At 70.4% G+C, this 55034-nt stretch carries 52 protein-coding genes and 2 pseudogenes (2 of these 54 only partly in view); 15 read left to right on the top strand and 39 right to left on the bottom strand.

Annotation, left to right across the window (positions count from 1 at the left end):
* Together H8B08_RS03490 and dusB are read right to left on the bottom strand one after the other, a co-directional pair.
* On the bottom strand, positions 1-2023 hold the 5' portion of the coding sequence (locus H8B08_RS03490; RefSeq protein ID WP_187448824.1) for a PAS domain-containing sensor histidine kinase. The gene continues 200 nt to the left of window position 1, outside the view; the window shows 2023 of its 2223 coding nt (coding positions 1-2023); it begins with the start codon at positions 2021-2023; its stop codon lies beyond the left edge, outside the window.
* Positions 2024-2086: 63 nt separating this feature from the next.
* On the bottom strand, positions 2087-3097 hold the full coding sequence (dusB, locus tag H8B08_RS03485) for a tRNA dihydrouridine synthase DusB (protein WP_187448823.1): 1011 nt from the start codon (positions 3095-3097) through the stop codon (positions 2087-2089).
* A gap of 74 nt (positions 3098-3171) precedes the next feature.
* On the opposite strand from dusB, the gene H8B08_RS03480 reads away from it, so the two are divergent.
* On the top strand, positions 3172-4314 hold the full coding sequence (locus H8B08_RS03480) for a bifunctional 2-C-methyl-D-erythritol 4-phosphate cytidylyltransferase/2-C-methyl-D-erythritol 2,4-cyclodiphosphate synthase (protein WP_187448822.1): 1143 nt from the start codon (positions 3172-3174) through the stop codon (positions 4312-4314).
* On the opposite strand, the gene H8B08_RS03475 is transcribed toward H8B08_RS03480, so the two are convergent.
* Positions 4283-6583, bottom strand: a complete 2301-nt coding sequence (locus H8B08_RS03475) for a spermidine synthase (protein WP_187448821.1) — start codon at positions 6581-6583, stop codon at positions 4283-4285. The two genes, H8B08_RS03480 and H8B08_RS03475, sit on opposite strands and share 32 nt — an antisense overlap.
* An 81-nt stretch (positions 6584-6664) precedes the next feature.
* Here H8B08_RS03475 and H8B08_RS03470 point away from each other — a divergent pair, with 81 nt between their 5' ends.
* Positions 6665-7204: a CinA family protein gene (locus tag H8B08_RS03470; protein WP_187448820.1), complete on the top strand. Its 540-nt coding sequence runs from the start codon at positions 6665-6667 to the stop codon at positions 7202-7204.
* Positions 7205-7211: 7 nt separating this feature from the next.
* On the opposite strand, the pseudogene H8B08_RS03465 reads toward H8B08_RS03470, so the two are convergent.
* Both H8B08_RS03465 and lipA read right to left on the bottom strand, forming a co-directional pair.
* Positions 7212-7658, bottom strand: a pseudogene (locus tag H8B08_RS03465) (type II toxin-antitoxin system RatA family toxin); the annotation flags it as partial.
* On the bottom strand, positions 7658-8614 hold the full coding sequence (gene lipA, locus H8B08_RS03460; RefSeq protein WP_187448818.1) for a lipoyl synthase: 957 nt from the start codon (positions 8612-8614) through the stop codon (positions 7658-7660). The pseudogene H8B08_RS03465 and the gene lipA, both read right to left, overlap by 1 nt.
* 114 nt (positions 8615-8728) lie before the next feature.
* On the opposite strand from lipA, the gene H8B08_RS03455 reads away from it, so the two are divergent.
* The 3 genes from H8B08_RS03455 to H8B08_RS03445 all read left to right on the top strand — a co-directional run bounded on the left by H8B08_RS03455 (position 8729) and on the right by H8B08_RS03445 (position 11777).
* Complete coding sequence (locus H8B08_RS03455; protein WP_187448817.1) at positions 8729-9703, top strand: alpha/beta hydrolase; 975 nt, start codon at positions 8729-8731, stop codon at positions 9701-9703.
* 84 nt (positions 9704-9787) lie between these two features.
* A complete protein-coding gene (locus H8B08_RS03450; protein WP_187448816.1) occupies positions 9788-11347 on the top strand; it encodes an AMP-binding protein in 1560 nt (519 codons plus the stop codon).
* Positions 11348-11378: 31 nt separating this feature from the next.
* Positions 11379-11777 (top strand): DoxX family protein, encoded by a 399-nt coding sequence (locus H8B08_RS03445; RefSeq protein ID WP_187448815.1) that lies wholly within the window; start codon positions 11379-11381, stop codon positions 11775-11777.
* Here H8B08_RS03445 and H8B08_RS03440 read toward each other — a convergent pair.
* The 3 genes from H8B08_RS03440 to wrbA all read right to left on the bottom strand — a co-directional run bounded on the left by H8B08_RS03440 (position 11774) and on the right by wrbA (position 14369).
* Complete coding sequence (locus tag H8B08_RS03440; RefSeq protein WP_187448814.1) at positions 11774-12901, bottom strand: YihY/virulence factor BrkB family protein; 1128 nt, start codon at positions 12899-12901, stop codon at positions 11774-11776. The genes H8B08_RS03445 and H8B08_RS03440 overlap by 4 nt on opposite strands.
* 43 nt (positions 12902-12944) lie before the next feature.
* Positions 12945-13703: a 4,5-DOPA dioxygenase extradiol gene (ygiD, locus tag H8B08_RS03435; protein ID WP_187448813.1), complete on the bottom strand. Its 759-nt coding sequence runs from the start codon at positions 13701-13703 to the stop codon at positions 12945-12947.
* A 66-nt stretch (positions 13704-13769) separates the two neighbouring features.
* The gene (gene wrbA / locus H8B08_RS03430; RefSeq protein ID WP_187448812.1) at positions 13770-14369 is read right to left on the bottom strand and encodes an NAD(P)H:quinone oxidoreductase; all 600 of its coding nucleotides are present in this window, start codon (positions 14367-14369) and stop codon (positions 13770-13772) included.
* A 79-nt stretch (positions 14370-14448) separates the two neighbouring features.
* Between wrbA and H8B08_RS19505 the strand changes: the two are divergent.
* Positions 14449-14533, top strand: a pseudogene (locus H8B08_RS19505) (hypothetical protein); the annotation flags it as partial.
* 13 nt (positions 14534-14546) lie between these two features.
* Here the strand turns inward: H8B08_RS19505 and lpdA are convergent.
* From lpdA to tpiA, 13 genes are all read right to left on the bottom strand, one after another.
* Positions 14547-15953, bottom strand: coding sequence for a dihydrolipoyl dehydrogenase (gene lpdA / locus H8B08_RS03425; RefSeq protein WP_187448811.1), 1407 nt, complete (start codon positions 15951-15953; stop codon positions 14547-14549).
* A gap of 177 nt (positions 15954-16130) precedes the next feature.
* A complete protein-coding gene (locus H8B08_RS03420; RefSeq protein ID WP_187448810.1) occupies positions 16131-17411 on the bottom strand; it encodes a pyruvate dehydrogenase complex dihydrolipoamide acetyltransferase in 1281 nt (426 codons plus the stop codon).
* A gap of 12 nt (positions 17412-17423) precedes the next feature.
* Positions 17424-18794, bottom strand: coding sequence for a pyruvate dehydrogenase complex E1 component subunit beta (locus H8B08_RS03415; protein WP_187448809.1), 1371 nt, complete (start codon positions 18792-18794; stop codon positions 17424-17426).
* A gap of 3 nt (positions 18795-18797) precedes the next feature.
* Positions 18798-19805: a pyruvate dehydrogenase (acetyl-transferring) E1 component subunit alpha gene (gene pdhA / locus H8B08_RS03410; RefSeq protein WP_187448808.1), complete on the bottom strand. Its 1008-nt coding sequence runs from the start codon at positions 19803-19805 to the stop codon at positions 18798-18800.
* A gap of 68 nt (positions 19806-19873) precedes the next feature.
* Entirely contained in the window at positions 19874-20188 is a 315-nt protein-coding gene (locus H8B08_RS03405) for a septum formation initiator family protein (RefSeq protein ID WP_187448807.1), read from the bottom strand.
* A 201-nt stretch (positions 20189-20389) separates the two neighbouring features.
* Entirely contained in the window at positions 20390-21667 is a 1278-nt protein-coding gene (gene eno, locus H8B08_RS03400; RefSeq protein ID WP_187448806.1) for a phosphopyruvate hydratase, read from the bottom strand.
* Between the two features lie 115 nt (positions 21668-21782).
* A complete protein-coding gene (locus H8B08_RS03395) occupies positions 21783-22181 on the bottom strand; it encodes a nuclear transport factor 2 family protein (RefSeq protein ID WP_187448805.1) in 399 nt (132 codons plus the stop codon).
* A 142-nt stretch (positions 22182-22323) separates the two neighbouring features.
* Complete coding sequence (gene rpmF / locus H8B08_RS03390; protein WP_163260539.1) at positions 22324-22506, bottom strand: 50S ribosomal protein L32; 183 nt, start codon at positions 22504-22506, stop codon at positions 22324-22326.
* Positions 22507-22823: 317 nt separating this feature from the next.
* Positions 22824-23243, bottom strand: coding sequence for an MAPEG family protein (locus H8B08_RS03385; protein ID WP_187448804.1), 420 nt, complete (start codon positions 23241-23243; stop codon positions 22824-22826).
* Positions 23244-23289: 46 nt separating this feature from the next.
* Positions 23290-23808 (bottom strand): GNAT family N-acetyltransferase, encoded by a 519-nt coding sequence (locus tag H8B08_RS03380; protein ID WP_187448803.1) that lies wholly within the window; start codon positions 23806-23808, stop codon positions 23290-23292.
* A complete protein-coding gene (locus H8B08_RS03375) occupies positions 23808-25457 on the bottom strand; it encodes a CTP synthase (protein WP_187448802.1) in 1650 nt (549 codons plus the stop codon). Before H8B08_RS03375 ends, H8B08_RS03380 begins: the two co-directional genes overlap by 1 nt.
* 92 nt (positions 25458-25549) lie before the next feature.
* Entirely contained in the window at positions 25550-25996 is a 447-nt protein-coding gene (gene secG, locus H8B08_RS03370) for a preprotein translocase subunit SecG (protein ID WP_187448801.1), read from the bottom strand.
* Positions 25997-26085: 89 nt separating this feature from the next.
* Positions 26086-26838, bottom strand: coding sequence for a triose-phosphate isomerase (tpiA, locus tag H8B08_RS03365; protein WP_187448800.1), 753 nt, complete (start codon positions 26836-26838; stop codon positions 26086-26088).
* A gap of 135 nt (positions 26839-26973) precedes the next feature.
* Between tpiA and H8B08_RS03360 the strand changes: the two genes are divergently transcribed.
* Together H8B08_RS03360 and trpE are read left to right on the top strand one after the other, a co-directional pair.
* Positions 26974-28881 carry a peptidylprolyl isomerase gene (locus H8B08_RS03360; RefSeq protein ID WP_187448799.1) on the top strand — a complete coding sequence of 636 codons (1908 nt, stop codon included), beginning with the start codon at positions 26974-26976 and terminating at the stop codon, positions 28879-28881.
* Positions 28878-30371 carry an anthranilate synthase component I gene (gene trpE, locus H8B08_RS03355; RefSeq protein ID WP_187448798.1) on the top strand — a complete coding sequence of 498 codons (1494 nt, stop codon included), beginning with the start codon at positions 28878-28880 and terminating at the stop codon, positions 30369-30371. Before H8B08_RS03360 ends, trpE begins: the two co-directional genes overlap by 4 nt.
* On the opposite strand, the gene H8B08_RS03350 is transcribed toward trpE, so the two are convergent.
* Positions 30368-30562 (bottom strand): hypothetical protein, encoded by a 195-nt coding sequence (locus tag H8B08_RS03350; protein WP_187448797.1) that lies wholly within the window; start codon positions 30560-30562, stop codon positions 30368-30370. The genes trpE and H8B08_RS03350 overlap by 4 nt on opposite strands.
* Positions 30563-30671: 109 nt before the next feature.
* Between H8B08_RS03350 and H8B08_RS03345 the strand changes: the two genes are divergently transcribed.
* The 3 genes from H8B08_RS03345 to trpC are packed head-to-tail and all read left to right on the top strand — an operon-like array spanning position 30672 to position 33064.
* Entirely contained in the window at positions 30672-31259 is a 588-nt protein-coding gene (locus H8B08_RS03345) for an aminodeoxychorismate/anthranilate synthase component II (protein WP_187448796.1), read from the top strand.
* 3 nt (positions 31260-31262) lie between these two features.
* On the top strand, positions 31263-32276 hold the full coding sequence (trpD, locus tag H8B08_RS03340) for an anthranilate phosphoribosyltransferase (protein WP_187448795.1): 1014 nt from the start codon (positions 31263-31265) through the stop codon (positions 32274-32276).
* Positions 32273-33064, top strand: coding sequence for an indole-3-glycerol phosphate synthase TrpC (gene trpC, locus H8B08_RS03335; protein ID WP_187448794.1), 792 nt, complete (start codon positions 32273-32275; stop codon positions 33062-33064). The genes trpD and trpC overlap by 4 nt, the downstream gene beginning before the upstream one ends.
* Positions 33065-33068: 4 nt before the next feature.
* On the opposite strand, the gene H8B08_RS03330 is transcribed toward trpC, so the two are convergent.
* On the bottom strand, positions 33069-34241 hold the full coding sequence (locus H8B08_RS03330; RefSeq protein ID WP_187448793.1) for an OmpA family protein: 1173 nt from the start codon (positions 34239-34241) through the stop codon (positions 33069-33071).
* A 239-nt stretch (positions 34242-34480) separates the two neighbouring features.
* Here H8B08_RS03330 and lexA point away from each other — a divergent pair, with 239 nt between their 5' ends.
* Positions 34481-35176 (top strand): transcriptional repressor LexA, encoded by a 696-nt coding sequence (lexA, locus tag H8B08_RS03325; RefSeq protein WP_187448792.1) that lies wholly within the window; start codon positions 34481-34483, stop codon positions 35174-35176.
* Here lexA and H8B08_RS03320 read toward each other — a convergent pair.
* A complete protein-coding gene (locus H8B08_RS03320) occupies positions 35170-37260 on the bottom strand; it encodes a ComEC/Rec2 family competence protein (RefSeq protein ID WP_187448791.1) in 2091 nt (696 codons plus the stop codon). The two genes, lexA and H8B08_RS03320, sit on opposite strands and share 7 nt — an antisense overlap.
* A gap of 94 nt (positions 37261-37354) precedes the next feature.
* Here H8B08_RS03320 and gltX point away from each other — a divergent pair, with 94 nt between their 5' ends.
* The 3 genes from gltX to H8B08_RS03305 all read left to right on the top strand — a co-directional run bounded on the left by gltX (position 37355) and on the right by H8B08_RS03305 (position 40902).
* The gene (gene gltX, locus H8B08_RS03315) at positions 37355-38767 is read left to right on the top strand and encodes a glutamate--tRNA ligase (RefSeq protein ID WP_187448790.1); all 1413 of its coding nucleotides are present in this window, start codon (positions 37355-37357) and stop codon (positions 38765-38767) included.
* 70 nt (positions 38768-38837) lie between these two features.
* A complete protein-coding gene (gltA, locus tag H8B08_RS03310; RefSeq protein WP_187448789.1) occupies positions 38838-40139 on the top strand; it encodes a citrate synthase in 1302 nt (433 codons plus the stop codon).
* Positions 40140-40263: 124 nt separating this feature from the next.
* Complete coding sequence (locus tag H8B08_RS03305; protein WP_187448788.1) at positions 40264-40902, top strand: glutathione S-transferase family protein; 639 nt, start codon at positions 40264-40266, stop codon at positions 40900-40902.
* Positions 40903-40909: 7 nt separating this feature from the next.
* Here the strand turns inward: H8B08_RS03305 and lpxB are convergent, their stop codons facing one another.
* The 15 genes from lpxB to rpsB all read right to left on the bottom strand — a co-directional run.
* Positions 40910-42088, bottom strand: a complete 1179-nt coding sequence (gene lpxB, locus H8B08_RS03300) for a lipid-A-disaccharide synthase (RefSeq protein ID WP_187448787.1) — start codon at positions 42086-42088, stop codon at positions 40910-40912.
* Positions 42085-42933 carry an LpxI family protein gene (locus H8B08_RS03295; RefSeq protein ID WP_187448786.1) on the bottom strand — a complete coding sequence of 283 codons (849 nt, stop codon included), beginning with the start codon at positions 42931-42933 and terminating at the stop codon, positions 42085-42087. Before H8B08_RS03295 ends, lpxB begins: the two co-directional genes overlap by 4 nt.
* Before the next feature lie 5 nt (positions 42934-42938).
* Positions 42939-43727, bottom strand: coding sequence for an acyl-ACP--UDP-N-acetylglucosamine O-acyltransferase (gene lpxA / locus H8B08_RS03290; RefSeq protein WP_187448785.1), 789 nt, complete (start codon positions 43725-43727; stop codon positions 42939-42941).
* Positions 43724-44194 carry a 3-hydroxyacyl-ACP dehydratase FabZ gene (gene fabZ, locus H8B08_RS03285; protein ID WP_187448784.1) on the bottom strand — a complete coding sequence of 157 codons (471 nt, stop codon included), beginning with the start codon at positions 44192-44194 and terminating at the stop codon, positions 43724-43726. The genes lpxA and fabZ overlap by 4 nt, the downstream gene beginning before the upstream one ends.
* Positions 44195-44199: 5 nt before the next feature.
* Complete coding sequence (lpxD, locus tag H8B08_RS03280; protein WP_187448783.1) at positions 44200-45216, bottom strand: UDP-3-O-(3-hydroxymyristoyl)glucosamine N-acyltransferase; 1017 nt, start codon at positions 45214-45216, stop codon at positions 44200-44202.
* 21 nt (positions 45217-45237) lie between these two features.
* The gene (locus tag H8B08_RS03275; RefSeq protein WP_187448782.1) at positions 45238-45891 is read right to left on the bottom strand and encodes an OmpH family outer membrane protein; all 654 of its coding nucleotides are present in this window, start codon (positions 45889-45891) and stop codon (positions 45238-45240) included.
* A 4-nt stretch (positions 45892-45895) separates the two neighbouring features.
* Positions 45896-48286, bottom strand: a complete 2391-nt coding sequence (gene bamA, locus H8B08_RS03270) for an outer membrane protein assembly factor BamA (RefSeq protein WP_370545391.1) — start codon at positions 48284-48286, stop codon at positions 45896-45898.
* A gap of 14 nt (positions 48287-48300) precedes the next feature.
* Positions 48301-49515, bottom strand: a complete 1215-nt coding sequence (locus H8B08_RS03265) for an RIP metalloprotease (RefSeq protein ID WP_187448781.1) — start codon at positions 49513-49515, stop codon at positions 48301-48303.
* Between the two features lie 21 nt (positions 49516-49536).
* Positions 49537-50736: a 1-deoxy-D-xylulose-5-phosphate reductoisomerase gene (gene dxr, locus H8B08_RS03260; RefSeq protein WP_187448780.1), complete on the bottom strand. Its 1200-nt coding sequence runs from the start codon at positions 50734-50736 to the stop codon at positions 49537-49539.
* Positions 50733-51560: a phosphatidate cytidylyltransferase gene (locus H8B08_RS03255; protein WP_187448779.1), complete on the bottom strand. Its 828-nt coding sequence runs from the start codon at positions 51558-51560 to the stop codon at positions 50733-50735. The genes dxr and H8B08_RS03255 overlap by 4 nt, the downstream gene beginning before the upstream one ends.
* Positions 51538-52305 (bottom strand): polyprenyl diphosphate synthase, encoded by a 768-nt coding sequence (gene uppS, locus H8B08_RS03250; RefSeq protein WP_187448778.1) that lies wholly within the window; start codon positions 52303-52305, stop codon positions 51538-51540. Before uppS ends, H8B08_RS03255 begins: the two co-directional genes overlap by 23 nt.
* A 42-nt stretch (positions 52306-52347) precedes the next feature.
* Entirely contained in the window at positions 52348-52905 is a 558-nt protein-coding gene (gene frr / locus H8B08_RS03245; protein ID WP_187448777.1) for a ribosome recycling factor, read from the bottom strand.
* 15 nt (positions 52906-52920) lie between these two features.
* Positions 52921-53667, bottom strand: a complete 747-nt coding sequence (gene pyrH / locus H8B08_RS03240) for a UMP kinase (RefSeq protein ID WP_187448776.1) — start codon at positions 53665-53667, stop codon at positions 52921-52923.
* A 118-nt stretch (positions 53668-53785) separates the two neighbouring features.
* On the bottom strand, positions 53786-54718 hold the full coding sequence (gene tsf / locus H8B08_RS03235; RefSeq protein WP_187448775.1) for a translation elongation factor Ts: 933 nt from the start codon (positions 54716-54718) through the stop codon (positions 53786-53788).
* Between the two features lie 78 nt (positions 54719-54796).
* Positions 54797-55034, bottom strand: the end of a protein-coding gene (gene rpsB, locus H8B08_RS03230; protein WP_187448774.1) for a 30S ribosomal protein S2. Its footprint extends 617 nt past the window's final position; the window shows 238 of its 855 coding nt (coding positions 618-855); the start codon falls outside the window, past its right edge; it ends in the stop codon at positions 54797-54799.

Below are 55034 nucleotides of genomic sequence, written 5' to 3'. Positions count from 1 at the left end.
GATCCTTGTCGGGCAGGCCGATGCCGTCGTCTTCCACCACGAACGCCACCTGGTCCTCGTCGACCACCAGGCGGGCGATCATGCCGCCGATCGCGTCGGGATCCGCGGCGCGGCGCGCCTGGACGGCTTCGCCGGCGTTCTTCAGCACGTTGGTCAGGGCCTGGCCGACCATGCGCCCGTCGCACACCAGCCGCACCTCCGGCACCGGCTCGGCCAGCTCCAGCCGGATGTCGGCCTGGGCCACCCGCTGGGCGAACACCGCCTGGCGCAGCAGTTCGGCCGCGTCCTCGTCAGCGAACTTCGGGGTCGGCATGCGGGCGAAGGACGAGAACTCGTCCACCATCCGGCCGATGTCGCCGACCTGGCGGATGATGGTGTCCGTGCACCGGTCGAAGGTCTCCAGGTCGTCGGTCAGCTGGCCGCGGTACTTGCGCCGCAGCCGCTCGGCCGAGAGCTGGATCGGGGTGAGCGGGTTCTTGATCTCGTGGGCGATGCGCCGCGCCACGTCGCGCCAGGCGGCGTTGCGCTGGGCGGTGATCAGGCGGGTGATGTCGTCGAAGGTCAGGACCACCCCGCCCTCGCCGCCCGTGGCGCGCACGCGCAGGCGTCGGGTCTCCGAGCCGCGGGTGACGTCGACGTCGCGGTCGGCCTCGCCGGCGTGCGAAGCCACCTCGGCCAGCTCCGGCGCGACCTTGGCCAGCGGCCGGCCCAGGGTGTCGGCTTCCTTGAGCGCCAGCAGGCCCAGCGCCTGGCGGTTGACCGCCGACACCCGGCCGTTCGGGTCCAGGCCGATGACGCCGGCGCTGACGCCCGACAGCACGGTTTCGATGAAGCGGCGGCGGCCCTGCGCCTCGGCGCTGGCGGCCTTCAGCGCCCCTTGCTGGGTCTGAAGGTCGCTGGTCATCCGGTTGAAGGCGCGGGTCAAGACCGCGATCTCCTCCGGGTCGCGGTCGGTCTCCACGCGCGCGGTCAGGTCGCCGCCGGCCACCCGGTCGGCCGCCTGCACCAGGCGCGCGACCGGGGCGGCGATCGCGCCGGCGGCGGTGATGCCCAGCCACACGGCGCCGACCAGCACCAGCAGGGCCGTCTCGCCGTAGGCCAGCACGAAGGCGACCTGGATGCGCTCCTGGTTGGCTTCGCGCTCACGGTAGCCGACCACCGACTGCTCGGAGTTGCGCAGGCGCTCCACCACGCCGTCGCTCAGGGGCCGCACCACGTAGACGTAGGCGCCCTGATAGCCTTCCAGCGGGAACAGGGCGCGCACGGCGTCCGGCTTCTCGGTCACCTCGGCCGGGGTCTCGCCGCTGTCGGCGCGGTCGAACGCCGAGGGCGGCGGGGCCAGGAACGGCGACGCGTCGGCGGTCTCGCCCCGCGCCAGGATCCGGCCGGTGCGGTCGAGCAGGTAGACGGAATAGCCGCGGTATTCCGCCAGGCCCGTCAGGGCCCGGCTGAAGCTCAGGCGGTCGCCGTAGATCGGCTGCAGCTGCTGCATTTCGCCCGACATGGCCTGCAGGTCGTCGCTGACCTCGTGGCTGACGTCGACCAGGTAGGTGCGCGCGATGCTGGCGCCGTTCTCCACGGCGGTGCGGACGTTCTGGCTGAACCAGCTCTCCACCCCACGGGTGACCAGCACGCCGAAGAACAGGGCGACCACGATGGCGGGAATGACGGCCGCGGCCGCGAACAGGGTGACGAAGCGCAGGTGCAGCCTCGCGCCCGGGTCGGACGCGCGTCCGCGCGCCAGACGCAGCACGCGCCAGCCGACCACCGCGGCCAGGCCCAGAATGACCAGCAGGTTGAAACCGAGCACCAGCAGCAGCACCCGGCTGGCGGGCCCGATCGGGCCGCTGCCCGGCGCCGAGGCCACCAACCAGATGGCCAGGGCGGTGATCACCACGGCCAAGGCGTAGGCCACGCCGAACGCCGCTCGGGCCCGTCCCGGCGAGGACCAGACCTGCGTCAGCCTTCGCCGCAAGGGCGGGCGATCTGCTGGCGCACGACGGCGCGCAGACGCATTCAGCATGGCCGCATGATAGGCACAGACTGTGGCGTAGATTCAACAGCTATGTTGCCGCGTTGCGCCAGATCAGGCGGCCGCGCGCACGCCGTCCCCCAGCCACAGAAGGGCCAGCGCGCGTTCGACCTCGGCCGGATCGTCGATGCGACAAAGTCGCCCCTTGGCCTCGCGTCGCGCTTCGGGGGTGGCCGGCCAGGGGGCCTGCTCGACGTACCAGCCCAGGTGCTTGCGGAACATCTTCAGGCCGAGGCCGGCGCCGTAGAAGGCCAGGCTCTCGCGGAAGTGCTCCACCACGATGGCCAGGCGCGCCTGCGCGCCCGGCTCGACGATCTCCGTCCCGTCGGCCAGGGCCCGCTCGATCTCCGCCGCCAGCCAGGGGCGGCCATAGATTCCCCGGCCGATCATCACCGCGTCGGCGCCCGAGCGCGCCAGGGCCTCGCGGGCGGAGGCGGCGTCGACCACGTCGCCGTTGACGATCACCGGAATGGCGACGGCCTGCTTCACGCGCGCGACGTCGTCCCAGTCGGCGACGCCCTTGTAGAACTGCTGGCGGGTGCGGCCGTGCACGGTGACGGCGGCGACGCCGCAGGCTTCGGCGCGGGCCGCCAGCTCCGGGGCGTTCCTGGACGCGTCGTCCCAGCCCAGGCGCATCTTCAGGGTGACCGGGCGCGAGGTGGCGCCCACGGCCGCGCGGATCAGCCGCTCGGCGTGATCCAGATCGCGCATCAGGGCCGAGCCGGACAGGCCGCCCGTGACCTCCTTGGCCGGGCAGCCCATGTTCAGGTCGATCAGATCGGCGCCGGCGGCTTCGGCCATGCGCGCGCCGGAGGCCAGGAACTGCTCCTCGCGGCCGACCAGCTGGATCACGGTCAACGGCAGGCCCTCGCCCACGGCGGCGCGGCGGACCACGTCGGGGCGGCCGCGGGCCAGCTCGGCGCACGCGACCATTTCGGTGGCGACGTAGGCCGCGCCCAGGCGCGAGGCCACCCGCCGGAACGGCAGGTCGCTGATCCCGGTCATGGGCGCGATCAGCACCCGGCCGGCGATCTCCACGTCTCCGATGCGAAAGGTCCGCGTCATCGGCGCCTTGTCGCCGAGCGCGCCGCGCGCGTCCAGCCTCGCCACGCGCGGCCGGTTGCCCTATTCACCCGGCCATGAACTTCAACGCGGTGGTGGTGGCGGCGGGCTCCGGCTCGCGCGCGGGCGGTCCCAAGCAGTGGCGCGAGCTGGCCGGCAAGCCGGTGGTGCGCTGGTCGGTCGAGGCGCTGCGGGCGGCGGGCGCGCAGGCGGTCGTGGTGGTCACCCCGGCCGGCGAGGAAGCGCGCGCGGCCGAGGCGCTGGCGGGCCTTTCGGGCTGGATCACCACCGCCGGAGGCGCGACCCGGGCTCTATCCGTACAGGCGGGCCTCGCCGCCCTGCCCGCCCCGGCCGAAGCGGTGCTGGTCCACGACGCGGCCCGGCCGTTCGTGACGCGCGCCCACGTCGAGGCCCTGCTGGCGGCGCTGGCCGAGGCCGACGGCGCGGTCCCCGCCCTGCCGGTCGCCGACACCCTGAAGCGCGGGGCCGACAACGCTGTGATCGAGACCGTGTCGCGCGACGGCCTGTGGCGGGCCCAGACCCCGCAGGCCTTCCGCCACGGACGGCTGGTCGCCGCCTACGATATGTGGCCCGGCGACGCCGAGCCGACCGACGACGCGGCCGTGGTGGAGCGCTCGGGGGGGACTGTGCGCCTGGTCCCTGGCGACCCGCGCCTGATGAAGCTGACCTATCCGGAGGATTTCGCCATGGCCGAAGCGCTCGCGGGCGCGGCCCGTCAGGTTCGCGTGGGCCAGGGCTTCGACGCCCACCGCTGGGGGCCCGGCGAGAGCGTGTGGCTGTGCGGGGTGAAGATCGCCCACGACCAGACCCTGGTCGGCCACTCCGACGCCGACGCCGGCCTGCACGCCATCACCGATGCCGTGCTGGGCGCGATCGGGGCCGGCGACATCGGCGACCACTTCCCGCCCACCGACCCGCAGTGGAAGGGCGCGCCCTCGGACCTGTTCCTGAAGCACGCGGTCGGCCTGGTCACCGCCCGCGGCGGTCGTCTCCTGAACGTCGACGTCACCCTGATCTGCGAGCGGCCCAAGGTGAAGCCGCACCGCGAGGCCATGCGCGCCCGCCTGGCCGAGATCCTGGCCGTGCCGCTGGACGCTGTCAGCGTGAAGGCCACCACCACCGAGGGCATGGGCTTCACCGGTCGCCAGGAGGGCCTGGCCGCCCAGGCTATCGCGACTCTAGAGCTGCCCGCTTCCTAGCGTCCTCGGCGTCGGCCTTCATGTCGCGCCACATGGCGCCGACCAGGTTGGTGTAGTCGTCGGTCCACGCCCGGGTCTCGGTCGCCGGCGGAACCCACCAGCGGCTGTCGCCCTGGAACGCGCGCAGGCCCTCGTCCGAGCGCGCCACGATCAGGGCCTCGGTCGAGGCCTCGATCATCGGCGAGCGCTTGTCCCTCGCCTTGAAGGCCGACAGCATGGCCGGCGCGCCGATTTCCCGGGCCGCGGCGATCGCCGGCGTGGTGATCTCCAGGTTGCGGTTGGACAGGTGCAGCAGCACCGCCCCGTCCGGCTTCAGCACCCGCAGGTAGCCCCGCAGGGCCTCCTCGGTCAGCAGGTGCACGGGCACCGAGTCCGACGAGAAGGCGTCGATCACCAGGAGGTCGAACTTGCCGTCCGGCTCGTGCGCCAGGCTCAGGCGCGCGTCGCCCAGCACCACGCCGACCGGCCCCTCGGCGCAGCGGCTGATGAAGCCGAAGCGGTTCGGATCGCGCGCGAAGCGCTCCACCAGCGGATCGATTTCGTAATAGGTCAGGCTGTCGGCGGCGCGCTTGTAAGCCGCCAGCGTGCCGGTCCCCAGGCCCACCACGCCGACGACAGCGGCCGGCTTATGGTTCTGCACCTTCAGCATCGCCTGACCGATCGGCGTGGTGGTGGCGTAGTAGAGCATGGGCACGCAGCGGTTCCGCGGATCGACGATCTCCGCCCCGTGCATGGTCGAGCCGTGCATCAGCACGTGCACCGGGCCGTAGCGGGCGTCGTCGTAGCGCGCGATGCGCAACACGCCGAAGAAGCTGCGCTTGCTCTCGATCCAGTCGTACTGGCCCGCCAGGCCGTGGGCCGAAATCGTCATGACCGCCAGCAGGGCCGTGAACAGCACCGGCCGGCCGCGGACCAGCAGGACGCACACGACGGCGACCGCGAGCAGCACGTGGCCGAGCATCACCGCCGCCTTCCAGACGTAGAACCGCTGGAGTTCGGGGTGGGCCTTGAGCAGCGCCAGCATGGCCGGCCCGACGGCGCAGGCGGCAACCGTCACCACCGCCAGGACCCAGTCGCGGCGGCTCAGCGGGCCGGCCACCCGCGGCCGGGCCAGGGCGGCCAGGACCAGCACCAGCGGGTACTCGCGCACGACGTCGAACAGCACCGGCGCGACCAGGGCGGTGAAGGCGCCGCCGACCACGCCGCCCAGCGACAGCCACAGATAGAACTCGGTCAGCCGGTCGGCCGGCGGGCGCCGCCCGGCCAGGGCCTGATGGCAGACCAGGGCGGTGATGAAGAAGGTCGCCAGATGCAGGCCGAACAGCATGGGCGTCGGCAGGCTGGTGTTGAACGGCAGCCAGCTCACGCACAGCGGCAAGAGCACGGCGTGGGCCAGCAGCGCGATCCTCGGCGAAATCAGCGGCTTGGCCTGGAAGGCTATGACGAAGGTCAAAAGGTACAGGGCCAGCGGCACGACCCATAGGAAGGGCGCCGAGGCCACGTCGGTGGACAGGTAGCTGGTCACCCCCAGCATCAGGCTGGACGGCGCGGCCGCCAGCAGCAGCCACACCAGCCGCCGTTTCCAGGCGATCGGCTCGGAGCGGGCCAGCGGCTCGTCCGACACGCCTGAGTCGCGGCTGCGCCACGCCAGGGTCGCCAGTCCCAGCATGATCACCACGAACACCAGATAACCGCCGCTCCAGACCGCGGTCTGGCTCTGCAGGCGCAGCAGCGGTTCCAGCACCACCGGATAGGCCAGCAGGGCCAGGAAGCTGCCAAGATTGCTGGCGGCGTAGAGGACGTAGGGGTTGGCCGCGTCAGGCTCGCCGGCCCGGACGCGCGCGTACCAGGCCTGCAGCAGGGGCGCGGTGGCCGACAGCACCGCGAAGGGCGCCCCCACCGACAGGGCCAGCACGCCCAGCAGCCACACGATCGGCGCGTCGGGCGGCGGATCGCCCAGCACGCCGCTGACCCGCAACGGCAGGAACAGCGCCGCCAGCGCCAGGGCCGCCAGGTGCACGCCCACCTGGGCGCGCAGCGAGCGCACCCGCTGCAGGGCGTGGGCGTAGGCGTAGCCGGCCAGCAGCGCCGCCTGGAAGAACACCATGGAGGTGTTCCAGACAGCGGCCGACCCGCCGAGCTTGGGCAGGATCAGCTTGGCGACCATGGGCTGGACCACGAACACCAGGCTGGCGCTGGTGAACACGGCCAGGGCGAACAGCACCGGGGCCGTGCGCGCGGCGGGGCGGTCCAGGGCGACGTCGGTCATTGCAGAGCCTGCGACGTGGGTTCAGAACGAAGCGCGCCGCCAAGGCGTTACCTGCCGACGCCGCCGACTCCGGACATTTCCATGTTTCCCGACGATATTGTAGCGCTGGCCAACGAGGTGCTCGAAGCCGCCAAGACGGCCGGCGTGAAGATCGCCACCGCCGAGAGCTGCACCGGCGGCCTGGTGGCCGGGGCGCTGACCGCCATCTCAGGCTCGGCCGACGTGGTGGAGCGCGGCTTCGTCACCTATTCCAACGAGGCCAAGACCGAGCTGCTGGGCGTCGAGGCGCAGCTGATCGGCGACGTCGGCGCGGTCTCGGAGCCGGTGGCGCGCGCCATGGCCAAGGGCGCGCTGGCGAACTCGCGCGCGGACCTGACGGTGTCGATCACGGGCATAGCCGGCCCGACGGGCGGCACGCCGCTCAAGCCGGTCGGACTGGTGCACTTCGCCACCAGCCTTCGCGGCGGTTCGACGCGCCATCGCATGGAAGTGTTCGGTGCGCTCGGGCGCGAGCGCGTGCGTCAGGCCGCCGTCAAGCTGGCGCTGAGCCTGCTGCTGGCGCGCTTGCGGGAAATGCAGACGTCTCGGAAGCCGGAGCGGCCGCCGGTCGAGCGGCCGTGAGCGGCGGATAGAGGGCCATCGCCCGGCTCTCGAAGCAGGCGATCAGCTTGGCGACCGCCCGGTCGAAATTGGCCTGCAGCATCATATCCAGCATCTTCGAGCGAAACTCGAAGTCGATATCGAACTTCAGCAGGGTGCCGACCGGGTGCGGCGCGAAGGTCCAGCGGTTGGACAGCCGCCGGAACGGGCCGGCCAGCAGCGACACCTCGACCTTTTCCACCTCGCCGGAGCTGTCGCGGCGCACGCGGGTGGCGAACTTCTCGCGCAGGAACGAGAAGCCGACCGTGGCCTCCGCGTCGAGGGTGCTGACGCCCTCCCGTTCGACGTGCTCGTTCCACACCCGCATCGAGGTGATCCACGGCACGAACTCGGGATAGCGCCGCACGTCGCCGACCAGCGTGTAGAGCTGCATCGGCGTGTACGGCAGTACGCGCTCGACGTGGTGCTGGGCCATCAGCGGCCCGCGAGCTTGGCGTCGCGCGCGGCCCGCAGCTTGGCGAAGTCTTCGCCGGCGTGGTGCGACGAGCGGGTGAGCGGGCTGGACGACACCATCAGGAACCCCTTGGCGCGGGCGATCGCCTCGTACGCCTTGAACTCCTCAGGGGTCACGAACCGATCGATGGCGGCGTGCTTGCGGGTCGGCTGCAGGTACTGGCCGATGGTGATGAAGTCGACGCCGGCGGAACGCATGTCGTCCATCACCTGCATCACCTCCTCCTTGGTCTCGCCGAGCCCGACCATGATGCCGGACTTGGTGAACTGGGAGGGATCACGCTCCTTCACGCGTTCGAGCAGGCGCAGCGAGTGGTAGTAGCGCGCGCCCGGACGGATCTTCAGATACAGCCGCGGGACGGTCTCGAGGTTGTGGTTGAACACGTCCGGCTTGGCGTCGATCACCACCTCGGCCGCACCGTCCTTGCGCAGGAAGTCCGGGGTGAGGATCTCGATCGTCGTGTTCGGGGCCTGCAGGCGGATCTGCCGCACCACCTCCGCGAAGTGCGCCGCGCCGCCGTCGGCCAGGTCGTCGCGGTCCACCGAGGTGATCACGACGTGGTTCAGGCCCATCTCGGCCACGGCCCGGCCGACCTTGACCGGCTCTTCCTGGTCGAGGGCCTGCGGCAGGCCGGTCTTGACGTTGCAGAAGGCGCACGCGCGGGTGCAGGTGTCGCCCATGATCATCAGGGTGGCGTGCTTCTGGCTCCAGCACTCCCCGATGTTCGGGCAGGCGGCCTCCTCGCACACGGTGTGCAGGCCCTTTTCGCGCACGATGTTGCGCGTCTCGTTGTACTGGCCGGAGCCGGGCGCGCGCACGCGCAGCCAGTCGGGCTTGCGCAGGACGGGGCTGTCGGGGCGGTTCTGCTTCTCGGGGTGGCGCAGTTCGCGCGCGACCGTGTCGATAACCGTGACCATGAGAGCTTCGCCCGACGCTTCTTACCGGAGCCGCCTATGTCGTCCTTTCGTCATGGGAGCGCAAGCATAGCTATGCCGTGACGACGCGCCGCGGTTCGCGTTAACCTAAGCCCGATGCGCCGGCTTCTCGCCCTCTCGACGATCGCGCTCACGCTCGCAGGCTGCGGCCGCGACGGGCGCGAGCCGTTCTTTGAGACCCGCACGCCGCCCCAGGTCGGCCCACGCGCTTGGCCGCCAGACGGCTGGGCCTGGGGTGCGATCCAGGTCGAGGGCGCGCCCCCGGTCCGCTACGGCGTGACCGCTTCGGCCGGCGTGCGCCGCGCCCACCTCGTGATCCTGCCGGGCTATGGCGAGAGCGCCGAGGTCTATTTCGAAACCGTCCGCGACCTGACCCGGCGCGGCTACACCGTCTGGGTGCTGGAGGCCGCCGGCCAGGGCGGCTCGGGCCGGTTCGGGCCGGGACGCGACGTCGGCCGCTCGAAGGGTTTCGACAAGGACGCCGCCGCGCTGAAGGCGCTGATCGCCGACGTGATCCGCCCGGCGGGCGCGGACAACGTGGTCGTCGCCGCCTACGGCTCGGGCGCCCTGCCCGCCCTGCTGGCGGCCGAGGACGGCCTGGGACGGGTCGACGGCCTGGTCGTCTGGTCGCCCGACGTGACCTCCAGGCCCGCCGACCGGAACGCCGCGCGATTCGGAACCGGCGGCCTCAGGGTCCCCGGCGGCAAGGGCTGGACCCGGCCGGATCGCGACCTGAGCGCGCGATCGGCCCTGCCCGACGCCTGGCAACTGGCCAATCCGGACCTGCGCATGGGCTCGCCCTCGCGCGGCTGGATCGCCGCGCGGGAGACGGCGGTTGAGGACGTCGAGGCCGGCGCCGCGCGCGTCGCCCTCCCCGTCCTGACCTTGTCTCCGCAAGGGAATTCCGCCGCTGTCGAGCTGTGCCGCAAAGCCCCCGCCTGCCGCTCGGCGCCCCTGCCCGCCGGCCCGGCTGCAGCGCACCTGGGCCCCGATTCCGCAAGAACGGTTTGGCTCAAACAAGTGACAAGCTTTGTCGAAGAACGTATCGCCGCGTCTCATCACGCGATGTGACAGACCTTTTCAACGGCAACGGGCACGGTTAGCTTCGCGTTCATAAGAGTAGAAGAACGAGAGTCTTCGAGGAGGCAGCGCTCCATGCCGCGTGCTTTTGATGCGCGGGAAGGGGAACGACCGGTTTTCGACGCGTTGCTCGACGCACGCGCCCGGTTCGGCGGACACAAGGAAATCCTGGAAGACCAGGACCGCAAACCTCTGACCTATACCGGCCTGATCCGCGCCGCCTTCGTGCTGGGCCGCAAGATCGCCGACATGACCGCCCCGCAGGAGCACGTGGGCGTGCTGCTGCCGTCCAGCATGGGCGTGGTGGTCACCTATTTCGGCCTGCACGCCTTCGGGCGCGTGCCGGTCATGCTCAACTTCACGGCCGGGTCGCGCAACCTGAAGGCCGCGCTGGCCGCCGCCGGCGTGACGCGCGTTCTGACCGCCAAGCGTTTCGTCGAGACCGCCAAGCTGGACGACCTCATCGCCGACCTGAAGTCGGTGGCCGAGATCGTCTGGCTGGACGACATCCGCAGCTCGATCAAGCTGAAGGACAAGCTGTTCGGCCTGGCCGCCGGCTTCTTCCCCAAGCTGTTCCGCACGCCGACCTCCGCCAAAGATCCGGGCGTCATCCTGTTCACCTCGGGCAGCTTCGGCATGCCCAAGGGCGTGGTGCTGTCGCAGGCCAACCTGGTCTCGAACGTGCGCCAGATCGAGGCGCACATCGACCTCGACCCGCACTGGGTGATGTTCAACCCGCTGCCGACCTTCCACTGCCTGGGCCTGACCGGCGGCGTGCTGCTGCCGCTGCTGACCGGCATGAAGGCGTTCGAGTATCCCTCGCCGCTGCACACCAAGCAGATCCCGCAGCTGATGCGCGAGGCCAAGGCCTCGATCCTGCTGGCCACCGACACCTTCGTGAACCAGTACGCGCGCGCCGGTACGCCGGAGGACTTCGCCAGCCTGCAGTTCGTCGTCTGCGGGGCCGAGAAGGTGCGCGACGAAACCCACGAGCTCTTCGCCCGCGACTTCAACGGCCTGCCGGTGCTGGAAGGCTACGGCGCGACCGAGGCCTCGCCGGTGATCGCGGTCAACCAGCCGAACGACAACCGCCGCGGCACCGTCGGCAAGCTGCTGCCGGGCATCGAGACCCGGGTCGAGCCGGTCGAGGGCATTCCGCACGGCGGCGTGCTGCACGTGCGCGGCGCCAACGTCATGGCCGGCTACCTGCACTGCGACGGCTCCAAGGGCATCGATGAGCCGGCCGACGGCTGGTACGACACCGGCGACGTGGTCGAGATCGACCGGGAGGGCGTCGTGCGCATCCTGGGCCGGGTGAAGCGCTTCGCCAAGATCGGCGGCGAGATGGTCTCCCTGACCGCGGTCGAGGGCATCGCCGAGGCGGTCTGGCCGGACGGTCGCCACGCGGTCGTTTCCATCCCCGACAAGAAGAAGGGCGAGCGGCTGGTGCTGGTCACCGACCGGACCGACGCCGAGGTCGCCTCGCTGACCGCCTGGGCCCGCCGCCACGGCGCGCCCGAGCTGGCGGTGCCGAAGAAGATCCTGAAGGTGTCTGAGGTGCCGGTGCTGGGCACCGGCAAGACCGACTACGTGGCCATCCAGCAGATGGTCGAGCTGGAGGCGGAGGCGGCGTAACGCACGCCCCGCCTGAGCGCGGGAGTGGAACATGCGTGACCTCGAGGTGTGGGCGCCGCGCGCCCTGGCCGTCCTGCGGATCGTCGCCGCCCTTCTCTTTGTCGAGCACGGCGCGCAGAAGCTGTTCAACTTCCCCCCCGGGGAGCACTTCGTGGGCTTCAACCTGGCGGTTCTGCCCGGCTGGGCGGGTCTGCTGGAGTTTTTCGGCGGCCTGTTACTGCTGCTGGGCCTGTTCACCCGGCCGGTGGCCTTCCTGCTGTCGGGCGAGATGGCGGTGGCCTACTGGATGGTCCACGCACAGCAGGGCCCCTTCCCCGCCAACAACGGCGGCGACGCGGCCATCCTGTTCTGCTTCGTCTTCCTGTACATCGTCGTCGCTGGCCCGGGCGCGTGGGCCCTCGACCACCGGATGACGCGTCGACGCCGCTAGGGTGCGTCGGGCGGCTTCCTCAGCCAGGCTTTGAGGCGCGAGGGCGCACGTCGGCCCAGGGTGTCGGCCGCCACCGCGCCACGCGCGCCCAGAGGCTGGGGCGGGCCGGTGGTGGAGTCGACCGCGGTCTGCCGTTCGACCTCGGCGTTCAGCTCGGCCCCGGCCAGCACGAACAGCACCGACAGCCACAGCCAGGTCAGCAGGCCGAACATGGCCCCCAGCGGGCCGTAGGTCGTGCGGTAGTCGACCACGTGGGCGAGATACCAGGACAGGGCCATCGAACCCAGCACCCACAGCGCCGTCGCCGCCAGGCTGCCCGGGGTCACCCAGCGCCAGCGCGCGTGGGCCCGGTCGGGTCCGTAGCGGTAGAGCACCGCCAGGCCGAGCAGGACGACGGCCAGCAGCACCGGCCAGCGCAGCATGGCCAGCGGCGCGTTCTGCAGTCCCAGGACGGACAGGACCAGCGGCAGGACCACCACCGCCGCGGACGCGACGATGAGGAAGATCACCGCCGCGAGCGTGAAGCCCAGGCTCAGCAGGGTGACCCGCACGAAGCCGCGGGTTTCGGTCTCGTCATAGGCGATGTTGAGGCCGCGGATCATCGCCCTCACCCCGGCGCTGGCGCTCCACAGCGACAGCAGCAGACCGCCCGCGAAGGCCAGTCCCAGGCTGCCGTGGCCTCGGGTGGCGATGCGCACCATCTGCTCGCCGATCAGGGCCAGGACGTCGGCCGGAATGACGCCGGCCAGCACGCCAAGCTGGGCGCGCACGTCCGCGACGTCGAAGAACAGGCCGTACAGCGCCACGAAAGCGGCCATGGCCGGGAAGACGCCGAGGACGGCGGCGTAGGCCGCGCCGCCGGCGACGGCGATGATCTCGTCCTCGCGGATTTCCTGGAAGGTCCGCCACAGGACGTCCTTCCAGCCGCCGGGGGGGATGGCGGTCGGCTTTCGGGCCCTGCGCCCGGGCGCGTCCACGCCCGGCCCCGTGGATCGGGCCGGGGCGCGCCGGCCGCCCTCGCGCCAGCGCAGCCAGAGCCGGTCGGCGACCAGGGTCAGGGCGGCGGCGGCCGCGACATCGAGCAGGCGCACGGGCGCGGACGGCGGGAAGGACGGACGACCCATCCGGCGGCAACGCGTCAGCGCCGCCCGGGTTCGTCCGTAGGGGTCAGCCGACCTTCACGCCGGTCATGCTGATCGAGCCGCCCTCGATCACGTCGTTGAAGAAGCTCACGGGCTCGCCCGGATCCTGCTGGGCGGCGACGTAGAGCAGCGGCAGGAAGTGCTCGGGCGTCGGCACCGACGCCTGGGCGTCCTCGCCCAGGCGGATCCAGTTCACCAGGGTGTCGTGGTCGCCGCTTTCGAGCGCCGCCTTGACCGCGTCGTTGAAGCGCGTGGCCCAGTCGTAGGCCGCCGCGCCCGGCTCGCGCCGCCAGGTCCGCAGGTTGTGCACGAAGTCGCCGCTGCCGGCGATCAGCACGCCCTCGTCGCGCAGCGGCCGCAGCTTGCGCGCCAGCGCGTAGTGGCCGGCCGCGTCCAGCCGCCGGTCCAGCGACAGCTGCACGACCGGAATGTCGGCCTTCGGGAAAGCGTGGACCAGCACCGACCAGGCTCCGTGGTCCAGCCCCCAGTCGGTGGCCCAGCGCAGGCCCGGCCCGACCAGCTCGCCCACCCGGCCGACCAGTTCCGCCGAACCGGGCGCGGGATAGCGCACGTCGAACAGCGCCTGAGGGAAGCCGTAGAAGTCGTGGATTGTACGAGGGTTTTCGTCGGCGGTGACGGCCGTCCCCTCGGTCTCCCAGTGGGCCGAGACCATCAGCACGGCCTTGGGCTTCGGCAGGTCGGCGCCGAGCTGGCGCCAGCCGTCGGCGTGCGGCCCGCCCAGCGCGTTCATGGGGCTGCCGTGGCCGAAGAAGACAGCCGGCATAGGGGTCGAGGGAGTGCTCATCCCCCCTATGTAGGGGCGAACTGTAGCCGTTACAGGCGCCGAAGGTCAGCCGAACATTTTCGCCGCGATTTCCGCCACGTGGCGGCCCTGGAAGCGGGCGCCCTCCAGTTCGTTCTCGCTGGGCTGACGCGAGCCGTCGGACTTGGAGATGGTGGTCGCGCCGTAGGGGGTGCCGCCGGTCATCTCGTCGTGACGGCTCTGCCCCACCCAGCTGTACGGCAGGCCGACGATGACGAACCCCAAGTGCAGCAGGGTGACGTAGCAGGACATCAGCGTGGTCTCCTGCCCGCCGTGCTGGGTGGCGGTGGAGGTGAAGGCGCTGCCGACCTTGCCGATGGTCGCGCCCTTGGCCCACAGCGGCCCGGTCTGGTCGATGAAGTTGCGCATCTGCGCGCACATGACGCCGTAGCGGGTCGGCGCCCCGAAGATCACCGCGTCGTAGTCGGCCAGTTCCAGCGGATCGGCGATCGGAGCTTCCTGGTCGAGCTTGTAGCCGGCCTTCCGCGCCACTTCGGGCGGGACCAGCTCGGGCACGCGCTTGACGGTCACCTCGGCGCCGGCCTCGCGCGCGCCGCGCTCGGCCGCGCGCGCCATCTGCTCCACGTGTCCCCAGCTCGAGTAGTAGAGCACCAGCACCTTGGCCATCCGCGCCTCCTGCACCTCACGAACGAGACGCAACGGCAGGGGCGCGGAAGGGGTTCCGGTTCGACAATGGTGCGGTGAAATCCTCGTCCTTCGACAGGCTCAGGGTGAGGATTTCACAGCAGGCCCGTAGCCCTCATCCTGAGCTTGTCGAAGGACGAGGGCGGCCCCGCCGCCGGGTCAGATGTGCAGGACGCGACCGTAGGCGTCGAGCACCGCCTCGTGCATGGCTTCCGACATGGTCGGGTGCGGGAAGACGGTGTTCATCAGGTCTTCCTCGGTGGTCTCCAGGGTCATGGCGACGGCGAAGCCCTGGATCATCTCGGTGACCTCGGCGCCGATCATGTGGGCCCCGATCAGGGCCCCGGTCCTGGCGTCGAACACGGTCTTCACGAAGCCCTCAGTCTCGCCCGAGGCGATGGCCTTGCCGTTCACGCGGAACGGGAAGCGGCCGACCTTCACTTCGCGCCCTTCCGCCTTGGCGGCGGCTTCGGTCAGGCCCACCGAGGCGACCTGCGGCTGCGAGTAGGTGCAGCCCGGGATCGGGGCGTTGATCCCGGCGTCCTTCTGGCCGGCGATGTGCTCGACGACGTGGACGCCCTCGTGGCTGGCCTTGTGCGCCAGCCACGGCGGACCGGCGCAGTCGCCGATGGCGTAGAGGCCGGGCACGTTGGTCTCGCCGTGCTTGCCGGTCTTCACGTGGCCGCGGTCGAGGTCCAGGCCCAGGGCCTCGACGCCGATGTTCTCGAGGTTGGCGGTGATGCCGACCGCGACGATGGCGGCCTCGGCCTGCAGCTGCTCGGCCTTGCCGCCGGCTTCCAGGCTCAGCGTCACGCCCGACTTCGACTTGTCGAGCTTGGTGACCTTGGCGGCCACGCGGAACTTCAGCCCGCGCTTCTCGAACGCCTTCTGGGCGGCGGCGGACACCTCGGCGTCCTCGACGGGGAGGATGCGGTCCAGCGCTTCCACCACCGTAACTTCAGCGCCCAGGGCGCGGTAGAAGCTGGCGAATTCGATGCCGATGGCGCCGGACCCGATGACCACCAGCGACTTCGGGAAGAACGGCGCGTTCATGGCGTCGCGGTAGGTCCACACGCGCTCGCCGTCGCCCTCGAGGCCGATGGCCGGGATATGCCGGGCGCGGGCGCCGACGGCCAGGATGACGCTCTTGGCCTGGACGGTGCGGCTGCCGCCCGCCTTCAGGTCCACGACGACCTTCGGGGCGGGCGCGCCCTTCTCCAGCTTCGCCGTACCCTCGATCACCTCGATCTTGTGCTTCTTCATCAGGAAGCCGACGCCGCTGTTCAGCTGCTTGGCGACCTTGCGCGAGCGCTCGACGATGGCCTTGAAGTCGAAGGACGGCTTCTCGGCCGAGACGCCGTAGTCGCCGAGGTGGCTGAGCTTCTCGAACACCTCGCCGGACTTCAGCAGCGCCTTGGTGGGGATGCAGCCCCAGTTCAGGCAGATGCCGCCCAGGTTCTCGCGCTCGACGATGGCGGTCTTCAGCCCCAGCTGCGAGGCGCGGATGGCCGCGACGTAGCCGCCCGGGCCGGAACCGATCACGATCAGGTCGAAGTCTTGGGCCATCCGCCACAACTCCAAAAGTCGTCGCCCTCGGGCTCGTCCCGAGGGCCCAGGGGCCCGCCGTACGCCCTCAGACGCGCGGCCGCACCCGTGCACTCACATCACAGAGCGTCCGGCCCACCTTCGCCCTGGGCCCTCGGGACGAGCCCGAGGGTGACGAAGGTGGGAACGGGGCTCGGTTCACGCCAGCATGGTCACCGGATCGTCCAGCAGGGCCTTGAAGACCTGCAGGAAGCGCGCGCCGACCGCGCCGTCGACCACGCGGTGGTCGCAGGTCAGGGTCACGCTCATCACCGTGGCCACGGCCAGCTGGCCGTTCTTCACGACCGGACGCTGCTCGCCGGCGCCGACCGACATGATGCAGCCCTGCGGCTCGTTGATGATCGAGGCGAAGTGCTTGATGCCGAACATGCCCAGGTTGGACACCGAGAAGGTGCCGCCCTGGAACTCTTCCGGCTTCAGCTTCCGCGAGCGGGCCCGCTCGGCCAGATCCTTCGTCTCCTTCGCGATCTGCGACAGGGACTTGGTTTCGGCCTTGAAGATGATCGGCGTGATCAGGCCGCCCTCGATCGCCACCGCCATCGAGATGTCGGCGTTGTGGTGCATGGCGATGCCGTCGGGCGTGTAGCTGGCGTTGGCTTCCGGCACCGCCTTCAGCGCATGCGCCGCGGCCTTGATGACGATGTCGTTCACCGAGACCTTCACGCCCTGCTTCTCCAGCATGGCGTTGATGCGCCCGCGGGCCTCCAGCAGGCGATCGATCTCGACGTCGATCGTCAGCGGGAAGTGCGGCACGTCGCGGAAGCTCTCGGTCAGCCGCTTGGCCACCGTGCGACGCATGCCGTCCAGCGGGATCAGGTCGTAGGAGCCCGGCTTGATGCCCATCTGCTCCAGCGACAGCACCTGACGCGGCTCGGCCGCGGCGGGCGCGCCCTTGGCGGCGGCCGGGGCCTTGCCGGAGCCGGCGGCCTCGACGTCGCGCTTGACGATGCGCCCGCGCGGGCCGGAGCCCTGCACCGCCTTCAGATCCAGACCGGCCTGCTGGGCCAGTCGACGCGCCAGCGGCGAAGCGAACACCCGCTGGCCGTCGGCCTTGGCGGCCGGAGCCGCCGGGGCCGGCGCGGCGGCCGGCTTCGGGGCTTCGGCCTTCGGAGCTTCGGCCTTCGGCGTGGCGGCCGGAGCCGCCGAGGCGCCTTGGGGGGCCGGCTTGGCGGCCGGAGCCCCCTCGCCTTTCAGCCGCGCGATCGGGGTGTTCACCTTCACGCCCTGCGTGCCTTCCGGCACCAGGATCTCCTCGACCACGCCCTCGTCGACCGCCTCGACCTCCATGGTCGCCTTGTCGGTCTCGATCTCGGCGATGACCTGGCCGGCCTCGATGGTGTCGCCCGGCTTCACGTGCCACTTGGCGAGCGCGCCCTCCTCCATGGTCGGAGACAGGGCGGGCATCAGGATGTCCGTCATGGCCTGCGCTCCTTACCGGTAGGTGACGGCCTTCACCGCCGCGACGACCTTGTCGACCGTCGGCAGGGTGAGGGCCTCGAGGTTGGCGGCGTAGGGCATCGGGACGTCCTCGCCGTGCACGCGCACGGGCTGGGCGTCGAGATAGTCGAACGCCTGCTCGACCACGCGCATGGCCACCTCGGCGCCGACGCCGTGCGGGCCCCAGCCTTCCTCGACGGTGACCAGGCGGTTGGTCTTCTTCACGCTGGCGACGATGGTGTCGGTGTCCAGCGGACGCAGGGTGCGCAGGTCGATCACCTCGGCCGAGATGCCTTCGGCGGCCAGCGCCTCGGCGGCCTTCAGGGCCAGGCCGACCATCCGCGAGTGGGCGGTGATGGTGACGTCCGTGCCTTCGCGGCGGACCTTGGCCTTGCCGATCGGCACGATCCAGTCCTCGACCTCCGGCACGTCGAACTCGATGCCGTACATCATCTCGTGTTCGAGGAAGACGACCGGGTTCGGATCGCGGATGGCGGCCTTCAGCAGGCCCTTGGCGTCGGCGGCGTCATAGGGCGCCACCACCTTCAGGCCCGGCACGTGGGCGTACCAGGAGGAGTAGTCCTGGCTGTGTTGGGCGCCCACGCGGGCGGCCGCGCCGTTCGGGCCGCGGAACACGATCGACGAGCGGATCTGGCCGCCCGACATGTACAGTGTCTTGGCCGCCGAGTTGATGATGTGGTCGATCGCCTGCATGGCGAAGTTGAACGTCATGAACTCGACGATCGGCTTCAGGCCGGCCATGGCCGCGCCCACGCCGACGCCGGCGAAGCCGTATTCGGTGATCGGGGTGTCGATCACGCGCTTGTCGCCGAACTCCTGCAGCAGCTCGCGGGAGACTTTGTAGGCCCCCTGGTACTGCGCGACCTCCTCGCCCATCAGGAACACGTCGCCGTCGCGGCGCATCTCTTCCGCCATAGCGTCGCGCAGGGCGTCGCGGACGGTGGTCTTGACCAGCTTGGCGCCGGCCGGGATCTCCGGATCCTTCAGCTCGACGGCTGGCTTCGCCGGAACCGCCGCCGCGGACGGAGCCGCCTCAGGGGCCTGCTTTTCAGGCTCGCCCGAGGCCTGGGCCGGCTGAGCCGCCGGCGCCTTGGGCGCAGCGCCCTCGCCGCCCTTCAGGCGGGCGATCGGCGTGTTGACCTTCACGCCCTGCGTGCCTTCCGGCACCAGGATCTCGGCCACTTCGCCCTCGTCGACGGCTTCCACTTCCATGGTCGCCTTGTCGGTCTCGATCTCGGCGATGACCTGGCCGGCGCTGATGGTGTCGCCCGGCTTCACATGCCACTTCGCCAGGGCGCCTTCCTCCATCGTGGGGGAGAGGGCCGGCATGAGGATGTCGGTCATCCCTTAAGCCTCCACGTACACTTCGGTGTAGAGCTCGGACGGATCCGGCTCCGGGCTGGTCTGAGCGAACTCGACAGCCTCGAGCACGATCGCCTTGACCTCGTCGTCGATCTTCTTGACCTGGGCGTCGTCGATCCCGGCCTGAGCGATCAGCGTCTTGACCAGGTCGATCGGGTCCTTGGTCTTCTTGACCTCGTCGACCTCTTCCTTGGTCCGGTACTTGGCCGGATCCGACATGGAGTGGCCGCGATAGCGGTAGGTCTTCATCTCGAGGATGAACGGGCCCTGGCCCGAACGCGCGTGCTCCGCAGCGCGGGCGCCGGCGTCCTTCACGGCGTAGACGTCCATGCCGTCGACCTGCTCGCCCGGAATGCCGAACGAGGCGCCGCGCATGTAGAGCTCAGTGGTGGCCGAGGCGCGCTCGATCGAGGTGCCCATGGCGTAGTGGTTGTTCTCGATCACGTACACGACCGGCAGCTTCCACAGCTGGGCCATGTTGAAGCTCTCGTAGACCTGGCCCTGGTTGGCCGCGCCGTCGCCGAAGTAGGTGAAGCTGACGTTGCCGTTGGCGCGGTACCAGTCGGCGAAGGCCAGACCGGTGCCCAGCGCCACCTGGCCGCCCACGATCCCGTGGCCGCCGAAGAAGCCGGCCTCGATCGAGAACATGTGCATGGAGCCGCCCTTGCCCTTGGACGAGCCGCCGGCCCGGCCGGTCAGTTCGGCCATGACTTCCTTGGGATCCATGCCCGCGGCCAGCATGTGGCCGTGGTCGCGGTAGCCGGTGATGATCTGGTCGCCTTTCTTGGCGACTTCCTGCATGCCGACCGCCACGGCCTCCTGGCCGATGTACAGGTGGCAGAAGCCGCCGATCAGGCCCATGCCATAGAGCTGGCCGGCCCGCTCTTCGAAGCGGCGGATAAGCAGCATTTCGCGATAGAACTTCAGCAGTTCGTCACGGTCGATATTCGGACGGCCCGCGGATTGCTCCGCAGCCTTGGGCGCACGCGCCATCCGGTCTCCTCCCTAAAGGAACGCGGGTTGGGGCGCGGCTTTAGCACGCACCCTAAGGGGATGCGAAGTCAGGACCGCGCCTGTTGCCGTTTGTGAACGCGGATTACGTAGTCACGCGGATCCGCGAAGCCCAGAAGCGCGCGCGCGCGCTCCTCCAGCAGGTCTCGCGACAGGTGGTCGTCGCGCAGCAGGCGCACGCGCGCCTCGAGGTCGCGACGCTCGGCCTGCAGGCGGCTCAGCTCGGCCTGGCGGGCGGCCAGGGTGGTCTCGCGGGACTTCTCGGTCAGCAGCCCCTTGTCGCCCGTCAACGCGTGGAACGCGAAGTAGACGATCATGAAGGCGAAGAACGCCGTCGGCAGATATGGGCGTACGCGAGCGAGCACCTGACGCCCCTTCTGAGCGGTAAGGCGAGAACGATTCGGGCAGGTTGAATCTAAAATGCCTAACGATTCGTTATCGTTGAGACGATGTCCGAACGGCTGGGCTGAAGCCGCAGTGATACGCGGCCAGGGCGCTGATTCTCAAGGCCGCTGCGGCCGAGAAAGGTCGGCAGGGAGAGCGGCGAACCGCCCTCCCCGCGAGCCTCAGATGCGCAGCATGCTGTCGCCGGCGTAGACCGCCTGGTCGCCCAGCATTTCTTCGATGCGCAGCAGCTGGTTGTACTTGGCCGTGCGGTCCGAGCGGGCCAGCGAGCCGGTCTTGATCTGACCGCAGTTGGTGGCCACCGCCAGGTCGGCGATGGTGGCGTCCTCGGTCTCGCCCGAGCGATGGCTCATCACCGAGGTGTAGCCGGCGCGGTGGGCCATATCGACGGCGTCCAGGGTCTCGGACAGGGTGCCGATCTGGTTGACCTTGACCAGGATGGAGTTGGCCAGCCCCTCGCCGATGCCGGCGGCCAGACGGGCCGGGTTGGTGACGAACAGGTCGTCGCCGACCAGCTGGATGCGGTCGCCCAGCGTCTCGGTCAGCAGGCGCCAGCCCTCGAAGTCGTCCTCGGCGCAGCCGTCCTCGATCGACACGATCGGGAAGCGCGAGCACAGGCCGGCCAGGTAGTCGACCATGCCCTGCTGGTCGAAGGTCTTGCCCTCGCCCGACAGCACGTAGCGGCCGTCCTTGAAGAACTCGGTGGAGGCGACGTCCAGGGCCAGCTGGAAGTCCTCGCCGGCCTTGTAGCCGGCCTGCTCGCCGGCCTTCATGATGAAGGCCAGGGCCTCGTCGGCCGAGGCCAGGTTCGGGGCGAAGCCGCCCTCGTCGCCGACGTTGGTGTTGTGGCCGGCGGACTTCAGGGCCTTCTTCAGCGCGTGGAAGATCTCCGCGCCCATGCGCAGGGCGTCGGAGAAGCTCTCAGCGCCGGTCGGCATGATCATGAATTCCTGGATGTCGATCGGATTGTCGGCGTGCGCGCCGCCGTTGATGATGTTCATCATCGGGGTCGGCAGGATGCGGGCCGAGACGCCGCCGACATAGCGGTAGAGCGGCAGGTTGGAGCTGATCGCCTGCGCCTTGGCCGCGGCCAGAGACACGCCCAGGATGGCGTTGGCGCCCAGCCGGGCCTTGTTCGGCGTGCCGTCCAGCAGGATCAGCGCTTCATCCAGGCGGCGCTGGTCCTCGGCGTCGAAGCCGGACAGGGCGTCGAAGATCTCGCCGTTGACCGCGTCCACCGCCTGCTGGACGCCCTTGCCGCCGTAGCGCTCGGGATCGCCGTCGCGCTTCTCCACCGCCTCATGGGCGCCGGTCGAGGCGCCCGAGGGCACGGCGGCGCGGCCGAACGAGCCGTCCTCCAGGGTCACGTCGACCTCGACCGTCGGATTGCCGCGGCTGTCGAGGATCTCGCGGGCGGTGATGTCGACGATGTCGGTCATGGAGAGCTCCCGTGGAATAAGCGCGGCAGGCTTTAGCCCGGTGCGGCGTCAGGCCGCAACCGGCGCCGGGTCGAGGGGCGCCGGGAGCGGCTTAGCGGCCACGCTTGCTACGCCGTCAGTGGCGGACGAACTGGCTGGTGTCCATGAAGCCGCGCCAGCTGGAAATCTTGCCGTCCTTCACCTCGAAGACGTGGATCCAATCGCCGGCGAACGGCTGGCCGCTCGGCTTCACCTTGCCTTCGGCGTGGCCCAGCACGAACAGCTTGTCGCCGCTGGTCGACAGGTGGAACTCCTTGGGCGTGAACTCGGAATAGTCCTCGGTCTCGGTCAGCGCCTTGAAGAACTCGCGCGCGCCCTCCGGGCCGCGGCGGGGGCCGAAAGGTTTGTGCTCCTCGCGACGGCCCACGAACTCCCAGTGCGCGTCCGGGGCGACCGAGGCGATGATGGCTTCGGTGTCTCCGCGGCCGTAGGCCTCGTAAGCCTTCTTCACCAGGGCGACGTCGGCTTGGTCCATGACGGTCTCTCCACGCGCCCGCAGGGGGCGCGTTTCAACCGCGGGTCCGAAGGCGTGTTCCGGACGCGAAAAGCCCGCCGCGCGGGTGCGCGGCGGGCTGATCACCTAGCGACCTCGAGCGGGCCTCCCGGCCCGCGAAGCCTTAGTCTTCCTTCGGCGTCAGGACCTGGCGACCGCGGTACATGCCGGTCTTCAGATCGATGTGGTGCGGACGCTTCAGCTCGCCGGTGTCCTTGTCTTCGACGTAGGAGTTGGCGCCGAGGGCGTGGTGCGACCGACGCATGTTGCGCCGCGAGGGCGAGGTTTTCCGCTTAGGAACGGCCATGTCCGACTCTCTTCAGGCTTCGGCGCGTCCCCGGGGCGGATGCGCCCGCGAACGCAAAACTTTTGGCGGCGTCCCGAAGGGCGCCGCCGTGAACGCGGGCTTATGCATGAACCGCCGTGGAACTGCAAGCGCCGGGGCCGCCTGCGCGCCGTATCGCGCTTCGTCGCGCCAAACACCCCTTCCGGCGCAAGCCGCGCGCGCAAACGGCGGCCTGGCCCGAAGCTGCTCTTCCCAGCAAGAGCACGCGCCCTCGAAGGACCGTGCCGGGCGTTCAGCCCCTGCGACTCGCCCCTCTGAGTCGCAGGGGCTGACCGCTATCAGCGGAACATGCTGATCGCCCAGCCCGCCCACATGCCCCACAGCACCAGCGCCCCGGCCGAGTAGACCAGGAAGCGGTGCATGACCTTGTTGTAGGTGCACTGGATCACGCTGTGCACGACCCGCAGCGCCACGAAGGCCCAGGCGGCGGCGGTCATGACCTCGCCGGTGCGCCCCGTGAGGGTGGCGACCACGGCCAGGAAATAGAACAGCACCGGCAGTTCGAGCAGGTTGTTGAAGTTGTTGGCCGGCGCCTGCACGGGCCCCAGCAGCTCGACCACCTGCGCGCGGCTGGCCACGCGGTCCGGGGCGATCCGGTTGCGCTGCATGTAGGGGATCCGGCGCGCGTAGAGGACGAACCACACCACGCAGGTCAGGCCGACGAGGGCCGCCGCCGGCCAGATCAGAGACAGGGCCATTTGAGATACTCCCGTTACGCTTCGGGAGCGTCCTAAATCACAACGGTCAAGCTGGGCAAGCGATGTCCGGCCGGTGCAGCGCCAGATAGACGCTGTCGCACCATTCTTCGCCGACCAGCCAGGTGCGCGCCGCGCGCCCGGTCTCGACGAAGCCCAGCTTTTCCAGGAGCCGCAGGGACGCGCCGTTGCGCGGGTCGACGTCGGCGGTCAGCCGGTCGAGCGCGTGGGCGGCGAAGACGTGCGGAATGAAGGCGGACAGCGCCTCGGTGGCGTAGCCCAGGCCCCAGACGTCCGGGTGCAGGATGTAGCCCACGTCGGGCAGGCGGTAGCAGCCGGCCTTGCCGACCACCCTGCCCTTCAGCTCGATGACGAAGTCGTCGCTGGCGTCCGGCGGGGCGGTGACCATGCCGTGCAGCCAGGCGCGGGTCTGGTCGCGGTCCGCGTGCGGCGGCGTCGACCAGAAGCGCATGGCGGCGGGATGGGAGAGGACGGCGAAGAGATCGTCCAGATCGGTCGGCCGCGCCCTGCGCAACCTCAACCGGTCCGTGACGATCTCCAGGGCCATCAGACCAGGCGGCTCTGCTCCAGCGCCGCCGCCACGAAGCTGGCGAACAGCGGGTGCGGAGCGAAGGGCCGCGACTTCAGTTCCGGGTGGTACTGCACGCCGATGAACCACGGATGGTCCTCGCGCTCCACCGTCTCCGGCAGCACGCCGTCGGGCGACAGGCCGGCGAACTTCAGTCCCGTGGCCTCGATGCGGTCACGGTAGTTGATGTTCACCTCGTAGCGGTGGCGGTGACGCTCGCTGATGGCGCTGGAACCGTAGATCTCGGCGATCTTCGAGCCCGGCCTCAGCGTCGAGTCATAGGCGCCCAGGCGCATGGTGCCGCCCAGGTCGCCGCCCTCGCTGCGGGTGACGCGCTCGTTGCCCTGCACCCACTCGGTCATCAGGCCGACCACCGGCTCCGGCGTCCAGCCGAACTCGGTGGACGAGGCTTCCTTCAGCCCCGCCTGGTTCCGCGCCGCCTCGATCACCGCCATCTGCATGCCGAAGCAGATGCCGAAGTACGGGATGTTGCGCTCGCGGGCGAAGCGGGCCGCCTCGATCTTGCCCTCCGCGCCCCGCTCGCCAAAGCCGCCGGGCACCAGAACGGCGTGGGCGCCCTGCAGGCGCGCCTCGCACTCGGCCGGGTCGCCCTCGAAGGTCTCGGCCTCGACCCAGTCGATGTTGACCCGCACGTTGTTGGCGATGCCGCCGTGGTGCAGGGCTTCGATCAGGGATTTGTAGGCGTCCTTGAGGACCGTGTACTTGCCGACCACGGCGATGGAGACCTCGCCGTCGGGCTGCAGGCGGCGCTTGGCCACCTCTTCCCAGCGCGACAGGTCCGGGGCCGGCGCGTCCTTGATGCCGAAGCATTCCAGGACTTCACGGTCCAGGCCCTCGCGGTGGTAGTCCAGCGGCACGGCGTAAATGTCCGCCGAATCCAGGGCCTGGATGACGGCGCTCTCACGCACGTTGCAGAACAGGCCGATCTTGCGGCGCTCTTCTGCCGGGATCGGGTGCTCGGCGCGGCACAGCAGGATATCCGGCTGGATGCCGATGGAGCGCAGTTCCTTGACCGAGTGCTGGGTCGGCTTGGTCTTCATCTCCCCGGCCGTCTTCACGAACGGCAGCAGGGTCAGATGGATGAAGACGGCGTCGCCGCGCGGCAGCTCGTTGCCGACCTGGCGGATCGCCTCGAAGAACGGCAGGCCCTCGATGTCGCCGACCGTGCCGCCGATCTCGACCAGCACGAAATCGACGTCCGTACCGTCCTCGGCCTTGGCCGGGGACAGGCAGAAGCGTTTGATCTCGTCGGTGACGTGCGGGATCACCTGGACGGTGGCGCCCAGATAATCGCCCCGCCGCTCCTTCTCCAGAATGGTCTGGTAGATGCGGCCGGTGGTGATGTTGTCCGACTTGGCGGCCGAGACGCCGGTGAAGCGCTCGTAGTGGCCGAGGTCGAGGTCGGTCTCAGCGCCGTCGTCGGTCACGAAGACCTCGCCGTGCTGGTACGGCGACATCGTGCCGGGGTCGACGTTGAGATACGGGTCCAGCTTACGAAGCCGGACCTTGTAGCCGCGTGCTTGCAGCAACGCGCCGAGAGCGGCGGAAGCGAGGCCTTTTCCCAAAGAGGAAACCACGCCGCCGGTGATGAATACGTAGCGGGCCATGGGGGTCCATCTTACCCCCGATTCGGGCCGGGGGCGTGAAGATGATTCGTGACGGATCGACGCGCGGCCGTCCGAGGACGGCCGCGATCAGATCATTGCTTAGCGGGCGGGGTCGAAGCCGGAGCCTCGGCCGGAGCCGGAGCGGCGCCGGGCTGACGCACTTCCGGCAGCGGAGCGGCCAGTTCGTTCAGAGACGGCGCGGCCTGGCCGTTCGGGGCGGCCGGTTGTTGCGCGGCGGCCGGAGCCGGCGCGGTCTTCAGGCGGTTCAGATCGATCGAACCGACCGCGGCGGAATCGACCACCGACGAGCCGCCGCGGGCGAAGTTGCCCACGACCGTCAGGGCGATGCAGTTCACGAAGAACAGCGTGGCCAGGATCGCGGTGGTGCGGGTCAGCAGGTTGCTGGCGCCGCGCGCGGTCATCAGACCGCCCCCGCCGCCGCCCATGCCGAGCGCACCGCCCTCGGACTTCTGCACGAGGACCGCGGCGATCAGGGCGACCGCGATGAGGATCTGAATGACCAGAAGGACAACGAGCATGGCGCACAGGGATTTGGGCGCCCGGAGGCGCGGATCAAGCGGCCCGTCTAGCACCAAGCCGGAACGGGCGCCATAGGGACAAAACGCTCTTAGACGGCGCGGACGATCGGGAGGAAATCCGCCGCCTTCAGCGAGGCGCCGCCGACCAGGGCGCCGCCCACTTCGCGGACCTTCATGATGTCGGCCGCGTTCGCCGGCTTCACCGAGCCGCCATAGAGGATCGCGGCGCCCTTCCCCGCCTCGCCCAGACGAGCCACCAGGGCGGCGCGGACGGCGACGTGCACCTCTTCGATCTGCTCGATGGTGGGGATGCAGCCCGAGCCGATGCACCAGACCGGCTCGTAGGCGACCGAGAAGGGCTTGCCCGCCACGGCGGTGGGCAGGGAGCCGGCGACCTGGGCGGCCACCACCGCGACGGCCTGGCCGGCTTCGCGTTCCGCCAGGGTCTCGCCGACGCAGACGATCGGCTCCAGCCCGGCGCGCAGGGCGGCCTCGACCTTGGCCGAGACCAGGGCGTCGGTCTCGCCGTAGCCGGCGCGGCGCTCCGAGTGTCCCAGAATCACCAGCCGGGCGCCGGCGTCGGCCAGCATTTCGGCCGAGACGTCGCCGGTGAAGGCGCCGGACGCCTCCGCCCGGCAGTCCTGCCCGCCGATCTCGACCGCCGAACCGGCCAGCTGGCGGCTCATGCGCTCGATCAGGGTGGCGGGCGGGCACAGGGCCACGCGCGCGGCGGCCGGTTCGGCCGCGAGGGCTTGGGCCAGCGCCGTCGCTTCCGCGAGCGAGGCGCCGAGGCCGTTCATTTTCCAGTTTCCGGCGATCAGGGGACGGGGCGAATTGGTCATGGCGGCGCTCTTTAGGCGAGCCGAGCGGGCTCGCCAAGCGCGCCTCGCTTGCGGGACCTCGCACGGCTCCACTATACGGCTTCAGGGGCGCCCTCGGTTCGTGCGCGCAAGGGTCCCGGGAAAAAGGTCCGTCTCATGCTCACCGCGTTCCGCAAATTCGCGAAGTCGCCCGTTGCCGCCGGCCTGATCGGCCTGCTCATCGTCGCCTTCGGCGTCTGGGGCATCAACGACATCTTCCGCGGGCAGATCTCGAACTCCGTGATCCAGGCCGGATCGCGCCAGGTGTCGCCGGCCGAATTCAAGCGCATGTTCGAGAACTACAAGGGTCAGATCGAGCAGCAGTCCGGCCGCCGCATCACGATGGACGAAATCGTGAAGGCGCGCGCCCACCTGCGCTTCCTGGACGAAGTGGCCTCGCAGGAGTCGCTGTCGGCGTTCCTGCAGAAGGTCCGCATCGTGCCCGGCAAGGACCTGCTGGTCGCGCAGATTCGCGAGATCCCGGCCTTCTTCGACCCGATCAGCGGCAAGTTCAGCAAGAAGCAGTACACCCAGGCCCTGGCCCGCGAAGGCCTGACCGAAGGCACCTTCGAGCAGGGCCTGCGCGACGAGATCGCCCAGAACCACTTCGCCACCGGCATGGTGGCGGGCCTGCGCGCCCCGCGCATTTACGGGGCCCTGCAGGCCGGCTTCGGCCTGGAGACGCGCGACGTCAGCTATTTCGAAGTCGGGCCGAACGCGATCGAGCGCGTGGCGCCGCCGACCGACGCCCAACTCCTGCAGTTCATGAAGGAAAACGCGGCGCAGCTGACCCGCCCCGAATTCCGCCAGGTGACGGTGGCCCTGTTCACCGCGAACGCCGCCGAAGGCTCGGTGAAGATCGACGAGGCGGAGCTGCGCAAGCGCTTCGAGTTCCGCAAGGACTCCCTGTCCCAGGCCGAGCGCCGCAGCTTCGTGCAGCTCACCGCCAAGGACCCGGCCGCCGCCCAGAAGATCGCCGCCGCCCTGCAGGCCGGCCAGGACCCCGCCGCCGTCGCCAAGGCCAACGGCGCCCAGATCGTCCCCTACCAGAACAAGCCGAAGTCGGCCGTGGCCGACCGCATGGTGGCCGACGCGGCCTTCTCCCTGCAGCCGGGCCAGGTGTCGCAGCCGGTGCGCGGCGAACTGGGCCTGGCCGTCGTCAAGCTGCTGGACGTTTCGCCGGGTCAGGCGGTGACCTTCGAACAGGCTCGTCCGCAGCTCGAAGCCGAGCTGCGCAAGGAAGCCGCGACCGGCGCCGTGTACGACCAGGTGCAGAAGTACGAGCAGGCCCGCGAGGGCGGCGCCAGCCTGGCCGAAGCGGCCAAGGTCTCCGGCGCGCGCGTCGTCTCCCTGCCCCCGCTGACCAAAGAAGGCCAGCTGCCGAACGGCCAGCGCCTCGCCGCGCCGCCGGCCCTGCTGGAAACCGCCTGGGGCCTGTCGCAAGGCGGCGAGAGCGACGTCGAGGAAGCCGGCAACGGCGAGTACTACGCCGTGAAAGTCGACAAGGTGATCCCCTCGGCTCTGCCGAAGCTGGACGAAGTGCGTCCGCAACTGACCAACGCCTGGACCATGCGCGAAACCGTGCGTCGCATGCAGGAAAAGGCTGACCAGCTGGCCGAGAAGGTCCGCAAGGGTGAACCCCTGGAAGCCGCCGCCAAGTCGATCGGCGCCAACGTCCGCACCGTCGACAACGTCGGCCGCGACGGCGCCGAAGGCGTCGGCCGCGACCTGACCGGCAAGCTGTTCACCCAGAAGACCGGTGAAACCTTCACCGCCCGCGGCGAGCGCCTGGCCTTCGTGGTCGGCAAGGTCGACGCGGTCCACGCCCCCGCCGGCCCGATGGCCGCTCGCGTGGCCGAAGACCGTCGTCCGCAGGTCACCATGCAGATCCTCGACGAGGTCGGCGGCGAAGCCCGCGCGGCCGCGCGCAAGGCGATGAAAACCAAGACCTGGCCGGATCGCGCCGCCGCCGCCCTGGGCGTCGAGCCTGAACCCGCGACCCCGGCCGACAAGTCGAAGAAATGACCCTCGAACCCGCGTTCGACGCGTTCGAGCGGGCTTATCGGAACGGCGAGCCCCAGGTCGTCCACCGCCGCGTGGTGGACGACCTGGAGACGCCGGTCTCCGCTTATCTGAAGCTCGGTCACGCCCGCCCCTACGCCTTCCTGTTCGAGTCCGTCGAAGGCGGCGCCTGGCGCGGCCGCTATTCGATCATCGCGCTCAAACCCGACCTGGTGTGGCGCTGCTTCGGCGACCGGGCCGAGACCGCCCGCGGCGGCGATGTCGACGCCGGGCGCTTCACGCCCGAGGCGGCCCCCGCCCTCCAATCTCTGCGCGCCCTGGTCGACGCCTCGCGGATCGACCTGCCCGCCGGCCTGCCGCCGATGGCGGCCGGCCTGTTCGGGGTGTTCGGCTACGACATGGTGCGGCTGAGCGAACCGCTGGGCGAAGCCGGGCCCGATCCGCTGGACCTGCCCGACGCGGTGCTGGCCCGCCCCTCGGTGGTGGCGGTGTTCGACGCCATCGCCCAGGAGATCGTGCTGGCGACCCCGGTCCGCAGCTCCGAGCTGTCCGCCGAGGAAGCCTACGCCGCCGCGCGCGCCCGCCTGGGCGCGGTGGAGGACGACCTGCGCCGTCCGCTCGCGCCTTCCGGCCCGCGCACGCAGCCGACCGAAGAGCCGGCCTTCGGCTCCTCGATGACGCCGCAGGAGTTCGAGGCCAAGGTCCTGAAATCGAAGGACTACATCGCCGCCGGCGACATCTTCCAGGTGGTGCTGAGCCAGCGGTTCGAGGCCAGCTTCGAACACGACCCGTTCGCCTTCTACCGCTCGCTGCGGCGCATGAACCCGTCGCCCTTCCTGTTCCACCTGGACTTCGGCGGCTTCCAGCTGTCGGGCTCGAGCCCCGAGATCCTGGTGCGCCTGCGCGACGGCAAGGTCACCATCCGCCCGATCGCCGGCACCCGCCCGCGCGGGGCCACGCCCGAACAGGACCTGGCGCTGGAGCAGGAACTGCTGGCCGATCCCAAGGAGCGGGCCGAGCACCTGATGCTGCTGGACCTGGGGCGCAACGACGTGGGCCGGGTCTCCAAGCCCGGCACGGTGCGCGTGACCGAGAGCTTCGCGATCGAGCGCTACAGCCACGTCATGCACATCGTCTCCAACGTCGAGGGCGATGCAGCCCCGCAGATCGATCCGGTCGACGCCCTGCTGGCCGCCCTGCCCGCCGGCACCCTGTCGGGCGCGCCCAAGGTGCGGGCGATGGAGATCATCGACGAACTCGAAGGCCTCAAGCGCGGCGTCACCTACGGCGGCGGGGCCGGCTACATCTCGGCCGGCGGCGCGGTCGACGCCTGCATCGTGCTGCGCACCGCCCTGTTCAAGGACGGCCGAATGTACGTCCAGGCCGGCGCCGGCGTGGTCGCCGACAGCAATCCCACGGCCGAGTACGAAGAGACCCTGCACAAGTCGCGCGCCCTCAAGCGCGCGGCCGAAGAGTGTTGGCGTTTCGGTTAGCGGGCGAACACGGTCGCGTCGTCCGAGCGGACGACGTGGACCCCGGGTCCGAGGATCACCGCCGCGGCGAGCAGCAGGGCCGAGGCGGCCGCCAGGGTCGAGGCGGCCAGGGCGGCCTTCAGGCTCCAGCGCACGCGGACCGGCCGCGCCAGCTTCGCACGGGCGGCTTCAAGGGCGGACGACTCGGACATCTGGGGCGCGACCATGAGGACACGGCCATCACGTCCGGCCTCGGTTAATGAAATCTGAACGGGGCCAGCGACTTGGCGGCGAAGGCTCCGGGCCGTACAGAGAATGCCGATGATCCTGGTGATCGATAACTACGACAGCTTCACCTACAACCTCGTCCATTACCTGGCCGAGTTGGGGGCGGAGACGCTCGTGCGTCGCAACGACGCCCTGACCGTGCAGGACGCCCTGGCCATGGCGCCGGAGGCCGTTCTGCTGTCGCCGGGTCCGTGCGCGCCCGACCAGGCGGGAATCTGCCTGCCGCTGCTGCGCGCCGCGCCGGACACCCTGCCGATCCTGGGCGTATGCCTGGGCCATCAGGCCATGGGCCAGGCCTTCGGCGGCGACGTGGTGCGGGCCAAGACCCTGATGCACGGCAAGACCAGCCCGATCGAGCACGTCGACAAGGGCCTGTTCGCCGGCCTGCCCAGCCCGTTCAAGGCTACGCGCTATCACAGCCTGGCGGTGTCGCGGGACACCCTGCCCGCCGAGCTGGAAGTGACCGCCTGGACCGCCGACGGCGAGATCATGGGCCTGCAGCACCGCACCCGGCCGCTGCACGGCGTGCAGTTCCACCCGGAATCCATCGCTACCGAGCACGGCCACCGGCTGCTCGCCAACTTCCTCGATCTGGCCGGCGTGCGCCGGACGACGGTCTGAGCCGTGTCCGACACCTTCAAGCCGATCCTGGCCAAGCTGGCCGAGGGCAAGACCCTCACCGACGCCGACGCCGACGCCTTCTTCGCCGCCTGCCTGCGCGGCGAGGCCACGCCCGCCCAGGTGGCCGCGGCGGTGACCGCAATGCGCCTGCGCGGCGAGACCATCTCGGAGATCGCCGCGGTGGCCCGCGCCATGCGCCAGGCGGCCCTGCCCTTTGAGCATCCGTACGACGTGGTCGACACCTGCGGCACCGGCGGCGACGGCGCGCACACCCTGAACATCTCGACCGCTGCGGCCCTGGTGGCCGCCGGCGCCGGCGCGAAGGTGGCCAAGCACGGCAACCGGGCGCTCTCGTCGAAGTCGGGCTCGTCGGACGTGCTGACCGCGCTGGGCGTCAACGTCCAGGCCACGCCGGAGCAGTCGCGCCGGGCGCTGGACGAGGCCGGGGTCTGCTTCCTGTTCGCCCAGGTCTATCACGGGGCCATGCGCCACGTGCTGCCGGTGCGAGCGGAGCTCGGCTTCCGCACCGTGTTCAACCTGCTGGGCCCGCTGTCCAATCCGGCCGGCGCGCGCCGCCAGGTGGTGGGCGTCTACGACCCGCGCCTGCTGGAGCCGCTGGCCCGCGTGCTGGGCGCGCTGGGCGCCACACGGGCCTGGACCGTGCACGGCGGCGGCCTGGACGAGCTGACCGTCACCGGCCCCACCCAGGTCGTGGAGTGGCGCGACGGCGAGGCCCGCGCCTTCGACGTCACGCCGGAGACGGCCGGCCTGCCCGTCGCCCCCATCGAGGCGATCCGCGGCGGCGACCCGGCGGTCAACGCCCAGGCCCTGCGCGAACTCCTGGACGGCCGCACGGGCCCCTATCGCGACGTCGTGCTGCTGAACACGGCGGCGGCGTTGCTGGTGGCCGACATCGCCGAAGACCTCCGCCACGGCGTCGAGCTGGCGGCCGCCTCGATCGACGAGGGCCGCGCCCGCACCGCCCTGGACAAGCTGATCGAGACCACCAACGCATGAGCGACGTCCTCGCCCGCATCGCCGCCTACAAGCGCCAGGAAGTCGCCGAGCGCAAAGCCGCCCGTTCGCAGGACGCGGTCGAGCGCGCGGCGGCGGCGGCCAGCGCCCCGCGCGGCTTCCAGCGCGCGCTCGAAACCGCCTTCCGCCCCGGCCGCCTGGCCCTGATCGCCGAGATCAAGAAGGCCAGCCCGTCCAAGGGGCTGATCCGCGCCGACTTCGACCCGCCGACGCTGGCGCGGGCCTACGAAGCCGGCGGCGCGGCCTGCCTGTCGGTGCTGACCGACGCCCCCAGCTTCCAGGGTGCGGACGAATATCTGGCCGCCGCCCGCGACGCCGTCGCCCTGCCCTGCCTGCGCAAGGAGTTCCTGGTCGATCCCTGGCAGGTGGCCGAGAGCCGCGCCCTGGGCGCGGACGCCATTCTGGTGATCCTGGCCATGATCGACGACGCGCTCGCGGCCGAACTGATGGCCGAAGCCGCGCGCCTGGGCATGGACGCCCTGGTCGAGGTCCACGACGAGGCGGAAATGGCGCGCGCGGGCGCGCTGGGATCGCGCCTGGTCGGCGTGAACAACCGCGATCTGCGCAGCTTCCACGTCGACCTGGCCGTCACCGAGCGGCTGGCCCCGCTGGCCCCGGCCGGCGCCCTGCTGGTCACCGAAAGCGGCGTGTTCACGCACGCAGACGCCGCCCGCCTGTCGGCGTGCGGCGCCCGCGCCATGCTGGTCGGCGAGAGCCTGATGCGTCAGGCAGACGTGACCGCGGCCACGCGCGACCTGACGCAGAGCTGAGCACCTACTTCTTGGTCACCACCAGGTCGGTCCGCCGGTTCTGGGCGCGGCCCTCCTCGGTGTCGTTGCTGGCGATCGGCTTGGTCTCGCCATAGCCGACGCCGCTGGCGCGTTCCTTGGCGACGCCCTTGGCGTAGAGCGCGTCGCGGACCGCCTCGGCGCGCCGCTTCGACAGCTCCATGTTGGCCGCCGGCTCGCCGACGTTGTCGGTATGGCCTTCGACCACCACGACCGCATTCGGATAGGCCTTCAGGATCGCGGCCAGCTCGGCGATGGTCGCCAGCGAGGGGGCGTCGAGCGCGTTGCTGGCGGTGTCGAAGTTCAGCTGTTCGAAGGTGAATCGGCGCGGCGGCGGCGGCGCGGCCGGATCCTTCAGGTAGGCGGCCAGCTGATAGGTCAGCGACTCGGGCCGCAGGGTCAGTTGGGTCCCGTCCGGCAGGGCCACGACCTCGGTGGCGACGGCCGGCGCAGCCGGCGCGACGGCCGGGGCCGGCGGCGCGGGCGGGACCTCCTCATGCTTGCGGCATGTGCGGAACAGGGCCAGCAAGGCCAGCACGACCAAGGCGGCGACGACCCAGGGCAGCCACTTCGGCCGGCCCGCGGCCGCGATCGCCATCGGCTCTTCGGCGCGGACGCCGGGCGCGGCGAAGCCCAGCGTGCTCAGCAGGCCGGCCGGCGCGATGCTGGGCAGCTGGTTGCGGGCGTCGCGCAGCGAGCCCGCCAGCGTGCGCGCGTCCAGCCCGCCGGTGCGGGCCCGCTTGCTGATAAAGCCCAGGAACAGCGGCGCGGCGATCGCCAGCAGCGCCGAGGCGGAGGACTTGCGGATTCCGGCATGGTTGGCGACCACGTCGGCGACCGCGTCGGTGCGCGGCCCGAACAGGTTGCTCAGGAAGCCCTGGCCGACGCGCCGCGCGGTGTCCGCGCCGGGCCCCGGGCGCACGGCCGTGCCGAAATCGTCCAGCAGGGTCCCGTCCGGATCGACCGCGCGGGCCTCGTCCAGCAGACGCACGGCCCCGGCCTCTCCCGAGAACTTCTCGACCGCGCCGGTCAGCACCGCCGGCAGGGCCGCGCCGATCAGCCCCCGCCGCGTCGCTTCGACACTCTCGCCGGTGGCGGCGGCGACCTGATCCACGGTGTCGCCCGTGATCGACGCCTTGAGTTCGTTCCAGAGATTCATGGTCGTCTCCGCAATCGCACTGGGGCTCGCGCGACCTGCAGGCCGCGCCAGGCCGAATGCTCCAGAGAGTGCCGATGGCGCCGTCCCGACAATCCGTAGAACACTGTAATTTGACCCCGGGTGGTTGCCCGAGGCGACGCGTTTCGAGCCGTCCATCGTCAAGCTTCGCGTTCACTTGACATTAACTAGGAACACTTACAGAACATCGAGAAGGTTCACGACTTGTTCCGAGGCGGGCGATGCTCACGCGCAAACAGCACGAGCTGTTGATGTTCATCCACGAACGTCTCAAGGAGACGGGCGTGTCTCCGTCCTTCGACGAGATGAAGGAAGCCCTCGACCTCGCGTCGAAGTCGGGCATCCACCGACTGATCACCGCTCTGGAAGAGCGCGGTTTCCTGCGCCGCCTGCCCCACCGGGCCCGGGCGCTGGAAGTGGTCAAGCTTCCCGAGCAGGCCACCACCGCAGCCCCCGCCAAGGGGCGCGCGCCGTTCCGGCCGCAGGTGGTCGAAGGGGCCAGGCCGGTCGAGGCCGCGCCGGTCGCCAACGACGTGCGCGAACTGCCGGTGCTGGGCCGCATCGCCGCCGGCGTGCCGATCGAGGCCATCCAGCACGAGAAGGACCGGGTCCTGGTGCCTGAATCCATGCTGGGCGGCGGCGAGCACTTCGTGCTCGACGTCCAGGGCGACTCGATGATCAACGCCGGCATTCTGGACGGCGACCAGGTCGTCATCCGCCGCACCGACCAGGCCAATTCCGGCGACATCGTCGTCGCCCTGGTGCTGGGCGAGGAAGCCACGCTGAAGCGCCTGCGCCGCAAGGGCGCCTCCATCGCCCTGGAGGCCGCCAACCCGGCCTACGAGACCCGCATCTTCGGGCCCGACCAGGTCGAGGTGCAGGGCAAGCTGGTCGGCCTGCTGCGCCGCTATCACTGAACCCAGGGCCGCGCGCCGCGCAGTTCAGCCGCGGTCAGGGCCAGCCAGCGACCGTCGCGCCGCCACAGTTCGACCGAGCCGGTCCGCGCCAGGTCGACCGCGTCGAGCACCAGCCGACCCCGGCAGGCCGGCGGCAGCCGATCCACGGTCGCGCGCAGGGTCACCACCTCGGCTGAGCGGCAGAGGTCGCTGAGCTTGGCCCAGGTCGGCGGCTTCTTCCCCCACCAGGACGCCAGTCCAGGCGCGCCGGCCTTCGGGACGCAGGACCAGCGATCGCACGCGTAGAGCGCGTCGCGATCGGCCTCCAGGTCGCCCGCAGTCTCCAGCCCGCGCCGGCGGTCCCAGATGTCGAAGGCGAAGGCCTTGGCGTCGGGGCGCAGCGCGACCGCGCGATCGTCGATCCGCACCGCCGCCGCCGCGCCGTCCGACGCGATCCAGGCGACGGGCGGCTCGGCCCTCGGCCACAGCAGCACCGCGGCCGCGAACGGCGCGCCAAGCCAGCGGGCCCGCCCCTTCCACAGGCAGACGAACAGCAGGCCGAAGAAGGCGATGGGCAGGGCGGCGGCCGGCGCGCTGGCGACCGTGCGGGTCGCGCCCGGCAGGCCGGCGATCCAGGCCCCCACCATCGTGGTCGCCTGCACGCCCCAGCCGGCCACGTGCAGGAAGAGCCCGCCCAGGCCGATCGGCTCCAGCGCGGCGCCGAGCGCCAGGAACGGCATGACCACGAAGCTCGACAGCGGCGCCGCGGCCAGATTGGCCGCCAGCCCGTAAACCGCCACCCGGTTGAAGTGCTGCATGGCGAAGGGGCCGGTCGCCAGGCCGGCGACCAGGCTGGTCATGCAGGCCAGGCCCGTCCAGGACACCGCCCGCTGGAAGATCAGGATCGGCCAGGGCGCCGAGATCTCGCGCACCCGCCGGGGCCACACCTCGGCCAGGGCGACCAGGGCGGCGGTGGCCGCGAACGACATCTGGAAGCCCGGCTGCACCACCGCTTCCGGCTTCAGCAGCAGGACCATGAAGGCGGCCGCCGCCAGCGAGTTCAGGCTGATCGGCCGCCGGTCCAGCAGGATGGCGGCGAAGGCGGCCGCGGCGGTCACCGCCGAGCGCTCGGCCGGGGCCGGCGCGCCCGACAGCACCAGATAGCCGCCGACCGCCACGAGGCCGCACACGGCGGCCAGCTTCTTGCCCGAGACGCGCAGGGCCAGCCACGGCCAAGCGGCCACGCCCAGGCGAACCGAGAAGAACACGAAGCCGCCGACGATGGCCATGTGCAGGCCGGAGATCGAGAGCAGGTGCGCCAGGCCGGAGTCCCGCATGGCGTCGACGTCGGCCTGGGCGATCCACGCCTCGTGGCCGGTGGTCATGGCCGCGGCGATGCCGCCCTGCGCCTCGCCCAGTCGCGTCACGATCCGCTCGGCCAAGTCCCAACGGGCGGCGTTGACGGCCATCTCCGCGCGCAACCGCCAGGGCGCCGGATCCAGAGCCGCCGGGCGCGCCTCGCCCAGCGCGAAGCCCACCGCGCCCACGCTGTGGAACCAGGCGTCGCGCGCGAAGTCGTAGGCGCCCGGGCTGGCGGGCGGCGGGGGCGGGTTGAGGATGGCGCGCACCCGGATCGCCGTGCCCGGCGCCGGCGCGGGCCCGTCCACGGTCAGGCGGGCGCGCACCGGCGTGGCCTCGGGCGTCAGTCCCTCGATCCAGACCGGCGCCAGGACCAGCCGCGCTCCGCCCTTGCCCGGGCTGGCGACGTCCACCACCCAGGCCTCCATCGTCGCCGGCGCGCCGCTCGCCGCCATCACCGGCGCGGCCACCCGCTCCGACCGGAGCTTCGCCACGCCCGCGCCAGCCGCCACGCACAGGCCCAGAGTGGCGGCCAGGATGGCGGCGAACGGCGCGCGCGTCCGGCGCGTGCGGATGGTCAGCCACAAGAAGAAGACGAAGCCGCCCGCGATCCAGCCCCAGCCCGGTTCGGCCCGCAGGGCGAAGTAGAGGGCGCATCCGGCCCCGAACGCCACCGGCGTCCACAGCGGCCAGCGATCGGCCTGCGCGGCCAAGGCGTCGCGCGCCCCGGACCGCACGCCCGCCATCACGGAGGCTTTCACGGCCACGGGGCTAGGAGACTCGGCCACGCGCGCTATAAGAGCCGCGCTTTCGTTTTCCTGTCCCCCGTCAAGGCGACCGATGACCGATCCCCGCCCCGTCGTCACCCGCTTCGCCCCCTCGCCCACCGGCTATCTGCATATTGGCGGCGCCCGTACGGCCCTGTTCAACTGGCTTTACGCGAAAGGGCGCGGCGGCAAGTTCCTGATCCGGGTCGAGGACACCGACCGCGAGCGCTCCACCCAGGCCGCCGTCGACGCGATCTTCGAGGGCCTGTCGTGGCTGGGGCTGTTCTCCGACGAGCCGCCGATCTTCCAGTTCTCGCGCGTCGAACGCCACCGCGAGGCGGTCTACGAGCTGCTGGCGAAAGGCTGCGCCTACCGCTGCTGGATGAGCCCGGAGGAGACCGCGGTAGAGCGCGAGAAGGCGCACGCCGAGGGCCGCGCCCTGCGCTCGCCCTGGCGTGACCGGCCGCACGAGCCGGAGATGGAGTCCCAGCCTCACGTGATCCGCTTCCGCGGACCGTTGGAGGGCGAGACGGTGGTCGCCGACCTGGTCCAGGGCGACGTGCGCTTCAAGAACGAGGTGCTGGACGACCTGGTGCTGCTGCGCTCGGACGGCGCGCCGACCTACAACCTGGCCGTGGTGGTCGACGACCATGACATGGGCGTCACCCACATCATCCGCGGCGACGACCACCTGAACAACGCCGCCCGCCAGTCGCTGATCTACGAGGCGTTCGGCTGGGAGAAGCCGGCCTTCGCCCACATCCCGCTGATCCACGGCCCGGACGGCGCCAAGCTGTCCAAGCGCCACGGCGCCCAGGCGGTCGGCGACTACGCGGCCATGGGCTACCTGCCGGAAGCCATGCGCAACTACCTGGCCCGCCTGGGCTGGGGCCACGGCGACGCCGAGATCTTCGGAGACGAGCAGGCGATCGAGTGGTTCGACGTCGCAAACGTCGGCCGCGCCCCGGCGCGGCTGGACTTCGACAAGCTGGCCCACATCAACGCCCACTGGCTGCGCCTGGCCGAGGACGACCGTCTCGCCAAGCAGACCCTGGACGTCCACGTCCAGCGCGGCCTGGCGCTGGAGGCCGGCGACGAGGCCCGGCTGGCCGCCGCCATGCCGTTCGTGAAGGACCGCGCCAAGACCGTGTTGGAGCTCGCCGACCAGACCGCCTTCGTGCTGAAGCGCCGGCCGCTGCAGCTGGACGAGAAGTCGCGCGGCCAGCTGAACGAGGAAACCGTCCAGCGCCTGTCACGCTTGCGTGAGCGCCTCGCCCTGTTCGAGAGCTGGGACGTCTTCGCCCTTGAAAGCGAACTGAAAGCCTTCGCCGAGGACGAGGGCGTCGGCTTCGGAAAGATCGGCCCGGCCATGCGCGCTGTGCTTGCCGCCGGCGCGCCCGCTCCCGATATCGCCAAGACCCTGGCGGCGCTCGGTCGCGACGAAAGTCTCGGCCGACTCGACGACGCGCTTTCCCCCGACAGCTAAGGCGCTATAACCCAGCCCAACTCCGCGGCGGCTCCTCCCCGCCCCTCGCGTACCCAGAAAGCGGATCGAGATGGAAAACAAACCTCAGTCCCCGGAGAGCGCCTCGCTCGTCCTGAACGGTAAAGACTACAGCATGCCGGTGCTGAAGGGCTCGATGGGCCCCGACGTGGTCGACATCCGCAAGCTGTACGGCCAGGCCGACGTCTTCACCTTCGATCCGGGCTTCACCTCGACCGCCAGCTGCGAAAGCGGCCTGACCTTCATCGACGGCGACAAGGGCGTGCTGCTGCACCGCGGCTACCCGATCGACCAGCTGGCCGAGAAGTCGAACTTCCTCGAGGTCTGCCACCTGCTGCTGCACGGCGAGCTGCCGACCGCGGCCGAGTACGCCGCCTTCGAGCGCAACATCACCTACCACACGATGTTGCACGCCCAGTTCGACCGCTTCTTCGAGGGCTTCCGCCGCGACGCCCACCCGATGGCGGTGATGGTCGGCACCGTCGGCGCCCTGTCGGCCTTCTACCACGACAGCCTCGACATCCACGATCCGCAGCAGCGGATGATCTCGGCCATCCGCCTGATCGCCAAGATGCCGACCATCGCGGCGCGCGCGTTCAAGTACTCGGCCGGCCAGCCGTTCGTGTACCCGCGCAACGACCTCGGCTACGCCGAGAACTTCCTGCGCATGTGCTTCGCCGTTCCGGCCGAAGATTACGAAGTGAACCCGGTCCTGGCCCGCGCCATGGACCGCATCTTCATCCTGCACGCCGACCACGAGCAGAACGCCTCGACCTCGACCGTCCGCCTGGCCGGCTCGTCGGGCGCCAACCCGTTCGCCTGCATCGCCGCCGGCATCGCCTGCCTGTGGGGCCCCAGCCACGGCGGCGCGAACGAAGAAGCGCTCAACATGTTGAAGGAGATCGGCACGCCGGAGCGCATCCCCGAGTTCGTCGCCGGGGTGAAGGACCGCAAGTACCGCCTGATGGGCTTCGGTCACCGGGTCTACAAGAACTACGACCCGCGCGCGAAGGTGATGCAGACCACCTGCCACGAGGTGCTCGAAGCGGTCGGCGACCCGAACGACCCGTTGCTTCAGGTCGCCCGCGAGCTGGAGCGCGTCGCCCTGAACGACCCGTACTTCATCGAGCGCAAGCTGTACCCGAACATCGACTTCTATTCGGGCATCACCCTGTCGGCGATGGGCTTCCCGACCACCATGTTCACCGTGCTGTTCGCCCTGGCCCGCACCGTGGGCTGGGTGGCGCAGTGGAAGGAGATGATGGAGGACCCGGGCCAGAAGATCGGCCGTCCGCGTCAGCTCTACACTGGTCCGGTCGAGCGCAACTTCGTGCCGATCGACAAGCGCGGTTGATAAGCGCCCGACATCGCTGAACGATCACGCCGCCCCGGCTCCCGCCGCGGGCGGCGTTTTCGTTCTGGCGCCGCCAGCGTCGACAGAGGCATGTTGCGGCGTGTCGACGAAAGGGAGATCCCGCATGGGCGAGCTGGTCCTGACCACCTACGACTGGGTCCCCGACATGCCGCGGGGCTTCGTGCGCGACCTGCGGGTGCGATGGGCGCTGGAAGAGGCTGGCCTGCCCTATCGGGTGGCGAGCACGCCGTTCCAGGAGCGCGGCCCCGGGCACTTCGCGCACCAGCCGTTCGGCCAGGTGCCTTGGCTCACCGACGGCGACCTGTCGATCTTCGAAAGCGGCGCGATCCTGCTCCACCTGGGCGGACGCAGCGAGGCGCTGATGCCCGCCGATCCGCGCGGCCGGAGCAAGGTCCTGGAGTGGGTGGTCGCGGCGCTCAACTCGGTCGAGATGGTCAGCGTGCCGTGGGCCGTCCTGATGTTCTCCGGCGAGCCCGAGGCCACGCCGGCGTGGACCTTCCTGGACGGGTGGCTCAAGGCCCGGCTCAAGCACATGGAGGCGGTGCTGGGGGAGCGCGAGTGGCTGGCGGGGGCCTTCTCGGTGGCCGACATCGTGATGGCCGACGCCCTGCGCCTGGTCGACCGGTTCGACGGACTGGCCGGTCACCCCGCCTGCCGCGCCTATGTCGCCCGCGCCACGGCCCGCCCGGCCTTCGTAAAGGCGCACGCCGACCAGCTGGCGCACTTCGCGGCGGCGGACTGAGCGGCCCTCAGGCCGCGGGCAGCAGCTTGCGTTCGGCCAGCACGCCCAGCACCGCGTCGGCGGCCGCCTCCGAGGGATCAGGACCGTTGCGGCCCATCAGGTCCAGCGCGGCGTACTGGCGGGCCACCTGGGTCTCGCGCAGCGCCGGGTCGTCCAGCCGCTCGGCCACGGCGGCGGCCAGCTTCGGCCCGGTGGCCTCGTCCTGGATCAGCTCCGGGGCGACGAAGTCACGGGCGGCGATGTTGAACAGGGTCACCCACGTCGTCTTCACGATGCGCTTGGCCAGCGCGTAGGTGAGCTTGTCCAATCGATAGGCAATGACCATCGGCGCGCCGGCCAGGGCCAGCTCGATGGAGACCGTGCCGCTGCAGGCCAGGGCCACGGTGGCGGCCTTCATGGCGTCGCGCTTGGCGGCCTCGCCTTCGACCAGGTGGGCGCGGAAGGGCCAGCCGGCCACCCGTCCCTTCACCGCTTCGGCGACGGTGTCGGCGACCACCACGGCGACCTGCAGGTTCGGCCGGTCGCGCTTGAGCAGGGCCACCGCCTCCTCGAACGGCGGGGTCATGCGCGTGACTTCGGACGGACGGCTGCCGGGCAGGACCAGCAGGATCTGGTCGTCGGGTCCCGCACCGATCTCGCGGCGGAAGCGTTCGCCGTCGGCCTGGGAGAAGTCGGTGTGCAGGGCGTTGTTGCCGACGAAGGTGGTCTTCAGCCCCTCGCGCTCGAACCAGGGCGCGTCGAACACGTGGATGGCCAGCAGGTGGTCGACGGCCGCCGCCAGGGTCTTGGCCCGGCCGGGACGCGAGGCCCAGACCTGCGGCCCGACGTACTTGACCAGCGGCATGGCCGGGAAGTCGCGGCGGAGCGCCTTGGCGACGCGCAGGGTGTAGCCCCAGCTGTCGATCAGCACGGCCACGTCCGGCTTCTCGCGGCGCGCCAGGGCGGCGGCGTCCTCGACCCGGCGCTTCACGCGACCGTAGGCCTTGATGCCCTCGACCCAGCCCAGGATGGACAGGTCGGCGATGTCGAACGGGCTCTCGACGCCCTCGGCGGCCATGCGCGAGCCGCCCACGCCGACGAAGCGGACCTTGTCGCCGAGGCGGACCTTCAGCGCGCGGGCGAGGCCGGCGCCGAGCGCATCGCCCGAGGCCTCTGCGGCCACCAGCATGACGGTGAGCGGTTTCATTCAGCAGCTTCGGCGGAAGACTTCACGCCCCAGACGAACAGGCCCAGGCGGTCGGCCGTTTCGATCACCGCCTCGCGGTCCAGCACGATCAGCGAGCCGGCCTCGCCGACGATCCCGGCCAGACCGGCGGCGGCGGCGTTCTCGACCGTGCGCGGACCGATGGTCGGCAGGTCGACGCGGCGCTCCTGGATCGGCTTGGGCGCCTTGGCCAGGACGCCCTGGCGGGCGTCGGGCGCGCCGCGGATCTCGGCCGGCAGCTCGGCTACCCGGCGCAGCATGGCGTCGGTGCCCTCCTGAGCCTCGACCGCCAGCACGAGGCCGTCGGCCACCACGGCCCCCTGGCCCACGTCCAGACGGCCGATGGCGCGCGCCACCTCCAGGGCCCGGGCGACGTCGCCCAGCGCCTCCGGCGGCGGCTGCAGCGCGCCCAGCGCGCCTTCGTCGAGCGTCAGGTCCAGCATGACTTCGTCGGCGCCCTCGACCCGGAAGCCTTCCTTCTCGAACTGGCCGACCAGGTAGCGCAGCAGGCCGTCGTCGCCCTTGCGGGCCGCGGCCACGGCGCCCGGCAGGATGGCCAAGCCCTTCAGGTCGGGCTTCAGGGCGGAAAAATCGGGCCGGGCGACGATGCCGGCCAGGCACACCGCCTCGCAGCCGGCCTTCTTCAGGGCGTCGAGGCAGCGGCCGTATTCGGCGATGCCGATCTCCGCGCCCGGATAGCGTTCCAGCCCCGGCGAGGCGAAGCCCTTCAGGCGGACGACGAACAGCGGGCGGTTGGCCCGCTCGCACCAGGCGGCGATCGCGTGAGGCAGGTCACCGCCGCCGGCGAGCAGGCCGAGCTTCTGCATACGCGTCAGTCGGACGGCAGGCAGAGCGGCCGGTTGGCCTCGGCGCGGATGAAGTCGACGATCTCCATCACCTCGGGCGAGCCGGCGAAGACGCGCGCGACGTCGTCCAGGCGCTCCTGGAAGGTGCCTTCCGGGGCGAACATCAGCCGATAGGCCGAGCGCAGGTTGTTGATCGCCTCGCGCGAGAAGCCGCGGCGCTTCAGGCCGACCAGGTTCAGGCCTTCCAGGTGGGCGTGGTTGCCCCACACCGAGCCGAACGGGATGACGTCCTTGGTCACCGTCGCCATGCCGCCCACGAAGGAGTAACGGCCGATGCGGCTGTGCTGGTGAACCGCGCACAGGCCGCCCATGAACACGAAGTCGTCGACGTGCACGTGGCCGCCCAGGGTGGCGTTGTTGGCCATAACCACCTTGTTGCCGACCGTGCAGTCGTGGGCGACGTGCGAGCCGACCATGAACAGGCCGTCGTCGCCGACGCGGGTGACGCCGCCGCCCATGACCGTGCCGGTGTGCATGGTCACGTGCTCGCGCACGATGTTGCGGGCGCCCAGGATGAGGCGGGTGTCCTCGCCGCGGTGGGCCAGGTGCTGGGGCGAGCCGCCCAGGCAGGCGAACGGATGGACGACCGTGCCTTCGCCGATCTCCGTCGCGCCCTCGACCACCACGTGCGACAGCAGCCGCACGCCGTCGTGCAGGGTGACCTGCGGCCCGACGATGCAGAACGGGCCGATCTCCACGTCGGCGCCCAGGCGGGCGTTCTCGTGGACCAGGGCGCTGGGATGGACGCGGGTCATTTCTGGGTCTCGACCACCATGGCGGCGAACTCGGCCTCGGCGGCGATCTCGCCGTTCACGTAGGCCTCGCCCTTGAACTTGAAAACGTCGCCGCGGTGACGCAGCACCGTCACCGGCATGCGCAGGGTGTCGCCCGGGCGCACCGGGCGGCGGAAGCGCGCGCCGTCGATGCCCATGAAGAAGATGGTCTTGCCGGTGACGTCGGCGTTCAGCGTCTTCGACATCAGCAGGCCGCCGCTCTGGCCCAGGGCCTCGACGATCAGCACGCCGGGCATGACCGGGTTCTCGGGGAAGTGCCCCTGGAAAAACGGCTCGTTGGCGGTGACGTTCTTGATGCCGACGATCGACGTGTTCGGGATGTACTCCTCCGCACGGTCGATCAGCAGGAACGGATAGCGGTGCGGCAGCCGCTTGAGGACCTCCGCGTAATCGATGGACGTTCCTGCGGTTTCAGTCTGCACAGTCATTTAACTCACTCGCCCCCGTCGCGGACGCGGGACTGTTTGGCGATCCAGGCGGCTTCGCGCAAGAACTGTCGGATGGGTTTGGCGGGATATCCGCCCCAGGTCTCGCCTGCGGGGATGTCCTTCATGACCCCGCCGCCGGCCGCGACGCGGGCCCCGGCGCCGATGGTCACGTGGTCGGCCAGGCCGGCCCGGCCGCCGAACATGACCCCGTCGCCGATCTTGGCGGAGCCGGAGATGCCGGTGTGGGCGGCCAACACGCAGCTGCGGCCCAGCACCACGTTGTGGGCGACCTGGACCAGGTTGTCGATCTTGGTGTTCTCGCCGACCACGGTGTCGTCGAAGGCGCCGCGGTCGATGCAGGAGTTGGCGCCGATGCTGACCCCGTCCTGGAGCACCACCCGGCCCAGCTGGGGCACGTCGACCGCGCCCGCGCCCGAACCGGCCACGCCGAACCCGGCCTCGCCGATCACCACGCCGGCGGCGAGGCGCACGCGGTCGCCGATCAGGGCGAAGCCGACTGAAGCGTTGGGGCCGATCACGCAGTCACGCCCGACCTGGACGCCTGGGCCGACCACGGCGTTGGGGCCGACATAGGAGCCCGCGCCGATCGCGGCCCCCTCGCCGACCACGGCGCCGGGCGCCAGCACGACGCCCTCGCCGATCTCGGCGGTCGGATGCACGGCGGGGCCGGCGCCCGGCCGGCGGGCCGGATGCAGGCGGGCGGCCACGCGCGCCCAGGCGGCCTGCGGCTCGCGCGTCACCAGGGCGACGCAGCCCTCGGGCACGCGCTCGGCGAAGGCTTCCGGAACGAACACCGCCGCCGCCTTGGTGGCGACGAGGTCGTCCAGGTAGCGACGGTCGGCGAAAAACGAAACGCTCCGCCCGTCGGCGCGGACGAGCGGAGCGGCCAGAGCGATCTCGACGCCGGCCGCGCGCACCGCATCGAAGCGGGCGCCGGCGGCGTCAGCCAGGTCCGAAAGGGAGATCGGGCCCGTGTTCTCGAAAAAGCGAGGATCGGGCATCCGACCTCCCAGTCGGATGGATTACTTCTTAGCGGCCGGGGCGGCCGGCTTCGGGGCGGCGGCGGCGGCTTGCTGCTGCAGCTGCTGCTCCAGGTTCTCACGCTCGAACGAGAACGGCGGCAGCTTGGCGTTCAGCTTGGAGATGACCAGGTCGGTCACGTCCATCTGGGCGTTGCCGGCCAGCACCGCGCTGCGGTCGATCATCAGGCTGCAGTTACGCTCGGTGTAGGCCTGCTGCACCAGCGGCTGGGCTTCCTTGGCGATCCGCTCCACCGCCTTGGCCTTCGTGACCTCGAGCTCCTTGTTGCGGATCTGCAACTTGCGTTCGAACTGCGCCTTCTTCTGGTTGAAGCTGAAGACGCGCTGCTGGAAGGCCGGGTCGTTGGCCTGGGTGGCCTGCTGGGCCTGAAGCGCCTTGGCTTCGGTGTCCAGCGCGGTGGCCTGGGACTTCAGGTCGGCCTCGACCGCCTGCTCCAGCTGGTTCATCCGCGTCTCGACCGCCTTGCCGGCCGCCGACGTCGCGATGGTGCGAATGCCCGAATAGACGCACACGCCCGGGAGGGCCGGGCCGCCGGAGACGGCCGGCGCCGCCGCCGGAGCGGTCTGGGCCGAAGCGCCGGACGCCAGCGCCAGGACGGTGAGGGCGCCAGCGGCGCTGAGGAACTTGAGCGTCATGGGATTAGAACCTCGTGGAGGTTGAGAACCTGAACGTTTCCGTCTTGTCGTAGTCTTCCCGGGCCAGGATCTGGCTCAAGTCGAACTGTATGGGACCCATAGGCGACTTCCAGCGAATGGTCAGGCCGGCAGAAGCGCGCAGGCTCAAATCGTCGCGGATGAAGGGGTTGGGCGTCCCATTCGCATTCAGCTTGTAGACGTCGTCCAGCATGCCCAGGGTGCCGAACTCGGTGAACAGGCCGGCGCTGATGCCGTACTCTTCCGGCAGCGGCAGCGGGAAGGCCATTTCCAGCGTGCCGATGGCGTAGAGATCGCCGCCGAGCGCGTCGGTCGTGGAGGTGTCGCGCGGACCGATGCCGGCGGTCTCGAAGCCGCGGAAGCTGTTGCCGCCCTTGAAGAAGCGGTCGTTGATCCGGATGTTGTCGCCGGACCAGCCGCTGATGTAGCCGGCCGAGCCCAGGGCGCTGACCACCCACTTCGGGCGGATGCCGTAGAACATCCCGCCTTCGACCTCGGACTTGAGGTAGTTCACGTCGCCGCCGATGCCGGCGAGGTCCTGGCGCAGGTTGGCGTACCAGCCGCGGGTCGGCGCGATCGGATCGTTGCGGCGGTCGACGCTGAGCGTGTAGCCGACCAGCGAGGTCAGGAAGGTGCCCCGCTGCTGGCAGAGGCTCGAGGACGAGCTGGCGGCGGTGCAGAGCGAGTCGTCGACCACGATCTCGTCGTTGCGCAGGTTATAGCGCGTGGCGAGGTAGGTGTAGCTGTTGATCGGGAAGCCGAGACGCAGGCCCATGCCGGCGGTCTTGGTGTCGAACGAAGCCTGGTCGCCGAAGTCGTAGCGGTAGGCGTACAGGTCCACGCCCGCGCGCAGGTCGCGGCCCAGGAACTTCGGCTCGGTGAAGGCGAAGTCCAGGGTCTGGCGCAGCGAGCCCAGCGACAGTCGGGCGCGCAGGTTCTGGCCGCGGCCGCGGAAGTTCCGCTCGGTGACGCCGAGGTCGAAGATGAACTGGTCGACCGAGCTGAAGCCAGCGCCGAACGACAGTTCGCCGGTCGGTTGCTCCTCGACCTGCACCTGGATGACGGTTTTGTCAGGCGCGCTGCCGGGTTGCTCGTCGATCTTCACGTCTTTGAAGAAGCCGAGACGACGGATCTCGTTGCGCGAGCGCTCCAGCAGGATCTTGTTGTAGGCGTCGCCCTCGACCAGCTGCATCTCGCGGCGGATGACCGGGTCGATGGTGCGGGTGTTGCCGACGATGTCGATGCGCTCGACGTAGACGCGCGGGCCTTCGCGCACCTGGAAGGTGACGTCGACGGTCTGCTTCTCGCGGTTCGGCTGGTAGCGCGGGCGGACGTCGACGAAGGCGAAGCCGGCCGAACCCGCCGCATAGGTCAGGGCGTCGACCGCGTCCTCGATCTTGTCGCTCTCGTACAGCTGGCCCGACTTGATCGGCAGCAGCGCCTGGAGGAATTCCGGCTCGAGCTTCTGGTTCTCGGTTTCGACCTTCAGGTTGCCGAAGGTGTACTTCGGACCCTCGTCCACCGTGACGGTGATGGCGAAGTCCTTGCGGTCCGGGGACAGCTCGGCCACGCCCGAGACCACGCGGAAATCGTAGAAGCCGCGGTTCGTATAGAACTTACGCAGCTGCTCGCGGTCGTATTCGAGACGGTCCGGGTCGTAGTTGGTGTTGGACGACAACACCCGCCACCACTGCGATTCCTTGGTGACCAGAACGTCGCGCAGGTCGTTGTCTGAGAAGGCTTTATTGCCCAGGAAGTTGATCCGGCGGACGCCGGTCTTCGGGCCTTCGTCGATCTCGAAGATCAGATCGACGCGCTTCTGCGGCAGCTCGACGATCTTCGGCGTCACCGTGGCCGAGATGCGGCCCGAACGGCGATACAGCTCGACGATGCGCTGGACGTCCTGCTGGACGCGCGAACGGGTGAAGATGCCGCGCGGGCGCACGCCGACCTCGTCGCGCATCTTGTCTTCGGCGAGGCTCTCGTTCCCCTCGAACACGACCTGGTTGATGATCGGGTTTTCGACCACCCGCACCATCAGGTCGGAGCCCTGCAGGCCAATTTCGACGTCGGCGAACAAGTCGGTGCGGAAAAGAGTTTTAACCGCGAGGTCGATGCGCGCGGCGTCGACCGTGTCGCCCGGCTGGATGGGCAGGTACGACAGGATGGTCTGCTGATCGATCCGCTCGTTGCCCTGCACGACGATGCGCGCGACCACGCCGCTCTCCGGCGCGGGGGCCGGAGCGGGTTCGGGATTGGCCGGCTGCCCCTGCAGCTGGTCCTGCGCCATCGCCGGCGAGGCCGCGAGAATGGCCAAGCCAGACGCGAGGACGAGGCAACTGTTTCGAATCGGCTTGTCGGACATGGTTTCGACCATCGGGCGACGGCGGCTCACGACAGGAGCCCGCCGATTTGTTGAAACAGGGGCAGTTTCTTCAGATCGTTCCAGGTGACGAACAACATCAATCCTAACAGCAAAGCAAGACCGAGACGGTAGCCCGCCGCCTGGATTCGTTCGTCCAGCGGTCGTCGCGCCACAGCTTCATAGCCGTAGAACAGCAAGTGCCCGCCGTCCAGAACCGGCACAGGTAGGAGGTTCATGAAGCCGATGCCGACCGACAGGAAGCCTGCCAAGTTCAGGAGACTGGCGCCCACGTTCCCGATCTTGGACAGCAGATCCGGCGAGGCGGCCGCGGCTTCGCCGGCGATGTGGCCGGAGGTGCGCGCGATCGCCAGCGGCCCGCCCAGCTGGTCGGCCGACTCCCGCCCGGTCACCACCCGGCTGAGGTAAACCAAGGTGGTGTCCAGGATTTCGAACGTCTGCTTCACACCGGCCTGAAGCGCTGTCAGCGGGTTGAAGCGCACCGTGCGCAGGTTCTCCGGCGTGACCCGGACCTGCACGCCGAGCAGGCCGCCGGCGGTCTTGGCGCCGGTCACCGGATCGACGGTGTGGGTTTCGCCCAGGACCGCGCGCAGGGTCAGGGGCCGCCCGGCCCGCTCGACGTCGAAGCGCACCGTTTCGCCCCGGCGCAGCAGGATCTGGACCTGCAAATCCCTGTAATCGTCGATGCTTCGGCCGTTGACCTTACGGATCAGATCGCCCGGCAGGAAGCCCGCCTTGGCGGCCGCGGAGCCGGCCGTGACCTCGTCCACGACCGGGCGCAGCACCTGCTGCTGGCCGAACGCGAGGGCCAGGGACGCGAAAATCACGATCGCCAACAGGAAGTTAGAGACCGGACCTGCGACGACCACCAGCGCTCGCTGCCACAACGGCTTGAAATGGAAGTAGTTCTTCCATGCGCCGGGCCCCTCCTCCGCCTCGATCTCCTGCTTCAGCGCAGCGAGGTCTTCGGCGTCCGGCACGCTGGCGGCGTTCACGTCGCCCGCAAACTTGACGTAGCCGCCCAGCGGCAGCCAGCCGATCCGCCATTCGACCCCGGAGCGGTCGCGAAACCGCGCCAAGGCGCGGCCGAAACCGATTGAAAAGCTGTCGATTTTGACCCCGAACGCGCGCGCGACCCAAAAGTGGCCGAGCTCGTGTACGGTCACGATCAAAGTCAGGACGAGGACGAAGGAGACGACCAAGGTCGCCGCGGACTCAAGCATGGGGCGAAGCTTCCTCCCGACTCAGGCCGCCAGCCGCCGTCCGACCGCCTCTTGGGCCGCCCGACGCGCCGCACGGTCAACCTCCAGCGCGACCTCGAGAGGATCGCCGTCCGCCCCCGCGGAGAACCCGCGCCCGGAGTCGCGGTCGAGAGTCTCAGCCACCGTGGCGGCAATATCGAGAAAGCCGATCCTACGGTCAAGGAAGGCCTGGACCGCCACCTCGTTGGCGGCGTTGAAAACCCCAGGCGCGGCCCCGCCTTCGCGCAGGGCTGCGCGCGCAAGCCGCAGCATGGGGAAGCGCACCTCGTCGGCCGGCTCGAAGGTCAGGCTGCCCAGCGCCGCCAGATCGAGCTTGGGCGCCGGCCAGGCCAGCCGGTCCGGCCAGGCCAGGGCGCAGGCGATCGGCGTACGCATGTCCGGCGGCCCCAGCTGGGCGAGGGTCGAGCCGTCGGCGTATTCGACCAGGCTGTGCACGATCGACTGCGGGTGGACCACCACGTCGATGCGGTCGGCGCCCAGGCCGAACAGGTAGGCCGCCTCGACCATCTCCAGGCCCTTGTTGGCCATGGTGGCGGAGTCGACAGAGATCTTGGCGCCCATGCTCCAGTTCGGGTGGGCCACCGCCTGCTCCGGGGTGACCGCGGCCATGCGCTCGGTCGCCCAGGTCCGGAACGGCCCGCCCGAGGCGGTCAGCACGATGCGCGCGACCTTGTCGGCGCAAGGCGGCTGCAGGACCTGGAAGACGGCGGAGTGCTCGGAGTCGACCGGGATCACCGAGCCGCCGGCCGCGCGCGCGGTCGCCAGCAGGGCCGGCCCGCAGCAGACCAGGCTCTCCTTGTTGGCCAATGCGATCACCGCGCCGGTGCGGGCGGCCGCCCAGGTGGGCTTGAGGCCCGCGGCCCCGACCACGGCGGCCATCACCCAGTCGACCGGACGCGAGGCCGCGTCGATCACGGCCCCCTCGCCCGCCGCGGCCTCGACGCCGAGGCCGGCCAGGGCGTCGCGCAGGTCGGCCAGGCGGGTCTCGTCGGCGACCACCACCACGCGGGGGCGCCAGCGGCGAGCCTGCTCGACCACGCGCGCCAGGTTGCGGCCGGCGACCAGCGCCTCCACCTCGAAGGCGGCGGTGCCGGCGGTTTCCGCCTTATCCATCAGGTCGAGGGTGGAGACCCCGACGGACCCGGTCGAGCCCAGCACGCTGACGCGGCGGCGAAGGGTCACGAAAGACCTCCGAAAACAATAGCGAGGCGGCAGGCGGCGATCGCCACCACCGCGAACATCAGGCCGTCGACCCGGTCCATCAGGCCGCCATGGCCTGGAATCAGGGCGCCGGCGTCCTTCACCCCGAAGCGGCGCTTCAGGGCCGATTCCCACAGATCGCCCGCCATGGTGGCCAGCGCGCCGACCAGGCCCACCACCGCCGCGGCCGCGACCGGCAGGCCGGCCCCGGCGAACTCAGAGGCGGCCACCCCGGCGGCGACGCCGGCGCACAGACCGCCGACGAAACCGGACCAGGTCTTGTTGGGCGAGAATCGCGGCCAGAGCTTCGGGCCCTTCAGCAGGTTGCCGACCGCGAAGGCGGCGATGTCGGCGGCCCAGGCGACGCAGAACAGCAGGACCGTCCAGGCCACGCCGTCCGGCTGCTGGCGAAGCCACACCAGCACCACGCAGGGCCAGCCGATGTAGAGCACGCCATAGGCCGCGTCGGCGGCCGAGGCCTTCAAGGCGCGGGCGTAAAGCGCCGCCGCGGCCGAGCCGAACACCAGGAGCACGAAGGCGGCGGAGAACTGGCGCAGGTCGGCGGCGAACACCGCCGCGATCACGCCCAGCAGGACGGCGACGGCGATGCGGCGCGGCGTGCGCGGCTCGCTCATCTGTCCCCACTCCAAGGCCAGCAGGCAGGCGGCCACCGACACCATCAGCAGGAACAGCCAGCCGCCCATCCAGATGGCCGCCACCGCCGCGGGGATCAGCACCACCGCCGACACCACCCGCATGCCCAGGTCGTTCCAGTTGAAGCGCTTAGCCTGCGGCGAGGACGTCATGCACGCCGATCCCGCCGAAGCGCCGCTCGCGGCTCCTGAATTCGTTCACGGCCTGCTGCAGGTGTTCGACGCCGTAGTCGGGCCACAGCACGTCCTGGAACACCAGTTCGGCGTAGGCCGCCTCCCACAGCAGGAAGTTCGAAATGCGCCGCTCGCCGCTGGTGCGCACCAGCACGTCCAGCGGCGGGCCGCCGGCGGTGCAGAGCAGGCTGCCGAAGGTGGATTCGTCCAACTGATCCGGCTCCTGCTCGCCGTTCTTCACGGCCTGGGCGAAGCGTCGGGCGGCGTCCACCACGTCGGCGCGCGCGCCGTAGTTGAACGCCACCTGCAGCAGGAAGCGGTCGTTGTTCGCGGTGCGCGCCTCGGCGCGCTCGACCACGGCGGCGATGTCGGCCGGAAGGCCCTCGCGCCGACCCAGGATGCGCAGGCGCACGCCCTCGCGGGTCAGCCGCTCCAGGTCGCTTTCGACGTAGGCCCGCACCAGGCCCATCAGCTCAGACACTTCGGCCACGGGCCGGCGCCAGTTCTCGGTCGAGAAGCCGAACACGGTCAGGCACTCGATGCCGAGCTTGGGCGCGGCCTCGACCGTGCGCTTGAGCGCGTTCACCCCGGCGCGGTGGCCGAGCGTGCGCGGCAGGCCGCGCGCCTTCGCCCAGCGGCCGTTGCCGTCCATGATGACGGCGACGTGCCGCGGACCGAGGGCGGCCTCGGAGGCGGGGACGGATTGGCCGGAGGCAGGCGCCATGGCGCGTCCCTCTCCTTCACGCAGTACGGCGGGAACGCGCCGTCAAACCTGCATGATCTCTTGTTCTTTGACTTTCAAGGCCTCGTCGATGCGCTTGATGGCCGCGTCGGTGAAGCCCTGCACCTCGTCGCCCATTTTCTTCTGCTCGTCCTGGCTGATGTGAGCGTCCTTCTCAGCCTTTTTGAGCTCGTCCATGGCGTCGCGGCGCACGTTGCGCACGGCGATGCGCTGCTGCTCGGCGTACTTGCCGGCGAGCTTGGCCAGGTCCTTGCGGCGCTCTTCGGTCAGCGGCGGAATCGGCACGCGCAGGGTGGTGCCCTCGACGACCGGGTTCAGGCCGATGCCGGCCGAGCGGATCGCCTTGTCCACCGCCGTGACCATGCCCTTGTCCCAGACGCTGACGGTGATCATGCGCGGCTCAGGGACGCTGACGGCGGCCACCTGGTTGATCGGCATGTGCGAGCCGTAGGCGTCCACCATGATCGGGTCCAGCAGGCTGGCCGAGGCGCGCCCGGTGCGCAGGCCGCCGAACTCTTCCTTGAGCGCGGCGACCGCCTTGTCCATGCGGGTCTGGAAGGATTTCAGGTCAGGTTTGGTCATCGGTCTTGTCTAGCCTCACTCGCGCTCGAGCCGGTCTTCGGCGATCACCGTATGAACGCCATGGCCGGTCAGCACGTCGAGAAGGGCGCCGCGTTCCCGGATCGAGAACACGACGATGGGAATGCCGTTTTCGCGCATCAGGCTGATCGCCGACGCGTCCATGACCTTAAGGTCCTTGGCGAGAACCTCAAGATAGCTCAGCCGCTCGAACCGCTGGGCCGAGGGGTCTTTCTTCGGGTCGGCGGTGTAGACGCCGTCCACGCTGGTGCCCTTGAACAGGGCGTCGCAGCCCATCTCGGCGGCGCGCAGGGCCGCGGCGGTGTCGGTGGTGAAGAACGGGTTGCCCGTGCCGGCGGCGAAGATCACCACCCGCCCCTTCTCCAGGTGGCGCGCGGCGCGCCGGCGGATGTAGGGCTCGCACACCGTGTCCATCGGGATGGCCGACTGCACGCGGGTCTCCACGCCGATGCGCTCCAGCGCGTTCTGCATGGCCAGCGCGTTCATGACGGTGGCCAGCATGCCCATGTAGTCGGCGCTGGCCCGCTCCATGCCGCGCGCGGCGGTCGACAGGCCGCGGAAGATGTTGCCGCCGCCGATCACCAGGCACAGCTCCACGCCGTGGCGGACCACCTCGGCCACTTCCTGGGCCACGGCGTCGACCGTTTTCATGTCGATGCCGAAGCCCTGGTCGCCCATCAGCACCTCGCCGGACACCTTGAGCAGGATCTTGCGGTAGCGCGGCGAGCGAGCGGGCGTGGACATGGGGCGACCTGCCGGAAGCTGAGAACGAGGGGACGGGAATCGGGGCGCAAGATAGCCGAAGGGCGCGCCGGCCGTCAGCCGCGCGCGCCCTTCTTCATACGCACTTTTTGTCGAGCGATCAGCCGCCGGTGACGGCGGCGACTTCGGCGGCGAAGTCCTCGGTCTTCTTTTCCACGCCTTCGCCGAGGGCGAGACGCACGAAGCCGGTGATCTTGATCGGCGCGCCCAGCTCCTTGCCGGTGTCGGCGACGAGCTGCTCGACGGTCTGATCCGGGTTCATGACGAAGGGCTGCTTCAGGAGCACCACTTCCTTCTGGAACTTGTTGATCTGACCTTCGACGATCTTGGCGATCATCGCTTCCGGACGGCCCTCTTCGCGGGCCTTCTCGGTCAGCACGGCGCGCTCGCGCTCGACGGCCGCCGGGTCCAGGTCGTCGGACGACAGCGACAGCGGGGCGGTGGCGGCGACGTGCATGGCGATCTTGCGGCCCAGCTCGCGCAGCTTGGCCTTGTCGGCGGTCGACTCGACGGCCACCAGCACGCCGATCCGGCCCAGGTCCGGGGCGGTGGCGTTGTGGACGTACGAGGCGACCACGCCGGCCGGCACGGAGAACTTGGCCGAACGACGGACCATCATGTTCTCGCCGATGTTGGCGATCAGGTTGGTCAGCAGCTCCTGAACGGTCTCGCCGCTCTCGACCTTGGCCGCGTTGATCGCGTCCACGCCGTCGACGCCCAGCGACGCCTTGGCGATCGCGCGGGCGGCGTTCTGGAACAGCTCGTTGCGCGACACGAAGTCGGTCTCGGCGTTCACTTCGACGGCCGAGGCGGTTTCGCCGGCGCCGTTGTCGGTCACGGCCATGGCCACCAGGCCTTCGGCGGCGACGCGGTCAGCCTTCTTGGCGGCCTTGGACAGGCCCTTCGTGCGCAGCCAGTCGATGGCGGCGTCCAGGTCGCCGTTGTTCTCGGTCAGCGCCTTCTTGCAGTCCATCATGCCCGCGCCGGACTTTTCGCGCAGGTCCTTCACCAGAGCGGCAGTGATTTCCGCCATGGGGTCCTCCAGTTCGTCAAGGGTGAGCGGCCGGGCAGGTAACCCGGCCGCGTCTCAATCGGATGACGTCGGCTGAAATCAGCCGTTCGCCTGCTCTTCGGTCGCAGCCGCTTCCGGAGCGGCTTCGGCCGCCGGGGCGGCTTCGGCGGCAGCCGGGGCGGGCTCAGCCGGAGCGGCGACCGGAGCCGCGCGCAGGGCCGGCTCGGACGGACGCTCGGCGGCGCCCAGGTCCACGCCCATGGCGGCTTGGCCGGCGGCCAGGCCGTCCAGGACCGTGTCGGCGACCAGGTCGCAGTAGGTCTGGATGGCGCGCGCG

Origin of the sequence: Caulobacter sp. 17J80-11 (genome assembly GCF_014349105.1) — a bacterium.
GTDB lineage: Bacteria > Pseudomonadota > Alphaproteobacteria > Caulobacterales > Caulobacteraceae > 17J80-11.
Note: the sequence above shows the minus strand (reverse complement) of the source record. Positions and strands in the feature narration are given on the sequence as shown.

Excerpts from the sequence above, each read along its gene's own strand:
- lipA (WP_187448818.1), bottom strand. The coding sequence starts at position 8,614 with ATGGTCACGGTTATCGACACGGTCGCGCGCGAACTGCGCCACCCCGAG.
- H8B08_RS03305 (WP_187448788.1), top strand. The coding sequence starts at position 40,264 with ATGGGCGAGCTGGTCCTGACCACCTACGACTGGGTCCCCGACATGCCG.
- H8B08_RS03415 (WP_187448809.1), bottom strand. The coding sequence starts at position 18,794 with ATGACCGACATCCTCATGCCGGCCCTCTCCCCCACGATGGAGGAAGGC.
- H8B08_RS03385 (WP_187448804.1), bottom strand. The coding sequence starts at position 23,243 with ATGGCCCTGTCTCTGATCTGGCCGGCGGCGGCCCTCGTCGGCCTGACC.
- trpC (WP_187448794.1), top strand. The coding sequence starts at position 32,273 with ATGAGCGACGTCCTCGCCCGCATCGCCGCCTACAAGCGCCAGGAAGTC.
- dusB (WP_187448823.1), bottom strand. The coding sequence starts at position 3,097 with ATGACGCGGACCTTTCGCATCGGAGACGTGGAGATCGCCGGCCGGGTG.
- H8B08_RS03330 (WP_187448793.1), bottom strand. The coding sequence starts at position 34,241 with ATGAATCTCTGGAACGAACTCAAGGCGTCGATCACGGGCGACACCGTG.
- ygiD (WP_187448813.1), bottom strand. The coding sequence starts at position 13,703 with ATGCCGGCTGTCTTCTTCGGCCACGGCAGCCCCATGAACGCGCTGGGC.
- H8B08_RS03345 (WP_187448796.1), top strand. The coding sequence starts at position 30,672 with ATGATCCTGGTGATCGATAACTACGACAGCTTCACCTACAACCTCGTC.
- H8B08_RS03480 (WP_187448822.1), top strand. The coding sequence starts at position 3,172 with ATGAACTTCAACGCGGTGGTGGTGGCGGCGGGCTCCGGCTCGCGCGCG.
- H8B08_RS03455 (WP_187448817.1), top strand. The coding sequence starts at position 8,729 with ATGCGCCGGCTTCTCGCCCTCTCGACGATCGCGCTCACGCTCGCAGGC.
- H8B08_RS03475 (WP_187448821.1), bottom strand. The coding sequence starts at position 6,583 with ATGACCGACGTCGCCCTGGACCGCCCCGCCGCGCGCACGGCCCCGGTG.
- H8B08_RS03350 (WP_187448797.1), bottom strand. The coding sequence starts at position 30,562 with ATGTCCGAGTCGTCCGCCCTTGAAGCCGCCCGTGCGAAGCTGGCGCGG.
- gltA (WP_187448789.1), top strand. The coding sequence starts at position 38,838 with ATGGAAAACAAACCTCAGTCCCCGGAGAGCGCCTCGCTCGTCCTGAAC.
- trpE (WP_187448798.1), top strand. The coding sequence starts at position 28,878 with ATGACCCTCGAACCCGCGTTCGACGCGTTCGAGCGGGCTTATCGGAAC.
- secG (WP_187448801.1), bottom strand. The coding sequence starts at position 25,996 with ATGCTCGTTGTCCTTCTGGTCATTCAGATCCTCATCGCGGTCGCCCTG.
- H8B08_RS03265 (WP_187448781.1), bottom strand. The coding sequence starts at position 49,515 with ATGCTTGAGTCCGCGGCGACCTTGGTCGTCTCCTTCGTCCTCGTCCTG.
- H8B08_RS03275 (WP_187448782.1), bottom strand. The coding sequence starts at position 45,891 with ATGACGCTCAAGTTCCTCAGCGCCGCTGGCGCCCTCACCGTCCTGGCG.
- H8B08_RS03450 (WP_187448816.1), top strand. The coding sequence starts at position 9,788 with ATGCCGCGTGCTTTTGATGCGCGGGAAGGGGAACGACCGGTTTTCGAC.
- H8B08_RS03360 (WP_187448799.1), top strand. The coding sequence starts at position 26,974 with ATGCTCACCGCGTTCCGCAAATTCGCGAAGTCGCCCGTTGCCGCCGGC.
- lpdA (WP_187448811.1), bottom strand. The coding sequence starts at position 15,953 with ATGGCCCAAGACTTCGACCTGATCGTGATCGGTTCCGGCCCGGGCGGC.
- tsf (WP_187448775.1), bottom strand. The coding sequence starts at position 54,718 with ATGGCGGAAATCACTGCCGCTCTGGTGAAGGACCTGCGCGAAAAGTCC.
- H8B08_RS03395 (WP_187448805.1), bottom strand. The coding sequence starts at position 22,181 with ATGGACCAAGCCGACGTCGCCCTGGTGAAGAAGGCTTACGAGGCCTAC.
- fabZ (WP_187448784.1), bottom strand. The coding sequence starts at position 44,194 with ATGACTGTGCAGACTGAAACCGCAGGAACGTCCATCGATTACGCGGAG.
- H8B08_RS03470 (WP_187448820.1), top strand. The coding sequence starts at position 6,665 with ATGTTTCCCGACGATATTGTAGCGCTGGCCAACGAGGTGCTCGAAGCC.
- H8B08_RS03255 (WP_187448779.1), bottom strand. The coding sequence starts at position 51,560 with ATGACGTCCTCGCCGCAGGCTAAGCGCTTCAACTGGAACGACCTGGGC.
- lpxA (WP_187448785.1), bottom strand. The coding sequence starts at position 43,727 with ATGACCCGCGTCCATCCCAGCGCCCTGGTCCACGAGAACGCCCGCCTG.
- H8B08_RS03295 (WP_187448786.1), bottom strand. The coding sequence starts at position 42,933 with ATGCAGAAGCTCGGCCTGCTCGCCGGCGGCGGTGACCTGCCTCACGCG.
- frr (WP_187448777.1), bottom strand. The coding sequence starts at position 52,905 with ATGACCAAACCTGACCTGAAATCCTTCCAGACCCGCATGGACAAGGCG.
- gltX (WP_187448790.1), top strand. The coding sequence starts at position 37,355 with ATGACCGATCCCCGCCCCGTCGTCACCCGCTTCGCCCCCTCGCCCACC.
- H8B08_RS03445 (WP_187448815.1), top strand. The coding sequence starts at position 11,379 with ATGCGTGACCTCGAGGTGTGGGCGCCGCGCGCCCTGGCCGTCCTGCGG.
- uppS (WP_187448778.1), bottom strand. The coding sequence starts at position 52,305 with ATGGCGCCTGCCTCCGGCCAATCCGTCCCCGCCTCCGAGGCCGCCCTC.
- H8B08_RS03380 (WP_187448803.1), bottom strand. The coding sequence starts at position 23,808 with ATGGCCCTGGAGATCGTCACGGACCGGTTGAGGTTGCGCAGGGCGCGG.
- H8B08_RS03440 (WP_187448814.1), bottom strand. The coding sequence starts at position 12,901 with ATGGGTCGTCCGTCCTTCCCGCCGTCCGCGCCCGTGCGCCTGCTCGAT.
- lexA (WP_187448792.1), top strand. The coding sequence starts at position 34,481 with ATGCTCACGCGCAAACAGCACGAGCTGTTGATGTTCATCCACGAACGT.
- bamA (WP_370545391.1), bottom strand. The coding sequence starts at position 48,286 with ATGGTCGAAACCATGTCCGACAAGCCGATTCGAAACAGTTGCCTCGTC.
- pdhA (WP_187448808.1), bottom strand. The coding sequence starts at position 19,805 with ATGGCGCGTGCGCCCAAGGCTGCGGAGCAATCCGCGGGCCGTCCGAAT.
- rpmF (WP_163260539.1), bottom strand. The coding sequence starts at position 22,506 with ATGGCCGTTCCTAAGCGGAAAACCTCGCCCTCGCGGCGCAACATGCGT.
- lpxB (WP_187448787.1), bottom strand. The coding sequence starts at position 42,088 with ATGAAACCGCTCACCGTCATGCTGGTGGCCGCAGAGGCCTCGGGCGAT.
- pyrH (WP_187448776.1), bottom strand. The coding sequence starts at position 53,667 with ATGTCCACGCCCGCTCGCTCGCCGCGCTACCGCAAGATCCTGCTCAAG.
- lpxD (WP_187448783.1), bottom strand. The coding sequence starts at position 45,216 with ATGCCCGATCCTCGCTTTTTCGAGAACACGGGCCCGATCTCCCTTTCG.
- wrbA (WP_187448812.1), bottom strand. The coding sequence starts at position 14,369 with ATGGCCAAGGTGCTGGTGCTCTACTACTCGAGCTGGGGACACGTGGAG.
- eno (WP_187448806.1), bottom strand. The coding sequence starts at position 21,667 with ATGACCGACATCGTCGACATCACCGCCCGCGAGATCCTCGACAGCCGC.
- H8B08_RS03375 (WP_187448802.1), bottom strand. The coding sequence starts at position 25,457 with ATGGCCCGCTACGTATTCATCACCGGCGGCGTGGTTTCCTCTTTGGGA.
- H8B08_RS03320 (WP_187448791.1), bottom strand. The coding sequence starts at position 37,260 with ATGGCGGGCGTGCGGTCCGGGGCGCGCGACGCCTTGGCCGCGCAGGCC.
- tpiA (WP_187448800.1), bottom strand. The coding sequence starts at position 26,838 with ATGACCAATTCGCCCCGTCCCCTGATCGCCGGAAACTGGAAAATGAAC.
- H8B08_RS03420 (WP_187448810.1), bottom strand. The coding sequence starts at position 17,411 with ATGACGGACATCCTGATGCCCGCCCTGTCTCCGACCATGGAGGAGGGC.